This window comes from Sphingomonas asaccharolytica NBRC 15499, from assembly GCF_001598355.1.
GTDB lineage: Bacteria > Pseudomonadota > Alphaproteobacteria > Sphingomonadales > Sphingomonadaceae > Sphingomonas > Sphingomonas asaccharolytica.
In genome coordinates this window covers 1-55,911 of sequence record NZ_BCYU01000025.1, presented here as the reverse complement: position 1 = coordinate 55,911, position 55,911 = coordinate 1, and the positions used below count along the sequence as shown (strand labels likewise).

At 64.3% G+C, this 55,911-nt stretch carries 47 protein-coding genes and 1 tRNA gene; 22 read left to right on the top strand and 26 right to left on the bottom strand.

What is annotated here, in order from left to right:
- Positions 1-371: 371 nt before the first annotated feature.
- The 3 genes from SAS01S_RS09150 to SAS01S_RS09140 are packed head-to-tail and all read right to left on the bottom strand — an operon-like array spanning position 372 to position 2,853.
- Positions 372-704 (bottom strand): 2Fe-2S iron-sulfur cluster-binding protein, encoded by a 333-nt coding sequence (locus tag SAS01S_RS09150; RefSeq protein ID WP_066807361.1) that lies wholly within the window; start codon positions 702-704, stop codon positions 372-374.
- Entirely contained in the window at positions 701-1,780 is a 1,080-nt protein-coding gene (locus tag SAS01S_RS09145; protein ID WP_066807360.1) for a cysteine desulfurase family protein, read from the bottom strand. Before SAS01S_RS09145 ends, SAS01S_RS09150 begins: the two co-directional genes overlap by 4 nt.
- A complete protein-coding gene (locus tag SAS01S_RS09140) occupies positions 1,777-2,853 on the bottom strand; it encodes a cysteine desulfurase family protein (RefSeq protein WP_174544953.1) in 1,077 nt (358 codons plus the stop codon). Before SAS01S_RS09140 ends, SAS01S_RS09145 begins: the two co-directional genes overlap by 4 nt.
- Positions 2,854-2,954: 101 nt before the next feature.
- On the opposite strand from SAS01S_RS09140, the gene SAS01S_RS09135 reads away from it, so the two are divergent.
- The 12 genes from SAS01S_RS09135 (at position 2,955) to SAS01S_RS09085 (ending at position 11,620) form a co-directional block, all read left to right on the top strand.
- Positions 2,955-3,611 carry an alpha/beta hydrolase gene (locus tag SAS01S_RS09135; protein WP_066807358.1) on the top strand — a complete coding sequence of 219 codons (657 nt, stop codon included), beginning with the start codon at positions 2,955-2,957 and terminating at the stop codon, positions 3,609-3,611.
- 95 nt (positions 3,612-3,706) lie between these two features.
- Positions 3,707-4,069 carry a DUF1049 domain-containing protein gene (locus SAS01S_RS09130; protein WP_066807357.1) on the top strand — a complete coding sequence of 121 codons (363 nt, stop codon included), beginning with the start codon at positions 3,707-3,709 and terminating at the stop codon, positions 4,067-4,069.
- Positions 4,066-4,740, top strand: coding sequence for an orotidine-5'-phosphate decarboxylase (pyrF, locus tag SAS01S_RS09125; protein WP_066807356.1), 675 nt, complete (start codon positions 4,066-4,068; stop codon positions 4,738-4,740). Before SAS01S_RS09130 ends, pyrF begins: the two co-directional genes overlap by 4 nt.
- A gap of 2 nt (positions 4,741-4,742) precedes the next feature.
- On the top strand, positions 4,743-5,219 hold the full coding sequence (locus SAS01S_RS09120) for a hypothetical protein (protein ID WP_066807355.1): 477 nt from the start codon (positions 4,743-4,745) through the stop codon (positions 5,217-5,219).
- Positions 5,216-5,722 (top strand): GNAT family N-acetyltransferase, encoded by a 507-nt coding sequence (locus tag SAS01S_RS09115; RefSeq protein ID WP_066807354.1) that lies wholly within the window; start codon positions 5,216-5,218, stop codon positions 5,720-5,722. The genes SAS01S_RS09120 and SAS01S_RS09115 overlap by 4 nt, the downstream gene beginning before the upstream one ends.
- Positions 5,723-5,798: 76 nt before the next feature.
- The gene (locus tag SAS01S_RS09110; protein ID WP_066807353.1) at positions 5,799-6,434 is read left to right on the top strand and encodes a phosphoribosylanthranilate isomerase; all 636 of its coding nucleotides are present in this window, start codon (positions 5,799-5,801) and stop codon (positions 6,432-6,434) included.
- 93 nt (positions 6,435-6,527) lie between these two features.
- Positions 6,528-7,769 carry a tryptophan synthase subunit beta gene (trpB, locus tag SAS01S_RS09105; protein ID WP_066807352.1) on the top strand — a complete coding sequence of 414 codons (1,242 nt, stop codon included), beginning with the start codon at positions 6,528-6,530 and terminating at the stop codon, positions 7,767-7,769.
- Positions 7,766-7,942: a hypothetical protein gene (locus tag SAS01S_RS22485; RefSeq protein WP_157082744.1), complete on the top strand. Its 177-nt coding sequence runs from the start codon at positions 7,766-7,768 to the stop codon at positions 7,940-7,942. The genes trpB and SAS01S_RS22485 overlap by 4 nt, the downstream gene beginning before the upstream one ends.
- The gene (gene trpA, locus SAS01S_RS09100; RefSeq protein WP_066807351.1) at positions 7,939-8,739 is read left to right on the top strand and encodes a tryptophan synthase subunit alpha; all 801 of its coding nucleotides are present in this window, start codon (positions 7,939-7,941) and stop codon (positions 8,737-8,739) included. The genes SAS01S_RS22485 and trpA overlap by 4 nt, the downstream gene beginning before the upstream one ends.
- A complete protein-coding gene (accD, locus tag SAS01S_RS09095; RefSeq protein WP_066807349.1) occupies positions 8,736-9,593 on the top strand; it encodes an acetyl-CoA carboxylase, carboxyltransferase subunit beta in 858 nt (285 codons plus the stop codon). Before trpA ends, accD begins: the two co-directional genes overlap by 4 nt.
- A 187-nt stretch (positions 9,594-9,780) precedes the next feature.
- Positions 9,781-11,109 carry a bifunctional folylpolyglutamate synthase/dihydrofolate synthase gene (locus SAS01S_RS09090; protein WP_066807347.1) on the top strand — a complete coding sequence of 443 codons (1,329 nt, stop codon included), beginning with the start codon at positions 9,781-9,783 and terminating at the stop codon, positions 11,107-11,109.
- A 67-nt stretch (positions 11,110-11,176) separates the two neighbouring features.
- Positions 11,177-11,620, top strand: coding sequence for a DUF6628 family protein (locus SAS01S_RS09085; protein WP_174544952.1), 444 nt, complete (start codon positions 11,177-11,179; stop codon positions 11,618-11,620).
- A 15-nt stretch (positions 11,621-11,635) separates the two neighbouring features.
- Here SAS01S_RS09085 and SAS01S_RS09080 read toward each other — a convergent pair whose 3' ends face one another.
- Together SAS01S_RS09080 and SAS01S_RS09075 are read right to left on the bottom strand one after the other, a co-directional pair.
- Positions 11,636-12,397 carry a tetratricopeptide repeat protein gene (locus SAS01S_RS09080; protein ID WP_066807342.1) on the bottom strand — a complete coding sequence of 254 codons (762 nt, stop codon included), beginning with the start codon at positions 12,395-12,397 and terminating at the stop codon, positions 11,636-11,638.
- Complete coding sequence (locus SAS01S_RS09075) at positions 12,397-14,088, bottom strand: AmpG family muropeptide MFS transporter (RefSeq protein ID WP_066807340.1); 1,692 nt, start codon at positions 14,086-14,088, stop codon at positions 12,397-12,399. Before SAS01S_RS09075 ends, SAS01S_RS09080 begins: the two co-directional genes overlap by 1 nt.
- 68 nt (positions 14,089-14,156) lie before the next feature.
- Here SAS01S_RS09075 and SAS01S_RS09070 point away from each other — a divergent pair, with 68 nt between their 5' ends.
- On the top strand, positions 14,157-15,293 hold the full coding sequence (locus tag SAS01S_RS09070; RefSeq protein WP_439646836.1) for an aromatic ring-hydroxylating oxygenase subunit alpha: 1,137 nt from the start codon (positions 14,157-14,159) through the stop codon (positions 15,291-15,293).
- A gap of 132 nt (positions 15,294-15,425) precedes the next feature.
- On the opposite strand, the gene SAS01S_RS09065 is transcribed toward SAS01S_RS09070, so the two are convergent.
- The 6 genes from SAS01S_RS09065 to rpiA all read right to left on the bottom strand — a co-directional run bounded on the left by SAS01S_RS09065 (position 15,426) and on the right by rpiA (position 22,163).
- Positions 15,426-16,172: an HAD-IIB family hydrolase gene (locus SAS01S_RS09065; protein ID WP_066807336.1), complete on the bottom strand. Its 747-nt coding sequence runs from the start codon at positions 16,170-16,172 to the stop codon at positions 15,426-15,428.
- Positions 16,169-16,993, bottom strand: coding sequence for a Cof-type HAD-IIB family hydrolase (locus tag SAS01S_RS09060; protein ID WP_066807334.1), 825 nt, complete (start codon positions 16,991-16,993; stop codon positions 16,169-16,171). The genes SAS01S_RS09065 and SAS01S_RS09060 overlap by 4 nt, the downstream gene beginning before the upstream one ends.
- Positions 16,990-17,976 (bottom strand): phosphogluconate dehydrogenase (NAD(+)-dependent, decarboxylating), encoded by a 987-nt coding sequence (gene gnd / locus SAS01S_RS09055; RefSeq protein ID WP_066807332.1) that lies wholly within the window; start codon positions 17,974-17,976, stop codon positions 16,990-16,992. Before gnd ends, SAS01S_RS09060 begins: the two co-directional genes overlap by 4 nt.
- Positions 17,977-18,105: 129 nt before the next feature.
- Positions 18,106-19,218 carry a transaldolase gene (tal, locus tag SAS01S_RS09050; protein WP_066807330.1) on the bottom strand — a complete coding sequence of 371 codons (1,113 nt, stop codon included), beginning with the start codon at positions 19,216-19,218 and terminating at the stop codon, positions 18,106-18,108.
- Positions 19,219-19,308: 90 nt separating this feature from the next.
- On the bottom strand, positions 19,309-21,381 hold the full coding sequence (tkt, locus tag SAS01S_RS09045; protein ID WP_066807328.1) for a transketolase: 2,073 nt from the start codon (positions 21,379-21,381) through the stop codon (positions 19,309-19,311).
- Between the two features lie 101 nt (positions 21,382-21,482).
- The gene (gene rpiA, locus SAS01S_RS09040) at positions 21,483-22,163 is read right to left on the bottom strand and encodes a ribose-5-phosphate isomerase RpiA (RefSeq protein WP_066807368.1); all 681 of its coding nucleotides are present in this window, start codon (positions 22,161-22,163) and stop codon (positions 21,483-21,485) included.
- A gap of 201 nt (positions 22,164-22,364) precedes the next feature.
- Between rpiA and SAS01S_RS09035 the strand changes: the two genes are divergently transcribed.
- From SAS01S_RS09035 to SAS01S_RS09020, 4 genes are all read left to right on the top strand, one after another.
- On the top strand, positions 22,365-22,754 hold the full coding sequence (locus SAS01S_RS09035; protein ID WP_066807326.1) for a DUF2946 family protein: 390 nt from the start codon (positions 22,365-22,367) through the stop codon (positions 22,752-22,754).
- A 97-nt stretch (positions 22,755-22,851) separates the two neighbouring features.
- Complete coding sequence (locus tag SAS01S_RS09030) at positions 22,852-25,017, top strand: TonB-dependent receptor (RefSeq protein WP_066807324.1); 2,166 nt, start codon at positions 22,852-22,854, stop codon at positions 25,015-25,017.
- Between the two features lie 177 nt (positions 25,018-25,194).
- On the top strand, positions 25,195-25,464 hold the full coding sequence (locus SAS01S_RS09025) for a CopG family ribbon-helix-helix protein (RefSeq protein WP_066807322.1): 270 nt from the start codon (positions 25,195-25,197) through the stop codon (positions 25,462-25,464).
- Complete coding sequence (locus SAS01S_RS09020; RefSeq protein ID WP_066807320.1) at positions 25,461-25,754, top strand: type II toxin-antitoxin system RelE/ParE family toxin; 294 nt, start codon at positions 25,461-25,463, stop codon at positions 25,752-25,754. Before SAS01S_RS09025 ends, SAS01S_RS09020 begins: the two co-directional genes overlap by 4 nt.
- A 27-nt stretch (positions 25,755-25,781) precedes the next feature.
- Here SAS01S_RS09020 and SAS01S_RS09015 read toward each other — a convergent pair whose 3' ends face one another.
- Positions 25,782-26,432, bottom strand: coding sequence for a glutathione S-transferase family protein (locus SAS01S_RS09015; protein ID WP_218016275.1), 651 nt, complete (start codon positions 26,430-26,432; stop codon positions 25,782-25,784).
- 171 nt (positions 26,433-26,603) lie between these two features.
- A tRNA-Arg gene (locus SAS01S_RS09010) sits at positions 26,604-26,680 on the bottom strand.
- 82 nt (positions 26,681-26,762) lie between these two features.
- Between SAS01S_RS09010 and SAS01S_RS09005 the strand changes: the two genes are divergently transcribed.
- A complete protein-coding gene (locus tag SAS01S_RS09005; protein WP_066807318.1) occupies positions 26,763-27,257 on the top strand; it encodes a hypothetical protein in 495 nt (164 codons plus the stop codon).
- Positions 27,258-27,309: 52 nt separating this feature from the next.
- On the opposite strand, the gene SAS01S_RS09000 is transcribed toward SAS01S_RS09005, so the two are convergent.
- Positions 27,310-31,812, bottom strand: a complete 4,503-nt coding sequence (locus SAS01S_RS09000; protein WP_066807316.1) for a hypothetical protein — start codon at positions 31,810-31,812, stop codon at positions 27,310-27,312.
- A gap of 141 nt (positions 31,813-31,953) precedes the next feature.
- On the opposite strand from SAS01S_RS09000, the gene SAS01S_RS08995 reads away from it, so the two are divergent.
- Positions 31,954-34,014, top strand: coding sequence for an acyltransferase family protein (locus tag SAS01S_RS08995; RefSeq protein WP_066807314.1), 2,061 nt, complete (start codon positions 31,954-31,956; stop codon positions 34,012-34,014).
- Here SAS01S_RS08995 and SAS01S_RS08990 read toward each other — a convergent pair.
- From SAS01S_RS08990 to SAS01S_RS08970, 5 genes are all read right to left on the bottom strand, one after another.
- Positions 33,957-34,535, bottom strand: coding sequence for a GNAT family N-acetyltransferase (locus tag SAS01S_RS08990; RefSeq protein ID WP_066807313.1), 579 nt, complete (start codon positions 34,533-34,535; stop codon positions 33,957-33,959). The genes SAS01S_RS08995 and SAS01S_RS08990 overlap by 58 nt on opposite strands.
- Positions 34,532-35,071 (bottom strand): GNAT family N-acetyltransferase, encoded by a 540-nt coding sequence (locus SAS01S_RS08985; protein WP_066807311.1) that lies wholly within the window; start codon positions 35,069-35,071, stop codon positions 34,532-34,534. The genes SAS01S_RS08990 and SAS01S_RS08985 overlap by 4 nt, the downstream gene beginning before the upstream one ends.
- A 10-nt stretch (positions 35,072-35,081) precedes the next feature.
- Entirely contained in the window at positions 35,082-36,071 is a 990-nt protein-coding gene (hemB, locus tag SAS01S_RS08980) for a porphobilinogen synthase (protein WP_066807309.1), read from the bottom strand.
- 53 nt (positions 36,072-36,124) lie between these two features.
- Complete coding sequence (locus SAS01S_RS08975) at positions 36,125-37,597, bottom strand: MATE family efflux transporter (protein WP_066807307.1); 1,473 nt, start codon at positions 37,595-37,597, stop codon at positions 36,125-36,127.
- 285 nt (positions 37,598-37,882) lie between these two features.
- Positions 37,883-40,750: a valine--tRNA ligase gene (locus SAS01S_RS08970; protein ID WP_066807305.1), complete on the bottom strand. Its 2,868-nt coding sequence runs from the start codon at positions 40,748-40,750 to the stop codon at positions 37,883-37,885.
- Positions 40,751-40,824: 74 nt separating this feature from the next.
- On the opposite strand from SAS01S_RS08970, the gene SAS01S_RS08965 reads away from it, so the two are divergent.
- Entirely contained in the window at positions 40,825-41,979 is a 1,155-nt protein-coding gene (locus SAS01S_RS08965; RefSeq protein WP_084238726.1) for a retropepsin-like aspartic protease, read from the top strand.
- Positions 41,980-41,994: 15 nt separating this feature from the next.
- Here SAS01S_RS08965 and SAS01S_RS08960 read toward each other — a convergent pair whose 3' ends face one another.
- The 3 genes from SAS01S_RS08960 to SAS01S_RS08950 all read right to left on the bottom strand — a co-directional run bounded on the left by SAS01S_RS08960 (position 41,995) and on the right by SAS01S_RS08950 (position 47,084).
- On the bottom strand, positions 41,995-43,248 hold the full coding sequence (locus tag SAS01S_RS08960) for a serine hydrolase domain-containing protein (RefSeq protein ID WP_066807301.1): 1,254 nt from the start codon (positions 43,246-43,248) through the stop codon (positions 41,995-41,997).
- Between the two features lie 160 nt (positions 43,249-43,408).
- The gene (locus SAS01S_RS08955; RefSeq protein WP_066807299.1) at positions 43,409-46,231 is read right to left on the bottom strand and encodes a TonB-dependent receptor plug domain-containing protein; all 2,823 of its coding nucleotides are present in this window, start codon (positions 46,229-46,231) and stop codon (positions 43,409-43,411) included.
- A gap of 247 nt (positions 46,232-46,478) precedes the next feature.
- A complete protein-coding gene (locus SAS01S_RS08950) occupies positions 46,479-47,084 on the bottom strand; it encodes a CGNR zinc finger domain-containing protein (RefSeq protein WP_066807297.1) in 606 nt (201 codons plus the stop codon).
- 114 nt (positions 47,085-47,198) lie between these two features.
- Here SAS01S_RS08950 and SAS01S_RS08945 point away from each other — a divergent pair, with 114 nt between their 5' ends.
- Both SAS01S_RS08945 and SAS01S_RS08940 read left to right on the top strand, forming a co-directional pair.
- Positions 47,199-48,476 carry a glycoside hydrolase family 2 gene (locus tag SAS01S_RS08945; RefSeq protein ID WP_157082743.1) on the top strand — a complete coding sequence of 426 codons (1,278 nt, stop codon included), beginning with the start codon at positions 47,199-47,201 and terminating at the stop codon, positions 48,474-48,476.
- A 144-nt stretch (positions 48,477-48,620) separates the two neighbouring features.
- Entirely contained in the window at positions 48,621-50,639 is a 2,019-nt protein-coding gene (locus SAS01S_RS08940) for a TonB-dependent receptor plug domain-containing protein (protein ID WP_066807293.1), read from the top strand.
- A 109-nt stretch (positions 50,640-50,748) separates the two neighbouring features.
- On the opposite strand, the gene SAS01S_RS08935 is transcribed toward SAS01S_RS08940, so the two are convergent.
- The 4 genes from SAS01S_RS08935 to SAS01S_RS08920 form a co-directional block, all read right to left on the bottom strand.
- A complete protein-coding gene (locus SAS01S_RS08935; RefSeq protein ID WP_066807365.1) occupies positions 50,749-52,299 on the bottom strand; it encodes an alpha-N-arabinofuranosidase in 1,551 nt (516 codons plus the stop codon).
- A gap of 287 nt (positions 52,300-52,586) precedes the next feature.
- Positions 52,587-54,146: an MFS transporter gene (locus SAS01S_RS08930; protein ID WP_245656819.1), complete on the bottom strand. Its 1,560-nt coding sequence runs from the start codon at positions 54,144-54,146 to the stop codon at positions 52,587-52,589.
- A gap of 63 nt (positions 54,147-54,209) precedes the next feature.
- A complete protein-coding gene (bglB, locus tag SAS01S_RS08925; RefSeq protein WP_066807292.1) occupies positions 54,210-55,325 on the bottom strand; it encodes a beta-galactosidase BglB in 1,116 nt (371 codons plus the stop codon).
- 101 nt (positions 55,326-55,426) lie between these two features.
- Positions 55,427-55,911 (bottom strand): beta galactosidase jelly roll domain-containing protein (locus SAS01S_RS08920; RefSeq protein ID WP_169804932.1); only part of this gene is annotated, 485 nt, incomplete at its 5' end.

The following is a 55,911-nucleotide window of genomic DNA, read 5'->3' as shown; positions in this document are numbered from 1 at the left end:
CCCGACTCCCGCCGCGCATATGGCGGGATCGGGCGGCGCTTTCAAGCCATTAGACCGCTTCTACCAGCGAACGCGGACTTTGCGGCATGTCCGGACCTTATGGCCATGACGCCAGCGCACCGTGCACACCTTTTTCCACTTCCAACCATGATGTCCGTGGCCCCAGCGCTGGGGCGCAGGCGCCGCACTGGCGGGAGTGACCGGCGTAAGTGCCGACGCGGCGAGAATTCCAGCAGCAACTACAGCGAGAAATTTCATGGCGTGTCTCTCCATGCTTTTTTCGCCCCCCGGCGCATCCAAACGCCTAACATGCAGCGTCCGTTCCACGAACGAAATAATGCTTAGTCACGGTAAAACGGGGATTAAATAGGTCAGCGTCCCTGCATGTTTTTTGCCTCGGGCGGAATACGCACGGTCAGCGTCTCGAGCACCTCGCTCAGCCAGATCTGGCATGCGAGTCGGCTATATCGCGTGGCGCCCGACGCTAGGTCGAGCATGTCCTCTTCGTCCTCGACGGCAGGAGGCAATTTCGCGAAATCCTGGGGATCGACGATCACGTGACAGGTCGAACAGGCCATCTGTCCCTCGCACGTTCCTTCGAGCGGTTCGCCGGCATTCTGCGCCACCTCGAGCAGGCGATCGCCCGGACGCGCCTCGACTTCGCGCGTGGCGCCATCGCGCTCGATGAAGATCACGCGAGTCACGCCGCGATCCTCTGCGCACGGGCGGCGGCGTCGATGCGCTTGAGCGCGTTCACCAATTCCTCCTCGGTCGTATAGCGGCCGAAACCGATGCGGAAGCTGTTGCGGGCCTGGCCAGTGCTTAGTCCAATCGCTTCCAGCACATGGCTCGGCCGCCCCGAGCCGCTGGCACAAGCCGACCCCGCCGAAAAGGCGATATCGCGCAGATCGGACATCAGTCGCGCGACGTCCAGCCCGTCACGGCGAATGTTGAGATTGCCGCGATAGCGGTGCTCGAGCGATCCGTTGACGGTCCAGTCCGCGCCCAGCGTCGAATGCGCGACCGACCATAGCCTCTCGACATGTGCCGTATCCTGGTCACGCTGGCTCGCCATCAGCGCCGCCGCTGCGCCGAAGCCTGCGCATAAGGCAGGGCTGAGCGTGCCTGAGCGCCCCGCCGCTTCCTGTCCGCCACCATGGAGCAATGGCGCCAGCGCAACGCCGTCGCGGATCCACAGCGCGCCAATGCCCTTGGGACCGTGGATCTTGTGCGCCGACAGCGCGATGAGATCGCAGCCCTCCGGAATCGTCACCCGACCATAACCTTGCACTGCATCGCACAGTAACAAGGCGCCCGCCTGTTGCGCCAGTTCGGCCAGTTCGGCGATCGGCTGGATCACCCCGATCTCATTATTGACCAACATCGCCGCGACCAGTTTCACACCGGGCCTGATCGCCGATCGCGCCGCGTCGAGATCGACCAGACCGTCATGGCCAACCGGCAGCACCACCGCGTCACCCGCAGCCTCCGCGGTGTCGAGCACAGCGGCATGCTCGGTGGCGATAGTCACGATCGGGCCGCCGACACCCTTGATCGCCCAGTTGAGCGCCTCGGTCGCGCCTCCGGTGAAGCTGACCGTTCCGCTGGCGGGCAACAGCGCGGCAACCTGCGTCCGCGCAACCTCGATCGCCGCTTTGGCCGCGCGACCGGGGCCATGCGCCGAATGCGGATTGGCATGCTGGTCGCGCAGCCAGGGCAGCATCGCGTCGAGCGCCTCCGGCGCGAGCGGCGTGGTCGCCTGGTAATCGAGATAGATCATGCCGCGCGCGCCAGCGATGCCGCGATCTCACGCCAGATCGCGATGAAGGCGTCGAGCTCGGCGCGCGTGGTCGATCGTCCGAAGCTCACCCGCACCACTTCCTGCGATGCCTGGATATCCCAGCCCATCGCCGACAAGACGTGGCTCGGCTTCATGCTGCCGCTCGCACACGCGCTTCCCGCCGACACCGCGATCCCAGCCATGTCGAAGCGAATCGACTGCGTCGTCGCCGCGACGCCAGGCATGCGGTACGAACCGATCGCAGGATGGCGGAGTGCGCCGGCAAGCACCGGCTCGCCACCCGATGCCTCCATCTCCTTGTCCAGATAGGCACGCAGGTCCGCATAGCGGGCGACATCCTCTGGCTCGCCCAACGCCGCCGCATAGCCGACTATGCCCGGCATATTCTCGGTCCCCGGCCGGTATCCCCGCTCCTGCCCCCCGGTCGGATCGAGCGTTGCAAGGTCGCGTACGAGCAGCGCGCCGACGCCGATCGGTCCGCCGCGCTTATGTGCCGAAAGCGCGACGAAATCGGCGTGTCGCGCCACCTCGCGATCGGCTCCCACCGGCATTTGCGCGGCATCGACCAGCAGCAGATGGCCGCCGGCATGGATCTGTTCGGCCAGTTCGGCGATCGGCTGGCGAATTCCGGTCTCGCTATTGGCCCATTGGATCGCGACGACCGCCCGCCCCTCACCCGCCATCGCGGCATCGAGCGCGGCACGATCGACCAGCCCCGCCGCGTCAACCGGCACCAATGCTATATCGTAAGCCGCGCGCAGAACCGCGTCGTGCTCGACCGCGCTCGCCAATCGGCGCACCACGGCCGAGCGGGTCAGCGCGATCGCCAGCGCCTCGCTCGATCCGCTGGTGAACAGCACTTCGCCCGGCCAGCCATAAGCCGCGGCGATCTGTCCCCGCGCCTTCTCCAGCATCGCCTTGGCCGCGCGCCCCTCTGCGTGTGGCGACGACGGATTGGCCCAGTTCGCGAATCCGTCAGCCATCGCCTCGCGCGCCGCGGGCAACAGCGGCGTGGTCGCGGCATGGTCGAGATAGATACGCTTAGTCGCCAAGGGTCCGACTCGTTCCAATTGCGTGTTGGGGCCTGCTGCCTATATAGCGCGCAACCTTTAGCGCCACACCGGCGCCTCTGCGGCTAAAAGAACAGGACACGATGCCCGAAGTCATTTTTCCCGGCCCCGAGGGCCGTCTCGAAGGTCGTTTCGCCCCCGCGCCCAAGCCGCGCGCACCGGTCGCGATGATCCTGCATCCCCATCCGATGTCGGGCGGCACGATGAACAACCGCATCGTGATCGAGCTCTACAAGACGTTCCAGCGGCGCGGCTTCGCGACCTTGCGCTTCAATTTCCGCGGCGTCGGCAAAAGCCAGGGCGTGTTCGACAATGGCATTGGCGAACTGAGCGACGCCGCCTCGGCGCTCGACTGGGTACAGAGCTTCCATGCCGAGGCCTCGACCACCTGGGTCGCCGGATTCGGATTCGGCGCGTGGATCGGCATGCAGTTGCTGATGCGCCGTCCCGAGATTCGCGGTTTCATCTCGATCGCGCCGCCGGCGAACATGTTCGACTTCACGTTCCTCGCACCCTGCCCCGCATCGGGCATCATCATCCAGGGCGAGAATGACGAGGTCGTCACCCCGATCGCGGTGCAAAAGCTGGTCGACAAATTGCGCACCCAGAAGCACATCACGATCCACCATGACACGATTCCCAAGGCCAACCATTTCTTCGAACACGAAATGGGCGAGCTGATGGGCAGCGTGGACAAGTATCTGGATATGCGGCTCGATCCGAACTCGCCGATTCGGTGAGGCTCGGCGCGCGGCTCCGGTCCTCCCCATCGCCGATGGGGAGGATTGCCGGGAACTCTGGCCAAACTTGACCGGCCCCGCTAGCGTCCCGCTCCATGCAGTTCCTCAAGATCCTCTTCTGGTGCCTGATCAGCTTCGTCGCGGCGATCTTCACGTATGGCAATTGGAGCTGGGTGACGATCAACCTGTGGGGCGGATTGGTCGCGGAAGTGAACCTTCCCTTCATGATGCTGCTTACGTTCCTGGCCGGCGTGGTCCCGACCTGGCTCTATTACCGCACGATCCGCTGGCGCCTGACGCAGCGGCTGACGACCGCGGAGCGCGTGATCGCCGATCTGAAACCAGTGGTGCCGATGGGCGCCGATCCCGGTCCGGTGCTTGCGGCGCCGATCCCGGCGACCACGCCGCCGGCACCGCCCAAGCCGCCGAAACAGCCGCCGCTCGAGCTGACGCCATGACCAGCCGCATCTATGTCGCGCTCGACACGCCCGATATCGACAAGGCGAAGGCGATTGCCGCGCGGGTCCGCCACCATGTCGGCGGGATCAAGCTGGGCCTCGAATTCTTCATGGCCAATGGCCGCCACGGCGTGCTGGAGATGCACGAGCTTGGTCTGCCGATCTTCCTCGACCTCAAGCTGCACGACATTCCCAACACCGTGGGGAAAGCGATCCAGGCGTTGCGCGGGCTCGAGCCGGCGGTGCTGACAGTCCATGCCAGCGGCGGACGCGCGATGCTGGAGGATGCCAAGGCTGCCGCGCCGAGCAATACCAAGGTCGTCGCGGTGACGATGCTGACCAGCCTGGACGAGAACGACTTGCGCGCCACCGGGGTCGACGGGTCGTCGCACGATCAGGTGCTGCGGCTGACCGAGCTGGCGATGGACGCGGGAGTCGACGGCATCGTGTGTTCGGGCGAGGAAGTCCGCGCGGCGCATAAATTATGGCCCAAGGGCTTCTTCGTCGTGCCGGGTGTTCGCCCGGCGAACGGCGCCATCGGCGATCAGAAACGCGTCGTGACGCCGCGCGCGGCTGTCGACGCCGGCGCCTCGATCCTGGTGGTCGGTCGACCGATCACCGGGGCGGAAGATCCCGATCTCGCCGCGCGCGAGATCGGCGCAACGCTCTGATCATGGAGTTGGCGCGCGGAGCGCTGACGGCCGGCCTGCTCGTTGCGGCCGCATTGGGCTTGCCGGCGCAAGCCGCGTCCTATTCCGGCTATATCGTCATGCCGTTCGATCAGGCGAAGGCGCTGCTGTCGCAATGTTCCCGCCCGACGCCTCTGCTGGGCGAGCAAGGTTGGAGTCCTTCACCAAGCGATATCGTGCAGTTCGAAGCGGCACTCCCCAACGCACTGGCCCCGGCAGCTGCCAAACACCCGTTTCTCAAAGCGGTACCCAAGGGCTGGCTGCGCCAATATGTCGGGATGATCCGCAAAGGGCATCGGGTCATCTACGGCAATTTCTTCCCGTCCGGGTTTGACGGCGAATTCAACTATTGGCGTCGCGAGCCCGTCGTCGTTTGCGACGGCGGGGCCGCGTTCTTCGGCGCGGAGTTCGACGCCGATCGCAATGCGATCACCAACATCGAATTCAACGGTTACGCATGACGCCTTTGACTGTTCGACCCGCGGCCATCGATGACCTTCCCGCGCTCCAACCGCTGATCCAACGCGCCTATCGCGGCGACGACGCCCGCGCCGGCTGGACGCATGAAGCTGATCTGCTCGACGGCGAACGGATCGGGGTCGGCGAGTTGGGGGCGATGATCGCCGATCCGGCCGAACGCCTGCTGGTCGGGTTCGATGGCGATCGCATGGTCGGCTGCGTCCGCGTCGCAAATTCAGGCGGCGGGCTCGCCTATCTCGGGCTGCTATGCGTCGATCCCAGGCTGCAAGCGGGCGGCTATGGCAAGCAATTGATCTCCGCTGCAGAAGCCACAGCGCACCAGGAGTTCGCCGCCGACCGGATCGAAATGACGGTGATCGACAAGCGCGCCGAGTTGATCGCCTTCTATGAGCGCCGCGGGTATGCGCAGGTCGGAACGCGCGACTTTCCGGTCCTAGTCGACCCTCCGCTTCACATGGTCGTGCTGGAAAAGCCGCTCGGCTGAGTCCCGCGTCGCCGTCCATTCGCGCCGAGCCACTCCCGCATGGCCATCCGCCCCTCGACGCGTCTATAGCGCCGCCATGTCTCGCGTCACCGCCAAGATCTGCGGCCTCAGCACGCCCGAAACGCTCGATGCCGCGATCGCCGGCGGGGCGAGTCATGTCGGGTTGATGTTCTTTGCGCCTTCGCCGCGCAATTTATCGTTCGATGCGGCCGCGGGTCTCGCCGCCCGCATACCGGCCAGCGTGTCGCGCGTGGGCGTGTTCGTCGATCCGAATGATGCCTTGCTTGAGGCCGCCATTGCCGCCGCCAACCTCGATGCCGTCCAACTCCACAGCACGACGCCTGCCCGCGCTGCGGCGATCAGGGCGCGCATTCCGGTGTGGGTAGCCATCGCGGTCAAGACGCGCACGGACCTGGACAGCGCGCTCAACTATCGAGACGCGGCCGACAAAATCCTGTTCGACGCCAAGACGCCGGACGGCGCGACCCGACCGGGCGGCATGGGAATTCGCTTCGACTGGAGCCTGCTCGATGGGTTCCGGCACGCAATGCCCTGGGCACTGTCGGGGGGGCTCACGCCCGACAACGTGGCCGAAGCCGCAACGCGCACCGGCGCGACCTTGGTCGACGCCTCATCCGGGCTCGAAACCGCGCCCGGCGTTAAGGATGTGGACAAGATCGCCGCGTTCCTTAAAGCGGTCGCGCAATGCTGATGCCGATCCTCCCTGCCCTGCGCATCCCGCAACGATGGCGCTGATCGCTGTTCGAAGCGATTGGACTAATGTTGTGACGAGGAAATAACGGTAATGTCGGACCCTGATCTTTTGTCGAATTCGTATCGTACCCAACCCGATGATCGCGGGCATTTCGGCCAGTTCGGCGGCCGTTTCGTCGCCGAGACGCTGATGCCGCTGATCCTCGACCTCGAGCGCGAATATCGCGCGGCGCAGGTCGACCCCGCCTTCGCGCAGGAATTCGACGATCTGCTCGAACATTATGTCGGCCGGCCCAGCCCGCTCTATTTCGCCGAGCGGCTGACCGCGGCGATCCGCGCGGGATCTGAGCCCGGCAAGGGCGCGCAAGTGTGGTTCAAGCGCGACGAGCTCAACCATACCGGCGCGCACAAGATCAACAATTGCATCGGCCAGATCCTGCTCGCACGCCGCATGGGCAAGACCCGGATCATCGCCGAGACCGGCGCCGGCCAGCACGGCGTCGCCACCGCCACCGTCTGCGCGCGCTTCGGCCTGCCTTGCGTCATCTACATGGGCGCCAAGGACGTCGAGCGGCAGCAGCCCAACGTCTTCCGGATGAAGCTGCTCGGCGCCGAGGTGATCCCGGTCACCAGCGGCGCCAACACGCTCAAGGACGCGATGAACGAGGCGCTGCGCGATTGGGTCGCGAACGTCCACGACACCTTCTACATCATCGGCACCGCGGCTGGGCCGCATCCCTATCCCGAGCTGGTCCGCGACTTTCAGTCGGTGATCGGCAAGGAAGCGCGCGCGCAGATGCTGTCGCGGATCAATCGCCTGCCTGACTTGCTGGTCGCCGCCATCGGCGGCGGGTCGAATGCGATCGGGCTGTTCCATCCGTTCCTCGACGATCCCGACGTACGCATGCTCGGCGTCGAGGCGGCGGGCGAAGGGCTCGAACGCAAGCACGCCGCGAGCCTGGCCGGCGGATTCCCCGGCATACTCCACGGCAACCGCACCTATCTCCTCCAGGATGATGACGGCCAGATCGCCGAAGCGCATTCGATTTCGGCGGGGCTCGATTATCCCGGCATCGGTCCGGAACATGCCTGGCTCAAGGACATCGGACGCGTTGATTACACCTCGGCGACTGACGAGGAAGCACTCGACGCGTTTCAGCTCTTGTGCCGCACCGAGGGTATCATCCCGGCACTCGAACCTTCACACGCGATCGCAGCCGTGACCAAGAAGGCTCGGGAAATGGACGAAAATAAGATCATCCTCGCGAACCTGTGCGGGCGCGGCGACAAGGACATCTTCACCGTCGCCGAAGCGCTGGGGGTGAAGATATGACATTGAATCTGAGACAAGCCGTCACCAGCGCGCTGATCGGCGGTATTGCTGCCGCTTTGGTTGGTGTCGTTCTCCATCATGGCGCATTTGGAAGTAACCAGTTCGCCTTTGCCGCCGCTATAGGCTTAGCCATCGGTGCTTCGCGACTGATCGAGGTCGGGAAAAAGCGATGACCCGCCTCTCCCAAGCTTTCGCCAAGGGCCATCCCGCCCTCGTCGCGTTTGTCACCGCCGGCGACCCCGGGCGGTTCGCTACGGGGCCGATCCTCGACGCCCTCGTCGAGGGCGGCGCCGACGTGATCGAACTCGGCATGCCATTCACCGACCCGATGGCGGACGGCCCCGCCATTCAGGCAGCGAATTTGCGCAGCCTCGCGGCGGGCACGACCACGGCGGACATCCTCGCCATCGCGATGGCGTTCCGTGAGCGTCATCCGACCGTCCCGCTCGTCCTGATGGGCTATGCCAACCCGATGACCCGGCGCGGTGCCGATTGGTTCGCCGAGCGCGCCAAGGAAGCCGGCGTCGATGGCGTGATCTGCGTCGACATTCCGCCTGAGGAAGACGATTCGCTCGGGCCGGCGCTGCGCGGCAATGGCGTCGACCTGATCCGCCTCGCTACCCCGACCACCGACGCCGCGCGACTGCCGACCGTGCTCGAAGGCGCTAGCGGGTTCCTCTATTACGTCTCGGTCGCAGGCATCACCGGCAAGCAACAAGCGGTGCAGGCCTCGATCGAGGAAGCCGTCGCGCGCCTCAAGGCCGCCACCAAGCTGCCCGTTGCGGTCGGCTTCGGCGTCCGCACGCCCGATCAGGCCGCGGCGATCGCGCAGGTCGCCGATGGCGTCGTGGTCGGATCAGCGATCGTCGAACTGGTCGGGCAGCATGGCAAGGATGCGGCCGAGCCGGTGCGCGCCTATATCGCGAGTCTCGCCGGCGCGATCCGCGCCGCCAGAAAGGAAGTGGCATGAGCTGGCTGACCAACGTCCGCAACGCGCTGTCGTACGTCATCCCCAAGAAGGAAAGCCCCGACAACCTCTGGCATAAGTGCAAGGGGTGCGGGCAGATGGTGTTCGCCAAGGAACTGGCCGACAATCTCTACGTCTGCCCCAATTGCGCGTTCCATGAGCGGATCGGGCCGGATGTCCGCTTCGCGCAGATTTTCGACGCCGGTTCGTTCGCGACGCTGACTCCGCCCAAGGTTCAGGACGATCCGCTCAAGTTCCGCGATCAGAAGAAATATACCGATCGCATCAAGGCGGCACGCGCTGCCACCGGTGAGAGCGATGCGCTGATCAACGCAACCGGCACGATCGAGGGCCGCAAGGCGGTAGTCGGCGTCCAGGATTTCGCCTTCATGGGCGGATCGATGGGGCTCGCGGTGGGCGAAGCGTTCGTGCGCGGAGTCGAGGCAGCGATCAGCGAAGGTGCTCCTTATATCATCTTCACCGCGGCGGGCGGCGCGCGGATGCAGGAAGGCATATTGAGCCTGATGCAGATGCCACGCGCGACAGTCGCGATCCAGATGCTCCACGATGTCGGCCTGCCGTATATCGTTGTGCTGACCGACCCGACCACCGGTGGCGTCACCGCGAGCTATGCGATGCTCGGCGACGTGCAGATTTCGGAGCCCGGCGCGCTGATCGGCTTTGCCGGCCAGCGGGTGATCGAACAAACCATCCGCGAAAAGCTGCCCGAGGGGTTCCAGCGCGCGGAATATCTGCTCGACCACGGCATGCTCGACATGGTCACGCCGCGCGCGGAGCTGCGCCCGACTTTAGCGCGGCTGATCGACTATATCGGTGGGCAGCGTAAGGCGGCGTAAACTCCCCTCCCGCTTGCGGGAGGGAACTCACTGCCTTTAACTAGTCAATCATGCCCCCGGCATGATTGAGAAATACGCGGGGCGCATTTCGGCCAGTTGCAGGCAGCGAGTTGGGAGGGCATGTGGCGTCCGTGCTGACTGACACGCCCTCCCCTAACCCCTCCCGCAAGCGGGAGGGGAATTAGAGATGCCCGACCACGCCACCTCCTCCGACCCCGCGGTGCAGCGCCAGCTCGACCGGCTATGGGCGCTTTCGCCCGGCGCCGACATCCTCGGCCTGGAGCGGATCACCGAGTTGCTCGAGCGCATCGGCAATCCGCATGATCTTTTGCCCCCGGTGCTCCATGTCGCCGGGACCAACGGCAAGGGTTCGACTTGCGCCTTCCTGCGCGCGGCGATCGAGGCGGCAGGCTACACGACGCATGTTTATTCGAGCCCGCATCTCGTGCGTTTCAACGAACGTATTCGCCTCGCCGGCCGGTTGATCGAAGATACCGAACTAGCGCCCTTGCTCGAGGAAGTGCTCGACGCCGGCGGCGATATTGGGGCGAGCTTCTTCGAAGTAACGACCGCCGCGGCATTCCTCGCCTTCGCCCGCACGCCGGCCGATGCCTGTATCGTCGAGGTCGGTCTCGGCGGCCGGCTCGACGCGACGAACGTCATCGCGCAGCCAATCGTCACCGGCATCGCCCAACTCGGCATCGACCACGAACGCTTCCTCGGCACGACGATCGAGGACATCGCCGCCGAAAAGGCCGGCATCGCCAAACCGCAAGTGCCGCTGGTGACGATGCGCTATCAGCCGTCGGTCGAGGCGCGGGTCAATGCGGTCGCGCGAACCGCCGGGGCGCCGGTGTCACCCGAAGGCAGGAACTGGTTCTGGGCGGCCGATGACGGCCACCTCGCCTATCGCGACGCCGCCGGGAAGGTGCAGACGCCGCTGCCGGTGCTGGTCGGGCCGCACCAGCCGGGCAATCTCGCCTTGGCGATCGCCATGCTCCATCATCAAAAGACGCTGACCATTCCGCCCGATGCCTTCGTCGCCGCGGCCGAGCACGCGACCTGGCCCGCGCGGATGCAATTGCTCGGCGACGGCCCGCTGACGCGCCTATTGCCGTCCGGCAGCGAGATCTGGCTAGACGGCGGCCACAACGCTGCCGCAGGCGCCAGCGTCGCCGCGGCGTTGCGCGAGGTGCTCGATCATCGCGAGACGGACGGCGCGCACATGATCGTCGGCATGCTGTCCAACAAGGATCCCGCCGGATTGCTGCTGCCGTTCGCCGGGCTGACCAAGAGCTTCCATGCCGTTCCGGTCGGTGGTCATGAATGTCACAGCGCCGAGGTGCTGGGAGCAGTCGCCCGCGACATCGGCATGGCACCGCAGTCTGCGGAGACAGTCGAGGCGGCGCTGCACGCGATCGGCGGCGATGCCAAGGAATCGGTGACGGTGATGATCCTGGGCTCGCTCTATCTGGCGGGCGAATTGCTCGCGGCGAACGGCGAAGCGCCGGCGTGACGAATTATTGCGATTGACTATCAATAGCGAGTTGCCGACTATGCGGCTCCCATCACGGAGTCGCCCCATGGCCCCCACCCTAATGCCCACGTCGCTGGTCAGCGAAGCCCTGCCGCACCGCCTGCCGGAAACCATGGCCGCGCGGCTCCTGCTGCTCGCGATCCGGCGGATGGGTGCGCACGGGCTCAACGACGCCGTTGCCGCCAACACCTTTCTGAGCGCATTCGGTGCGGGGTTCCGCCGGCCGCTGTTACTCGCCCGCGCGTTCATGGCCGAACTCGCCGCGACCTCGACCACGACGATCCCGATCGCGCCGTGCTGTTGTGCTCGGATGACCTGGGCGGAGCAGACGATGATCACCGCGATCGGCCATGCCGAGCGCCGGCCGGAAACCGCGCGCCTGCTGCTGGCGGATTTGATGGCGCAACGCCGTGCCGATGCGATCGTGGCGACAGCGGCGGCCTTGTCAGGAGCATTTGCCGATGCAGGGCTGCCGATCGGCATTCAATAATCCGTAAGCCGTCTGCTACCCCGCCGCTCGCAGCTCGCGCAATTTGTCGGTCGCCCAGCGGTACATGTCACCCTCGGCCTGGCGCTGGTGGCGATCAAGCCGCTTCATCCGATCCTCAACTTCCTCCAGCACGCCCAGCGCCTCGCGCTTGCGGCCGAGCTCGATCAGCAACGCGGCATAGCGGCAACGCGCTTCCTCGCCGGGCATCCGCGTGACGATGTCGCGATAGATCGCCAGCGCGTCGTCCTGCCGTCCGAGATGGTCGTAGATTCGCGCGCGGAGCAGATCGAGCCGATCGCGATCGCTCTGCCCCGATGGCTTGGCGATCGCGTCGATCACCTGTTGCGCCTCGTCGATTTTGCCTTCTTCGAACAGCGCTCTGGCGAGCTTGGTTTCGGTCCGCGTGTCGGGCAGTGGCTGCGCGCCGATCGCCTCGCGATAGAGTGGGATCGCCTCGGCCGGTCGGTTGACCGCCGACAGCGCATCGGCCAGCCGGATACGGTTGGCGATCGTATCCGCCAGCCCCAGCGCGTCGCGTGCCACGCGCACTTCACGCTGGGGATCGATCGCCTTGGCTGCTTGCGCCCGCATCGTACGGACATGGCGATTGCCCTGCATGCCCGGCAGCACTTCGACGATGAAATAGGCAATGCAGCCGACCATCGGGAAGAATACCAAAGGCCAGATCCAGAACGTGTTGCGGCTGTTGCGCACGCAATGCACCACGCAGGCGATCTGGCAGACGATCGTCCCGCCCGACAGGATCAGGAACAGCATCAGGCGGGCTCGCCGGTATTGCCGGCCTCGACCACCGTCGGGATGCGCGATGCACGCCACCATTCGAGCAGGACGAACAGAATGGCGAGCACCCCCACCGCGGCGACATAGCGGAACACGTCGGCATAGCCGTATTTGTCGATCATCTCGCCCGCCATGCCCTTGCCGAGCGATCCGATCAGGAAGGTCAGCGACGACAGCACCGCATATTGGACCGCCGCGAACTTCTTGCTGACGATGCCCGACAGGAACGCGACGAACGCGGCGAGCGCAAGGCCCGTCGAGATATTCTCGTAACTGATCGTCAGCAGCAGTCGCGCCATCCGTTCGTCGCTACCGAGCGCGACCGCGAGCGAGTCGAGCCGGAAGAGATGCAATACGGGGTCGATGTGCGGAGATCCGTCGGCGAGGTCGGCGTAGAGGAAATTGCCGAAGATCGGCAGGATCGCGCCGATCAAGACGGTCGGAAAGCGCCCGATCTTCGCGAACAGATAGCCCCCCAGGCCGACCCCGATGATCGACATGACGATGCCGAACACCTTCGACGCGAACGCCACCTCGTCCTTCGAATAATGCATGAATTCGAGGTAGAAGGGATAAGCAAACGATCCCCAGACATTGTAGCACAGTGCATAGGTCAGGATCAGCCCGATCACGATCAGCACGCCCCAGCCGAGCCGCGCGACGAGGTCGGCGAGCGGCGCGATCAACGCGCCGTAGAGATGGTTCGCGGCGGTCCGCGTCACTGAAACCGTTGTGTCGCGCTCAGCCTGGACGTGGCGTCCCTGCGTCTTCAACCAGTTGAGGAACGCGGCAACGGCGAGCGGCACGAGCACGGTCGCGATCACGATCGCCGGGCCGTGATATTTGAGGAAGTCGGCGGGCGACGGCTTGGTCGCCCCGGCCGGGGTATCGGCCAGCATCGAGATCATGAAGCCGATCAGCGATCCGATTGCCCAGACCCAGCTCAACCCGACGATGAGCAGCGCGATCGCCCGCGTGCCCGGCCTGATCTCGCCAGCTTCCGAAAGCGCCTGCACCGCCTCGCTCGGCACCCGTTTGGTATCCGGAGCGGTGAGCGCGATCAGTAGCATCACGCCCATGACCACCGCCATGACCAGATAGACGGTCGGCCACGACATCCGCGCCGCCATGTAGAGCGCGATCGCGCCGCCGACGATGCTCGCGGTGCGATAGCCAAGCTGGTTGACTGCCGAGAGCAATTCGATCGGCGAATCCTCGTCCGCCACGTCGATGCGCCAGCCGTTGATCGCGATATCCTGGGTCGCGGAGCCGAGCGAGCCGAGAAAGGCGAACATCGCGAAAATGCCGATCTGTTGCGCAGGATCGGTGACGACGATCCCCAACAAGGCGACGATCATCAGCGCCTGGCACAATATGATCCAGCTCTTGCGGCGGCCGAGCTTGGCGAGCACCGGCAATTGCAGGCGATCGACCAACGGCGACCACAGGAAATTGAAGGCATAGGTCAGGCCGATCCACGACAGCACGCCGATCGTCGCCATCTTGACCCCGACTTCGCCCAGCCAGGCAGTCAGCGTGCCGATCAACAGCGCATTAGGCAGCCCCGACGAGAAGCCAAGCGCGAGCATCGACGCCGATTTGCGCGTGCGAAGCGCAGCGACGAACAGCCGCCACCCCTTGGGACGTGTCACCACGGTACCGCTCATTCAGGCTTGCTCCCCATGCTCTTAAGGGAGACACTAAACACAAAAATCGGGAGAGGAAGCCCATGAACGTGGCGACCAGGATCGCTCCGACCGCGGGGCAGCTCGCGCTGGCGAAGAAACTGGCCGAAGGTGGCGAGCGGCGCGGCGGCGGGATCACCCATGTCGACGCCGCCGCCTATACCGATCCGGCGCGGTATGAGGCCGAACGCAGCAAGATTTTCGACAAGCGCCCGCTGGTAATCGCCCCGTCCGCACTGCTTCCCGATCCGGGCATGGCGGTCCCGCATGATGGCTATGGCAAGCCGCTGCTGATCACGCGCGACCGTGAGGGCCAGGCGCACGTCTTCATGAACGTCTGCCGCCATCGCGGCACGCGGCTGGTCGAAGGTCAGGAACCGGCCTGCGCCGCGCGCCTGGTCTGCCCCTATCATGCCTGGACTTATGCGCTCAACGGCACGCTGCTCGCGCTGCCGCGGACCGACGCCTTTCCCGATCTCGACAAGAGCGAGTACGGGCTCCGCCGCCTGCCGACCTGCGAAGCGGGCGGCCTAATATGGTTCGCGTTCGACGAAGGTGCGGATTTCGCCGAGCCGGAAACGCTTGGCCATGATTTCGACGCGTTCAATCTCGCCGGCCAGCATCTGTTCCGCCGCCGCACCCACGATGTCGCCGCGAACTGGAAACAGATCATGGATGCCTTCCTCGAAAGCTATCACGTCCAGCGGCTCCATGCCGCGACGATCGGTCCGTTCTTCAAGGATGGCGTCGCCTCGGGCGACATGATCGGCGCGCACCAGCGCTCCGCGGTCGGTCGCGACGTGTCGGCGGACGATTGCGCCGCGGAGGACTGGCCGACATTGCGCCGCGCGATCACCTATACCTACCAGATGTTTCCGGCGACGGTGCTGGTGGTCAGCCCGGATTACATGAACCTGATGACGCTGATGCCGCGCGGCGTCGACCGCGTGCTGGTCGAGGATTTCATGCTGATCCCCGAGCCCCCCGCTACCGACAAGGCGCTGGCGCATTGGGAAAAAAGCTGGAATTTGCTCGACGGCGGCGTGTTCGGCGCGGAGGATTTCCGCGCGGCGGCTTTGTGCCAGGAAGGGCTGATGTCGGGCGCGATCGACCGGCTGACCCTGGGAAGCATGGAGGGCGGGATTCGTCTGTTCCACGACGCGGTGGAGAAGGCGTTGCGCGATTGACTGACGATCGTCATGCCGGGCTCGTCCCGGCATCCACCGTGCAACAATTCCCGATCGGGAGGATGGCGCGGTGGATCCCGGCACAAGGCCGGGATGACGGTGTGCGCTAGGACAGACCCAGCTCTCCCAAAATCAGCCCTTCAAAACCGTCGCGACGGTCGAAATCACCAACCGCGTCTGCTCGATCTCGTCGACCTTGATCGTGTCGAGCCCCATTTCTTTGGCGGGATAGTCGTTACCGCCGGGATAGATCGCATCGCCGATGAACAGCACTTCGCTCGCATCGACCCCCGCGACCGGCAGCAGCTTCTTCAGCCCATATTGCTTGTCGACGCCCTTGCGGGTGATGTCGATCGAGGTCGATCCGCCGATATTGATCGACAGATCGGGGAGCGCTGCGCGTAGCCGTTTCTGCAGTGCTTCGCGCTTCGATCGATCGGCATCCCACGCGTTCTTCGCGACCAACGGCGCGTCCTGGCCCAAGCCGGAAAAGGTGATCTGGCTACCGCGATCCTCGATCCGGTCGCCCCAGGTCTGCCCCTCGTCCAGGCCCTCCGCCTTCACCGCGTCGTCGAGTGCGGTCTCGATCTGTTGCCGTTCGGAGTCGGAGAACAACTCGGCATAGATCGGCTTCCACTCGCCGGACCAGCGGTAGAGCTTGGTCCCCGTGGTCGGCTGAATGAAGAGATTCTCGAGCTTGGCCCGCTCCGGCAGCCGCGAGACGACCTGTTTCTCGAATTGCGGCCAGTCGCCGCCCGAAATGATGTCGACCAGACAAACGTCGAGCAAATCCGCGATCCGCCCCGCCATGTCCTCGTCGAGCGGCTGCTTGCTGAGTGCCAATGTGCCGTCGAGGTCGAACGCGACCAGTTTCTTCATGCCGCCGCCCGCGCCAGCAGGAACGCCTCGATCGCGTGCGCCACGCCGTCTTGCTCGTTGCTCGACGAGACGAAATCGGCGGCGGACTTCACCGTGTCCGGCGCTTGTCCCATCGCCACCGACATGCCGGCGCGCGCGAACATCGCGACGTCATTGTCCATGTCGCCGAACACCGCGACATGCGCGAGATCGACGCCCAGGATAGCGGCGAGCTCCGTCACGCCATCACCCTTGTTGGCGTGGGTGTCGGTGACGTCGAGATAATAGGTCTGGCTCTGCCCGATCGTCGCGCGCGCGCCGAATTGCGCAACGCCGCGAGCGGCGAGATCCTTCAGCACCGGCGGGTCATCGCTGACGAAGGTTATCTTATCGGCACAGTCATAGAGGTCGCTGAAATCGTCGCGCAGGATCGGCTCCTGGTTCGAGGCGACACGTTCATGCTCGACATGCACGCCTGCCAGGCTGGAAGCATACCAATGGCCATCGGCGAACACCCAGCGATCGACCGCCACGCCCTCGGCCAGCGCGAACATGCCGCGCACGACCTCGGGGTCGATACCGTGCCTGGTGATCACACTGCCGTCCGGGCGGAAGACGATACCGCCGTTGATCGCTGCCAAGGGAATATCGATCCCCAGCGGCGCGATCAGCGGCAACACGCCCGACACCGGACGCGCGCTGATCAGGGTGAAAGCGACGCCCGCCTCACGCAGACGATGCACCGCGGCGATGACCTGCGGGCTCAGCGACTTGTCCTTGCGCACCAGCGTGCCGTCGACGTCCGAAATGACCAGCCGGACCGCCGGACCGACCTGAGTCACTGCGGCATCTCCACATGCCCGCCGAACCCGAAGCGCATCGCCGACAGCAATTTGTCGCCATAGGTGTGCTCGACACGGCTGCGATAGCGCGCGAACAAAGCCGCGGTCAGCACGTGCGCGGGCACGGCTTCTTCCATTGCCGCTTCGATCGTCCAATGCCCCTCGCCCGAATCGGCGACGCGGCCGGTAAACTGGTCGAGCGCCTGGTCCTTGGCCAAGGCCTGTGCGCACAGATCGAGCAGCCAGGACGAGATCACCGATCCGCGCCGCCATACCTCGGCAATATCGGTGAGGTTGAGATCGAAGCGCTCGTCCTCGGGCAGCTGCTCGGAGACCTTGCTCTTGAGGATGTCGAAGCCCTCGGCATAGGCCTGCATCAGGCCGTATTCGATGCCGTTATGGACCATCTTGACGAAATGCCCCGCACCGGCGGGGCCGGCATGGATATAACCCTTCTCCGCCCGCGGATCCTCGCCTTCCTGCGCCATCCGATTGGGCGTCCGCGGGATTGTGCCGACGCCGGGCGCGAGCGTGTCGAAGATCGGATCGAGATGGCGCATGACGTCGTCGTCACCGCCGATCATCATGCAATAGCCGCGTTCAAGACCCCAGACGCCGCCCGAGGTGCCGACATCGACATATTTCAGGCCCTTTTCGGCCAGCGCCTTGGCGCGGCGGATATCGTCCTTGTAGAAGGTATTGCCGCCGTCGATGATGATGTCGCCCGGCGAGCAGAGCCCGGTCAGCGTCTCGATCGTGGTTTCGGTCGGCGCGCCCGCCGGCAGCATCACCCAGAAAATGCGCGGGCTGTCGAGCTTGCCCGCCATCTCCTCCAGCGACCCGGCGCCGATGCCGCCATCGGCGACGATTTCCTTCACCGCTTCGGGCGCGCGATCGTAGACGACCGTCTCATGCTTGCCGCGCATCAGCCGCCGCGCGATGTTGCCACCCATGCGGCCAAGGCCGATGATTCCGATTTTCATGTGAATCTCCTGAAGCGCTGATCTTACCTCGACGTCGCCCCGGCCTTGTGCCGGGGTCCAACTATCCACGGGCGATATCGCGTGAGGCCCGCTGGGTGCCGGGACAAGCTCGGCAGGACGATGGCGAAATCAGGTCGCTTCGGCCGGATGCTTGGCCGCGATCGCACCGAGCAGATCGTCGAACGCCTTGGAGAAAGACGCGACGCCTTCCTCGACCAGGGTTTCGGTCACTCCCTGCAGGTCGAGCCCCAGCCGTTCGGCCTCGGCCAGCACGTGCCTCGCCCCGTCCAGATCCTGGGTCAGCGTCTCGGCGGCGGTGCCGTGATCGCGGAACGCATCGAGCGTCTTGGGCGGCACCGTGTTGACGGTGTCGCGGCCGATCAGCGAGTCGAGATAGAGCACGTCCGAATAATCGGGGTTCTTGGTCCCGGTCGAGGCCCAGAGCAGCCGCTGCGGCATCGCACCCTTGGCGGCGAGCGCCTGCCAGCGGTGCGACTGGATGAAGTCCTGATACCAGGCATAAGCCGCTTTGGCATTGGCGATCGCCACCTTGCCCTTGAGCGCCTTGGCTTCCTCGCCACCAGTGCCCGCGTCGATCGCGTCGTCTATCTTGGTGTCGATGCGGCTGACGAAAAAGCTCGCGACGCTGGCGATACGGTCGATCGCCTCGCCGCGCGCGGCGCGTTTCTCGAGACCTTCGACGAATGCCAGCGCGACCGATTTGTAGGCCTCGATCGAGAACAACAACGTCACGTTGATGTTGATGCCCTTGTCGATCGACGTCGCGATCGCCGGGACACCCGCCGGCGTTCCGGGGATCTTGACCATCAGATTGGGCCGATCGACCGCCTTCCACAGCCGCTCCGCCTCGGCGGCGGTGCCGTCGGCGTCGTTGGCAAGATAAGGCGATACTTCCAGGCTGACATAACCGTCCTTGCCGCCCAGCCGGTCATAGACCGGGTGCAGCGTGTCGGCGGCCGCCTGGATGTCCTGGATGGCGAGATGCTCGTAGCGCGCCATCGCCGACGCGGCCGGATTGGCCTTGTCGAATTCGGCGAGCTCGGCGTCATAGGCGTTGCCATGTCCCATCGCCTTCTCGAAGATCGACGGGTTGGAGGTCACGCCGGTGACGCCGTCTTCCTCGACCAGCTTCTTCAGGCCGCCTTCGGCGAGCAGTTTGCGGTCGATAAAATCGAGCCAGATCGCCTGACCGAGTTTTTCCAGATCGTTGATCCGTCCCATTCGTCTTTCCTTCTGCCCTTCTGCGTCACCCTAGCGAAAGCTGGGGTCTCATGCGGTCCGAGATCCCAGCGTTCGCTGGGATGACGGCTGCTATTTCGCCAACAATGCCTTCGCCGTTTTCACCACGTTCTCGACGGTGAACCCGTATTTGTCCTGCAATCCCGCAAGTGGGGCCGACGCGCCGAAGGTCGACATGGTGATCGTCGAACCCTTCGGACCGACATAACGGTCCCAGCCCATTTCGCCGCCCATCTCTACCGCGAGACGCGCGGTAACGCCCGCCGGCAGCACGCTTTCGCGATACGCCTGATCCTGCAGTTCGAACCGGAACCAACTCGGCATCGACACGACGCGCGCCGCGACCCCTTCGGCCTTGAGCTGCTCATAAGCCCTGGTTGCCAGGCTGACTTCCGATCCGCTCGCGATCAGGATCACTTGCGGATCTTCGCTGTCGGCCAGCACATAGGCGCCCTTCGCAACGCCGTCGGCGCTAGCATAGGTCGACCGATCGAGCGTCGGCATCGCCTGACGCGACAGAACGAGCGCGGTCGGGTGCCCGCCATCGGTCATCAGCGCGCGCCACGCCGCGGCGACCTCATTGGCGTCGCCCGGACGAATCGTGTCGATCCCCGGCGTCGCGCGGAGCATCGCCAGTTGCTCGATCGGCTGATGCGTCGGGCCGTCCTCGCCGACGCCGATCGAATCATGGGTGAACACCCAGATCGAGCCCAATTCCATCAGCGACGACAGCCGCACCGGCGGACGCATGTAATCGAGGAACACGAAGAAGGTCGAACCGTAAGCACGCAGGTGCGACAGCGACATGCCGTTGACCACCGCACCCATGCCGTGTTCGCGCACGCCGAAATGGAAGTTGGTGCCACCATAATTGTCCGGCTCGAACGACGGCGCGTTCTTGATGTCGGTCTTGGTCGATGGCGCAAGGTCGGCCGATCCACCGAGTAGCCACGGCACCTTGGGCACGATCGCGTTGAGCACCTTGCCGCTCGAATCGCGCGTCGCGAGACCCTTTTCGTCAGGGTCGAAAGTCGGGATGTCGGCATCCCAGCCATCGGGCAAGCGATCCGACAGGATCAGATCGAGTTCCTTGCCGAGATCGGGATAGGCCGACTTGTACTTGGCGAAGCTGGCTTCCCATTCCTCGCGCAGCCGACGGCCGCGGCCGGCGATCGCCTGGTTGAAATGTTTCTCGACGCCGTCGGGAACGTAGAAATCCTTTTGCGGCCAGCCATAGGCCTCCTTGGTCGCCTTGACATTGTCGACGCCGAGCGGCTCGCCATGCGCCTTTTCGCTGCCGGCGCGTGGGGAACCCCAGCCGATCACGGAATGGACGACGATGAAGGTCGGGCGGTCATCGGTCTTGCGGAACGTCTCGAGCGCCTGCGCCATCGCCGCGCAATCATTGGCGTCGTTCACATGGATGACGTTCCAGCCATAGGCCTGGAACCGCTTGCCGACATCCTCGTCGAACGCGAGTGCGGTGTCGCCCTCGATCGAGATGTGGTTCGAATCGTAGATCCAGCAGAGGTTGGACAGCTTGAGGTGCCCGGCAATCGACGCCGCCTCGGCCGAAACGCCTTCCATCATGTCGCCATCGCCGCACAGCGCATAGACGTCGTGATCGAACAGCGTGAACCCGTCCTTGTTATAGCGCGCCGCGAGCCAGCGCTCCGCGATCGCCATGCCGACCGAATTGCCGCAACCCTGCCCGAGCGGACCGGTCGTGGTTTCGACGCCGGTAGTGTGGCGATATTCGGGATGGCCCGGCGTCTTCGAGCCGAGCTGACGGAAATTCTCGATATCGTTGAGGCTGACCGCTTCCTTGCCGGTCTTCTTGCCCGTGCCATCGACTTCCTCGATCCCGGCCAGGTGGATCAGCGAATAGAGCAGCATCGAGGCGTGGCCGACCGACAACACGAAACGATCGCGATTGGGCCAGGTCGGCGTCGAGGGATCGTAGCGCAGAAATTGCGACCACAAAGTATAGCCGACCGGTGCCAATGCCATCGGCGTGCCGGGATGGCCGGAATTGGCCTTTTGCACCGCATCCATCGACAAGGTGCGGATCGTATCGATGGTCAGGCGCTCGATCGAGCCGTCCTCTTTGAGCTGATCCACGTCGGCGGTCTGGGTATCGGACATTCTCTTTCAGGCTCCCGCTTCGGGTGGACGAACGCGCAGGCCGCATCGCGGTTGCGCCATTTCCATGCCCTATATGGGGAGCCTTGCGCGCATGCCACCCGTCAGGTGGTATTGCGTTCCATTTTCGTAACGGTTCCCCGATCGGCGATATAGGCGGCGTCGACTTCGCGCAGGAACAGGCCATGGCCCATCACGCCGGGAATTGCCTGCAACGCGACCGCGAGACCGGCCGGATCCGGGAATGACGCGAAGTGGCAGTCGAAAATGATATTGCCCTGATCGCTGCGCCACGACCCCTCGTCCGCCATGCGCAAGACGGGTTCTGCTCCCAGCGCGGCGAGGCGGGCAGCGACGAAGCCACGCGCGAAGGGCAGCACTTCGACTGGAAGCGGCGCGGTACCGAGCCGCTCGACCTGTTTCGAGCCATCCGCGATCACCACCATCCGCTCGGACGCTGCGGCGACGATCTTTTCGCGCAGCAACGCCCCGCCCGCCCCCTTGATGACGCGCAAGGCTGGGTCGATCTCGTCGGCGCCGTCGATCGTCAGGTCTAGCCGCGACGTGCGCGCGAATCGCCCGATCGGGATGCCGGCATCCCGCGCCGCTTGCTCGGTCGCAATCGAGGTGGCGAAAAATATCGCCTGACGGAGCTCGGGTAAGCGCGCGGCGATCGCGCGGATCGCGAACGCCACAGTCGATCCGGTGCCGATCCCGACCAGCATGCCGTCACGGATTTCAGCGACCGCGTCCTCGGCGGCGATCCTCTTGTCGTCGTCGATCATGAAGGCGGGCGTAGCGCGAAACCGCGTGTACGGAAACGGCCGGTTCATCGTCGGCGTGGCACGGTCATAACCCAGTGGAATGGTGCACCGCAACGAAACGGCTTGATTCATGTAACAATGCAACATAGCAGGGCGACCGCAACCAGTTCGTCTAACGACCGGCCGGAGATCATGGCGACTAAAGCAAGGCGTATCGGCAGCATGTCGCGCCCGCCCCGTTCGGGACGGCGGCTTGGTGCTGGCTGGGTCGCCGTGCTGCTCGCCATACTGCTGGCCTTTTCGTGGCAGAGCGTCGTTGCGCAGACCCACAACCATTTCGCCAGCGCACCGATCTCGACCGCCGCTGGTGGGACAAATGTGGCCGCGGCGTCCTCGTCGGACCGAAACTCCCCGTTCGATTCCCCGGCGAGTTGTCCGATCTGCCGGGAAATCGCGCAGAGCGCCGCATACCTGCCGCCGGCGCCGATCGTCCTTCCGGCTCCTCAGGCGATGCTTGTCTGGCTGGTCGTCGGCATCGCCTTTGGACTGATTCTCGAACGGCGCTCGCTCGGCTGGCATAGCCGCGCACCCCCGGCCCAACTCCAGGCCTGACACTATCGCCGCGACGCGAAAGCACGACATCGTGCCCAGTCGCGTCCCGCGGATTCCGCCGTGAATTCGCGACCAAGGTTCCCGGAGTTTATTGTAAATGCGACATTTCCTCATGCTTGGCGCGGCATCGGTCGCGCTGCTTCCCGCGATTGCCCGCGCCCAGGATGCGCCGGCCAGTCAGTCCCCGGCGGCCCCTGCCCCGACGCCCACGTCTTCCAACCAGCCCGGCGATATCGTCATCACTGCGCAGCGGCTCGACGCCGCGCGCGACGCCATCCTCCCCTCGCTCGGCGCCAGCGCTTACACGGTCGACAAGGCGATGCTCTCCAAGCAGCCTGGCGGCGTCAATGTCAGCCTGGTCCAGATCCTGTCGCAAGCACCCGGCGTGACGCTCGACAGCTATGGCGCGGTGCACGTCCGCAACGAGCACGGTAACCTCCAATACCGCCTGAACGGCGTGATCGTGCCGGAGAGCATCTCGGGTTTCGGCCAGACGTTCGACCCCCGGATCGCCGACTCGGTCGAGCTGATCACCGGCACCCTGCCGGCGCAATATGGCTATCGCACGTCGGGTGTGGTCAGCCTGAAGACCGGCACCGGCGGGTTCAACAATGGCGGCGATGTCGGCTTTTACGGCGGCAGCCGGAACACGCTCAATCCCAGCGCGTCGATCCACGGATCGGACGGATCGCTGAGCTATTTCGCCTCGGGCAGCTATTTGCAGAACGATCTCGGCGTCGAAAACCCGATTGCGACGCGCGACGCGATCCACGACCGCACGCGGCAGTACCGAGCGTTCGCCTATGTTTCGGACATCGTCTCCTCGACCAGCCGCATCACCGCGTTCGGCGGCACCTCGATCGGCTATTTCCAGATTCCCAACAATCCGGGCCAGACGCCGGCCTTCATTCTCAATGGGCAGTCGTCTTTCGATTCGGCCAAGCTCGACCAGAACCAGCGCGAGATCACGCATTATGGCGTGCTCGCCTACCAATATGCCGGCGGGGCGCTCAATTTCCAGGTCGCGCCATTCGTGCGTTATTCGCAGACCCGCTTCACGCCCGATCCGCAGGGCGGCGACCTCATCTTCACCGGCGTCGCCGATCGGTCGCGCCTGTCGAGCCTGACCGCTGGGATCCAGGCCGATGGAAGCTACAAGCTATCCGACACGCACATGCTGCGCTTCGGGCTGTTCGTCCAGAACGAGCGGACGCGGTCGCTGGTGACTTCGCGCGTGTTCCCGGTCGACGGAGCCGGCAACCAGACCTCCGACGTGCCGATCACGATCACCGACAAAGGCGGCCGCAACGGCCAGCTTTATGGCATCTATCTCCAGGACGAATGGTCGCTAACTCCCAGGCTGACGCTCAACTACGGCGTCCGCTTTGACGCGGTCAGGGCCTATACGCAGGAGCAACAGGTCAGCCCACGCGTCAATCTGGTCTGGAAGCCGAGCGACGGCACGACTTTCCATCTCGGCTATGCGCGCAACTTCACGCCGCCACCGCAAGAGCTGATCGCGGCCCCGACGCTCGCCCTGTTCAACGGCACGACCAAGGAACCCGAGATCGCGACCGCCGACCCGGTCCGTGCCGAGCGCGAGCATTATTTCGACGCCGGGCTGGAGCAGAAGCTGCTGCCGGGCCTCAAGATCGGGCTGGACGCTTATTACAAGATCAAGCGCAACCTGCTCGACGAGGGCCAATTCGGCACCTCGCTGGTGTTGTCGCCGTTCAACTACGCCAAGGGCTATGCCTGGGGCGTCGAGCTCAGCGCCAATTACACCAAGGGGCCATTCGACCTCTACGCCAACGTAGCGCGCGGTGAGGAGAAGGGTCGCAATATCGTCTCGAGCCAATATTTCTTCGCGCCTGACGAGCTGGCTTACATCTCCAACCATTACATCTTCACCGACCATTCGCAGAACTGGACGGCGTCGGGCGGCGCCAGCGTGACGATCCATGATGGGATCGGCACGCTCGTACCCGCGGTCGACTTCCTTTATGGCGACGGCCTGCGCGCGGAGGATCCCGCGGGCATCGTCCCCAATGGCGGCAAGCTGCCCTCCTATGTAACCGCCAATGTCGGCATCGCGCAGAATCTAGATGGCCCGGGCGTACTCAAGGGGCTGTCGATCCGCTTCGATGTCGTCAACCTGTTCGACAAGAGCTACCTGATCCGCGACGGCTCAGGCGTCGGCGTCGGCGCCCCGCAATATGGTGCACGGCGCGGGTTCTTCGCGGGCATCAGCAAGAAGTTCTGACCGAGCATGGGGCGTGCCGATGGCGCGCCCCGCTTCGACTGGCCGCGGGGCATCTGCCCGCGACAGTCAGGCTCCCGTCTTTGCGCTATCGCCCCTCACCAGCGCCGGACCGGTGCGGGACCTTGTTTAGCATACCAGTTTCGATTAAATTTTAATCAAGCTGATAGAGAGTGATTAATGGCCGCCGAGACGAAAGTGATAACCGCGCATGTTCCGCTGGGGCTCGCGGAAAAGGTCGAAGCCATGGCCTCGCGGCTCGAACGCTCACGCGGCTGGGTGATGAAACAAGCGCTGGCGGCCTGGGTCGATCAGGAAGAGGAGCGTCATCGTATGACGCTGGAAGCTCTGCAGGATGTCGATTCCGGCCGGGTGATCGACCATCAGGCGATCCAGGCATGGGCCGATAGCCTCGGAACGGACAAGCCGCTGCCCACCCCGAGCAAATGAAAATTCGATGGACCGGCAAGGCGTCCTCCGACCTTGTCCGCCTGTACCAGCATCTGCGCCCAGTCGCGCCCGAGGCGGCGGCGCGCGTCGTCCAGCAGCTTGCCCATGCGCTGGATCGGTTGCTCGACTATCCCAGGATCGGCGAAAAGCTGGACGCTTATGATCCGCGCGAGGTCCGCCGGGTCATCGTCGGCAATTACGAAATGCGCTATGAGATCGCGGCCGGGACCATCTTCATCCTGCGCCTCTGGCATTGCCGCGAAAACCGCAGTTTCGAGTCCGAGGAATAACGCGATGAGTCGGGCTTCGCTCAAGCGCTATCGCGGAGGTGCTATTGGCGGCAGGTCCGGAGCATCCAGGCCTTTGAACGGCTCCCGCCATGCGTCGATGTTCTCCAGCCGATCATACCACCGGCAAATCGCCGGATAATCTGCGACGGGCAACCGGGCGATGTCGTTGAACGGCAGAAAGGCGGCCATGCGGAAATCGGCATAAGAAACCGATTCTCCGACAAGCCATTGCCGCGCGTGAAACTCGCTTTCGAGGATGGTCGCGGCAGCGTGGAAACGCGCCAGCCCTTCCGCGACTTTCTCCTCCTCGATGGGTCCGAGAGCGTAACGCTGCTTCGTTCCGCGCTCGAAATGGACGATGTCGCAGGCCCGCATGAAATTGTCTTTTGCCCAGCTTATCCACCGGATCATCTCCGGTTCGTCATCCCCGGTGCGCCAAAAGTCCGACGCGGCATCACGCGACAGCCGGCAGGCGATCGCGTCCGCTTCCCAGAGAACGTGCTCGCCGCTCACGAGGATGGGTAAGGAAAGGTTCGGGTTCAGCGGTCTGAACTTCTCGGATTCACCCGGCGCGAACGGCGACGCATATTCAAAATCGATCGCCGACTTCAGGTAGCGCGCGACCGCGACCGCCAGCCGCGGATTCGGATTTCGACTGAAGAAGAGTTTCATCATCATGGCAGTTCCGGATGCGGATCTACGATGATCGGCATACGGCCGGCCGGTACCGCCGCGATCGTTCCACGACAAGTTCTGGACCACGGCCTGCGCCGCGAGCGGCCCATAACACCAACCGCCGCCCTTGGTGGAGAGGCGGCGGCGTCAGGCTTTCGTGCCCGTGAATGGAAATGGCGCGCCCGGAACGATTCGAACGTCCGACCCTCAGATTCGTAGTCTGATGCTCTATCCAGCTGAGCTACGGGCGCCTGGGAGACGCGGCACATAGAGGGGTGTTTCGGGAAGCGCAAGTGCGTTGCGCCATAGTTTTTCGCCGCCTAGAGCAGCGTCATGTCAAAGCGCATAGCGATACTCCTCACCCTCGGGCTCGTCGGCTGTACCGAAACGCCAGGGGTCTATCCGTCGCTCGCGTTGCGGCCGATCGAATCGCGCTCGGACGCCGAACCGGAGGTCGTGACGCCGGTCGCAGCGCTCGATTCCGAACTCGACAAGAAGATCGCCGCGATCGGCGCCAAGCTGGGCGCGTCGGAGGCGGCCTTTGCCGCCAGTGCCGCCACCGCGGAGAGCGCCGCGCGCAGCCCAGCCGCGCAGGCGGTGGGCAGCAACGAATGGGTGCGCGCCGAATCGGCGCTGGCCGATCTCGATTCGCTCCGCGTCGATACGCTCGGCGCGGTCACCGATCTCGACCAATTGACCAGCGAGCGCGGCGTGGCCGGCGATCCGCCCTATCCGGCGCTGGAGGACGCGCGCGCCAAGGCGCAGGCGCAACTGGAGACTCAACAGACGAAGATCGCCGCGATCAAGGCGATCCTCGGCGAGAAATAAGCCCAACGTACGGAAAATGACGGCGCTCGGTTTCCGAGCGCCGTCATTCAGTTCAGCTGATGGCCGGATTGTTCATCGCATTCAGATACCGGAACCAGCTCTGTCCTGCGTTGGAGCCGAGCGCCAACTGCTCGCTCTTCTTCTGGTTACGCCAGCCGTTGACGGTAGTGAGCGCCGAGTCGAGATCGGTGCCCGTCTGTAACAGTTGGTTCTTCAGAATTGACGGACCGGCCAGTAACTGGTCGGTTGCCTGGCCGTCACGGATATCGGTGACGCCGTCGGCGGTCGAATAGTCCCAACTCGGCGCATTGCCGTTCTGTGACGCGACTGCGGCATACGTTTGCGGCAGACTGGCAACGTTCCCACCCGCTGCGTTGATCGACGCGGTCTTCCACAACACGAACAGGTAGTTGTTGTCGGCCAGATTGGCACGCGGCGCCGAGTTGATACGCCCGACGATCCGCTTTCGATGCTGGGCGATCAGCCAGTCGAGCACCGCCCCGGCTTTGGCAGACGCGCTGCGCAGCGCGGCGTTGAAGCCCAGCTTCTGCCCAATCCCAATCGCGCTCAGCCAATAGCCCGCATAGAAATCATGCTGGCCATAATCATCGTTGATCGGAATGATGATGCCGAACTTGCTCGCACCGGCATAGGCGACCTTGATCGGATCAATCGCACCGTTGGTGAACACGTTAGTCGGCGGATGATCGAAGCCGGGCGTGGCCGTCTTGTGCATATCGCTGAACGCCTCGAAGTCGGCCACCGCGAAGGCCATCACCTCCGCCCGGCTGTAGAGCCGGTCCGAATTCGCCGATGCCGTCTTCCATGCCATCGCGGCATGGAGGAACGACCATGCGCCGTCACGGACCGCCCAACGCTGTGCCGAGGGTTCGTTGATGATGACGTTCAGGTAGAGACGGGTCTGATCCCAGAGCTTGTGCCCGAGGAACGCGAATTCGGGCGTCTTCCAGAGCAGCGATCCCCAATGCGGGAACTGATGTGCGTGCAGCGAATCGATTTCGTTCGTCCCGAAGTAGGGCTTGTCGGCCGCCGATCCGGCATAGGGCACCGTGACGCGCAACGGATTATACTGCGTCGCGAACACATAGGGCTGGCCGCCCTGAATGTAATAGGCCCGCTCCGGTGGCGTCGCGCTGTCGCCCGCACCGTAATAATGATTGCGCAGCGTGATCGTCCGATTGGCGTTGGCGCCCTTGAACAACGGCACGCACCGCCCGCCCTCGAAGCAATGATACGGATCGCTGGCGTAGCTCGAACAATAATCGAGCGCTATCGCGGCGAACGGCGTGCCGTCATGAGGCCGCGTGGCGGTCACGTCGTACATATACTGGGCGACTGGCTCGGCGATGCCGGCGCGATCGTCACGGGCACCGCCCGGGCCCGTCACCGGGCTGCGTCCGGCCTGATTGAACGGCGTGTATTTGAGCCAGGTCGACGCCACAGCCGCGAGCGACACATCGGCGTAGAGCGATGCCTTGTATGGATCCTGCGTGACACCCGCCTGCGGCACGAGCGTGGCATAGTTGGTCGGCTCCCACGGCATCACGCGCGTATTGCCGAACCCGTTGGCCTGCCCGTCGCTCCACAACCGCATATCGCCGCCATTGTTCGAGAAATGCGTGTGCGACGCGTAGGGTACGGTGACGTCGTAGCGCGGCAGACTGGTGTTGATGAACGTCTGGCTCTGCGCGGACGGCGTCGCCGAGCGCCAGATCACCGCTGCTCGGACGGTGCCGTGCGGATACCATTTGTTGGTCGCGTTGGTGATCGCCACCCCATTGCCGTCATAGCTGCCGGCGAAGATCCGCGGAATATCGGTCCCGTTCAGCGGGCCGCCGTCCGGTCGTTCGACCTTACCGAGCAAATTGCCGGACGAATCCTCGATCCGCCATTTGTGCGGCACCATGTAGCTGTTGTTGCCGCTGGGATCGCCGAATGGATTGTTCGGCATCGTGGTGGTCGTCCAGTCGTAACCGAACTGGAAGGTCGCGTAGCCGCCGATGCGTACCGCCTCGCAATAATAAGCGATGCCGCCGATCACCGGCACAGCTCCTTGGGGGAGACACTCGATCCACGGCGACACCGACGCCAGCTGCGCGTCTTCGAACACGCAATTCTGCCGTGCCGGTTTGGTCATGATGAGGGCATTGGGATGGCTGACGGCCGAACCGGTCGACCAGTCCTCAAGCACCGCGCGATACGGCGCTCCCGCCGGCACCGCCATCGGGCCGATCACGACGTCGAGCGCCTGTACCGACCCGCCTGTCGGCTGGTAGGTCACGGTGCGCGCGCTTTGCGGCGCGGTGACTGCCAGCGCATCAACATAGAGGTTTTGCAACTGTATTGCGGTCACGTTGCCCGACGAAACCGGCGAGAAGCTTTCGCTCTGCGACGGAAGGTCGACGGTGATGCCGAGCTTCTGCACCTTCAGCGCACCGCCGCCGGCGGTGTTGCCCGACAGCGCGTTGCTTTCCAGCGGCGCATCAGGAACTACGCGCGGCTTGATCGTCGTCGTCTGCGCCGACCCAACCTGCACGCCGGCGCGCCAGAAGGTGATCGTGCCGCCGGTACCCGATGCATTGTCAACATAGCGGACCGCGACATCCTCCACGGCAGTGTTCGAGAAGACGCTGGCGCTCTCGAACTCTTCGACCGTCCCGTCGCGCTCGATCCGCGCGATGACGTTGTTGGTCGCCCAGTTGCCAAGCAGCACGATACCGCCCTCGCCATATTCATAGACTGCGGCGATCACGTTCTTATCGGTTGGGATGACGCCCTTGAACGACAGGGTGAAAGCCGGCGGCGTCTGGGTCTTGCTCGCGTCGCTGCTGGTCGCGAAGCTCAACCCGAGCGCCGGGGAGGCTAGATAGGTGCCTGCCGACAGATTGAGATTGGTGCCGTCGAAGCTTTTTTCGCTGCCGACGATCTGCACCGATGCGCTGCTCGCACCGCCGGCAGTCTGGGTGGGTGCGAACGGCCCGGTCGCGTTGGTCAGGCTATAGGCCGACCCGACCGAAATAGTCGTCGGCGCGGTCGAACGGACGACCAGCGACAGCCCAGACGGGATCGTCAGCGCATAGCTCGATGCCGGCGAGGTGAGATAGATGCCGAGTGGGAACCGCGTCCCCGGGTCGCCATAGACCACCGGATTGCCGGTTGGTGGCGGGTTGGAACCGAAATTGGTCGTCGTGTCGCCGATCGGCACGCGGTAGGTGGCGGTTGATCCGCCGCCGCTGACCGGGCGCATGCCTAGCGCCGCGAACACGCACGGATAGCGGCTGGGCGACACGCCGAGTAGACGGAACCCCGCCCAGCGACCGGTCGGCGCGCCCGTGACGGTCGCGTTCAGCTTCTTCTGGTTGTTCGGATTGGCGTTGTCAGCGGTGATGGTCAGCGCGTTGAGCACCGACAAAGCCGTGCCGTCGCTGCTGGCGATCGCATCGGCGGTAACACCAGTCCACTGATCGCTCGTCGCGGTCGTGTATCCCAGGCTGGCCTTGGTGTCTGCAACACTCGCCAGCGTGATCGCAGTGCCGACGTCCAGCAGCACGTCGATCGTGTAGGTGCCGGTGCCGCTCGTCGGCAGGCCGGGGATGAAATAGTTGCCGTTCTGGCACGCCGTTACTGCGCTCGAGTCACCGACGGTGAAGGCAGGCGCCGTGGTTCCGCTCGCGAAGACACGCGTGCGCACACCGACGATCGCCGACTGATCGATAAGCGCGCCCGATCCCGACCCGCTGTCGGTCGCGGTGACTCCGAAATAGACCGGCGATGGCAGCGGGGTGAAGCTCGAACCCGATCCGGTGCTCGCCTGAACGCCGAGCGCGCCGAAGACGCACGGATAACGGCTCGGCGAAACGTTGGTAAGGCGAACGCCGACCCAACGCCCCGTCGCCGCGCCCGTAACGGTGGCGTTCAGCTTCTTCTCGTTGAACGGATTACTGCTGTTGGCGGTGATCGCGAGAGCGTCCAGCACCGACACGGCCGTGCCGTCGCTGCTAGCCAGCGTGGTGGCGGAGACGCCGGTCCACTGGTCGCTGGTGGCGGTCGTGTAGCCCAGACTCAAGAGTGTATCGACAACCTTGCCTAGTGTGATCACGCTACCGATGTCGAACAGGATATCGACGGTGACAGTGCCGCTGCCGCCCGTCGGGAAGTTTGGGATGAAGTAGTTGCCGTTCTGGCATGCCGTCACTGCCGTCGAATCGCCAACCGTGAAGGCCGGAGCCGTGGTGCCGGTCGCATAGACGCGCGAGCGGACGCCGACGATCGCGGACTTATCGATCGTGGGGCCATAGCCAGTGCCACCGCTCGCGGTGCGAGTGACGACGAGCGCACCGGCCTGCGCGGGCGTCAGTGCCGCACCGACCGCCAAGGGCGACGCGGTCGCCGACAGGCGTACCGACGCGACCTGTGCCGGGACTTCGGTAACGCTGAAGCCGACGGTACCGGTAGCGCCGCCGGTCGTCAGCGCCAAGTTCTGCTGTGCCGAACCGTCCGGAAAGACAATTTGACTGGGGCCGTTGATTTGCATGGAGTTCTCCTTGGGGATCAGTCCAACGCTCCGCGCTGGAACATAAAGAGAACATCTATAATCCAACCTTGCAATCAAAGTTTGATCGCTAAGCTTATCGGATTTCAGCTTCTTTCAACTTCTATCGCCTAGATCGCTGCGATGGACATGGCGGCCGGGCAAATTGCGAACCGATCGGCTTTGGTCGGCGCGCGCGCCGGCTATCGTCCCGATATCGACGGACTACGCGCGATCGCGGTGACGGCGGTCGTGCTCTTTCACGCCGGTCTCGGCTGGCTGCCCGGCGGGTTCGCCGGCGTCGATATATTCTTCGTCATCTCAGGTTTCCTGATTGGCGGAATCGTCCATCGCGAGATCGCCGACCGACGGTTCAGCTTTGCCGCCTTTTACGCCCGGCGCGCGCGACGCATCCTGCCGGCGCTCATCGCCGTCTCGTTGGTGACGCTCGGATCGGGATTGCTGATCCTGGGCCCGGGCGAACTCGCGCGGTTCGCGATCAGCGCGGTCGCCGCGTTGCTCGGCGTCTCCAATCTCTGGTTCTTCCACACGATCGATTATTTCACGCCAAGCGCGGGGCTCGAACCGTTCCTGATGACCTGGTCGCTCGGCATCGAGGAACAATTCTATCTGCTCCTGCCGCCCTTGTTGCTGGCGCTTCACCGATGGAGCATTCGCAGTGCGTTATGGGCGGTGCTCGCCATTACCTGCCTATCGCTTCTGCTCGGCCTGCTGGCGACGCCGATCGAGCCGGTAGCGTCCTTCTACCTGCTGCCGACACGTGCGTGGGAACTTGGTATCGGCGTCTCGCTGGCGATCGCCCGCCGTGCGGGCCTCCGGCTTCCAACTGCCGTGCAGCAATGGATCGCCGTCGCCGGGCTGATGACGATCGCCGCGTCCTTGCGGCTGTTCGACGAACAGATGCGCTTTCCTGGTTATGCCGCGCTACTGCCCACCATCGGTACCGCGATGATGATCGCGGCACCCGAAAGCGGTATCAACCGCCACCTGCTCGGCAGCCGCCCGCTGGTCGCGATCGGGCTCATCTCCTATTCCTGGTACCTCTGGCACTGGCCGCCGCTCGCCTTCCTTCGCATCGCCGCCGCCGGCCCAGTGCCGCCGCTGCTGCTCGCGGCGACGGCGATCGGGTCGATCGTTCCTGCCTATTGCTGCTGGCGTTGGGTCGAACTCCCTTGGCGTCAACCCAGGCAGAACCGCACCAACCCGGCGACCCTGCGGTGCTACGGCGTTGCGCTTGCGCTGTGTCTGGCGTTGTTCGGTGGCATTGCCGTATCCGGCGGCATTCCCGATCGGGCCGGCGCATCGTCGCGACGCATCGAGAGCATTCTCTCCAACAGCCGAAGCCTCTGCCTGACCGGCTATGGCGTCGACCGTCCGAACGCGACCCAATTCTGCGCGCCGCCCGGTAGCGGCCCGCTCGTCGCGTTACTGGGCGACAGCCATGCATCGGCGCTCGGCGAAGCGTTGCGCGAGAATGCCCGTGCGCACGGTTATGGGCTGATACAGATGACGGCGGGGTCCTGCCCACCGTTGCTCGGCGCGACGCTCAGGCTGCGCGAGCATCCCGGCGCATCGCGCGCTTGCGCCGACTTCAACATCGCGGCGATCGAAAAAGCAGCGCGGGATCCGCGCATCAAGATCGTCGTTCTGACTGCATTCTGGCAGTCGCCCTTCAGTGCCCATGCCATCGCGATCGGCGATGGCGTGATACCCGCCGACGGCGCGAGCGCGGATAGCTCGAGCGAGATCGAACTGCGTGCGGCGCTCGGCCGAACGCTGACTCGCCTCCGTGACGCCGGCAAGAAGGTCGTCCTGCTCGGGGATGTGCCGTGGTTGCAATTCGATCCGGCGCGCCATGTCTGGGCGCAGGCGCTGCCGTTGCGTGGGGCCCTGGAGCGTTATGCGGCGCCGGGGCTGAGCGAGATGGCGGGTTCAGTCGACGATCGCTTCTTCGAACCGTTAGCCGATCGCGGCAGCGTGATCGTCGCGGATAGCGCCCGCGCCGTCCCCGGCACGCGTTTCGTGCCACTGCGCGACCTGTTGTGCCCCAACGACCGGTGCCGAACCGATGACGGAGAGGTCCCGTTTTTCATCGACCAGCAACATCTTTCCCGATCGGGCGCGGATTATGTGGTCAGGCGCCTCGACGACGCGCTTTGGGACTGGGGCCGGACCATCCGGTAGACGATATGCGGCCTCAACGGATCGCCCACGAGCACCGCCGGGTGATCGAAGTCGCTATCATGATCGCGCACCATACCGAGCCGTTCCATCAAGCCCCAGCTGCGCTCGTTGCCGACGACGGTCATCGCCAAGATCTCGGGCGCATCGGTGTTCGCCCAACCCCAGGCGATCGCCGCCTCGGCCGCTTCGCGCGCATAGCCCTGACCCCAGGCGTCACGCGCCAAGCGCCAGCCGATCTCGACCTGATTGGCGAGCGGCGTGCCCTCCGGGCCGGGCTTGAGACCGCAAAAGCCCAGGAAAGCGCCATCAGCCTTTCGCTCGACTGCCCAGAAGCAATAGCCATGGCTGGCGATGAACCCGTTCTGGCGTTCTCCAGCGGCCGCGGCATCCTCGCGGCTCAGCGGCGGCCCGAGGTAGCGCATGACCTCCGGATCGTTGCACATGGCATGAAACGGCGCGACGTCGCTGTCGCGCCAGCCGCGCAGGATTAGTCGTTCCGTCTCGACTACGGTCGCGCTCATCGCGGGCGATCGATCGCGTAAACGATCATGTCGCCGATCACGTCGTCATTATCGAGATAACGTGGATGCCGGAAATCGAGTTCGGGGCGGCGCGTCATACCGATCCGGATCATCAGCCCCCAGGACGGCGCATTATCGGGATTGGTCCACGCCGCGATCGTCTCGGCCGGTGTGTTCGCCCAGCCCCAGTCGCGACTGGCCTCGGCCGCTTCCCGCGCAATCCCCTGCCCCCAATGCTTTTCGGCGATGCGCCAGCCGAGCTCGTACATACCGTCGACCGGCGTATCGGCATGCCCGCCCAGCCTGAGCCCGCAAATCCCCGCAAGCGCACCGTCCGCCTTGGTCTCGACGGCCCACATGCAATGACCATGGGCCTCCTGCTTCGCCATCTGCGCATCGATCAGCGGATCGATCTCCTCGCGCGGCACGACTCCGCCGAAATGCTTCATCATCGCGGGCGTGTTGATGATCGCGTTGAACGCGGGTTTGTCGTCCTCGCGCCACGGGCGAAGGATCAGGCGGGGGGTTTCGATCATCAAGCCTCGCTTATTTCGCCAGCAGCTTTGCCGCATGCAGCGCATGATAGGTGAGCACGCCCGAGCATCCGGCGCGCTTGAACGCCATCAGCGTCTCCAGCACCACCGCGTCGCGCTCGGCCGCACCGACCGCGATCGCCGCCTCCAACATCGCATATTCGCCTGACACTTGGTACGCGAATACAGGTACTTCGAATCGGTCTTTCACACGCAGGATGATGTCGAGATAGGGCAAGCCCGGCTTGACCATCACGCTGTCGGCGCCCTCGGCAAGGTCGAGCCCGACCTCGCGCAACGCTTCCTCGGCATTGGCCGGGTCCATCTGATAGGTCTTCTTGTCGCCCTTGAGCAGCCCGCGCGAGCCGACCGCGTCGCGGAACGGGCCATAGAAGCCGCTGGCATATTTGGCGGCATAAGACATGATCTGGACGTTGACATGGCCGCCCGCCTCCAGCGCCTCGCGGATCAGGCCGACGCGGCCATCCATCATGTCCGACGGCGCGATGATGTCGGCACCAGCGGCCGCCTGGTTGAGCGCCTGACCGACCAGCACGTCCGCCGTGGCGTCGTTGAGGACGTAGCCGCTATCGTCGAGCAAGCCGTCATGGCCGTGGCTGGTATAGGGATCGAGCGCGACATCGGTCAGCACTCCGATATCAGGCACGGCATCCTTGAGCGCGCGGATCGCGCGGCACATCAGATTGTCGGGATTGAGCGCTTCCTTGCCGTCGTCGGTACGACGGTCGGGCTGCGTGTTGGGAAACAGCGCGATGCAGGGAATGCCGAGGTCACGCGCTTCCTTCGCCCGCGCGACGATGCCGTCGACCGACCAGCGCGACACGCCGGGCAGGCTGGCGATCGGCTCGTCGATGCCCTGTCCTTCGGCGATGAACAGCGGCCAGATCAGATCGGCCGCGGTCAGGACGGTTTCGGCATGCATCCGCCGGCTCCACGCCGAAGCGCGAGGGCGGCGGAGTCGGGTCGCTGGATAATGGCTCATGGCGGCGCATTTGAGCCCCCACACCGCTGCGCGCAAGAGGGCGGAGCGACAACCTAGCCCGTCGGATGCAACCGCCCGGCCGGCTCGCCGCTAGCGTGCGCCTGTTCCTCGCCCTCGGGCTCGGGTGGGACGATGAGGACCTGCTCGCGCCAACGCCCATTGCGATAATACCAGGCCGCCAGCACCAGGGAGACGAGCGAACCGAGCGGAAACGCGTACCAGAGCGCATCGGGACCGATCAATCGCTGGCCGAAGATCGCGAAGCCAAGGCGGACCGGGTAGAAAGCGACTGCCAGGATCACCAGCGGCGGGATCGTTGAACCGTTGGCGCGCACGGTCGAGAACAGCACCATCGTCGCTCCGAACATCACGAAGGTCCAGCTCGAGATCAGTTGGATATGCCGCGCGATCGGAATCGCCGGGCTGTCGCTGCCGACGAACAGGGTCATCACCTGGCGGTCAAACAGGATGATCGCGGCGATCACGACGAGCGTGATGATCGTGTTGTAGACGATGCCCGACCGCGTGATCGCATTGACGCGGTCCCATTTGCCGGCGCCGATATTCTGCGCCGCCATCGAGCTGACCGCGACACCGATCGCCATCGCGGGCATCTGGATATAGGTCCACAGCTGTTGCGACACCGCATAAGCGGCAGCGGTTTCCACGCCGTGGCGATTGACCAGGCCGATCATCGTGAGACCGGCGGTCGACATGACCAGCATCTGCGCGCCCATCGGCAGACCCTTGGCGAGGATCGTCTTCACCAGCGCCTTTTCGGGGATCAGATAGCGCAATTCATGCCCGCGCAAGCGGATCGGCAGGTCGCGCCAATAGACATAGATGAGCATGCCCGCCGACGACACGATCCCCGCGAGTAACGTCGCGGTCGCCGACCCGGCGATGCCCATCTTGGGGAATGGGCCGATGCCGTCGATCAACAGCGGGTTGAAGCTACTGTCGATCGCGACGCTCAACCCCATGAACCACAGCGGCGTGACCGAATCGCCAGTGCCGCGCAGGCTCATCGAGATGAGCACGCCGAGCATCGAGAAAGGCAGGCCGAGAAAAATCACGCGCAGATAGTCGCGCGCCATATTCTGCGCCTCGCCCGGCGTCGCCAGCAGCCGCAATATCTGCGGCGCGAACAGCCAACCGAGGATCGAGATCGCCACCGCGCCGCCGATCACCAACCCGACGGCCGAGCCGAACGCGCGTCGCGCACCTTCGATATCGTAGCGACCGACCGACTGGCCGATCAGGATCGTCGCCGCCATGCCGAAGCCGAACACGGCGGAGAACATCAGGAACATGATGATATTGGCGTTGGACGTCGCCGCGAGGGCGCTTTCGCCCAGGAAGCGCCCGACCCAGATCGAATTGATCGAGCCGTTGAGCGACTGGAGGATGTTCGACGCCAGCGTCGGCAGCGCGAAGGCGAGCAAGGTCGAGCCGATCGGCCCGACGGTCAGGTCGCGTCGGCCTCCCGGCCCCCGTTGCTGAGGCTGTTGCGGCGGCTGCGCCACGGTGGATTGCCTTTCTTCGGCCCGGACGGCCGGATTTCTGATCGTTTCGCTGTCGTGCGTTCCGATACGGAATGCTCGCGGCTTCGCCTAGCCCAAGGCGCAACATAATCCGTTCGAAGCGGAGATGTTCCTTGGCGTTATTGGTCGGTGGGTGGCATTCGCCCGAAGTTGGCAGTCACTTTCGTCATGCCGGGCTTGTCCCGGCATCCACCGTGCCACTACCGCTGCCTTCGCAAGAGGAGGAGTGGACCCCGGCACAAGGCCGGGGTGACGTTGTCGGTGTGGCTAACCCAGCCGCGCCAGCGCCGCGGTCAGGCGTTCGGCCTCAGCGGACTTTTCAGCATGATCCGCTCGCGCCTTCTCGACCGCCTCAGGCTTCGCGCGTTCGACAAAGCTCGGGTTGTTGAGCCGACCGGCCAGACTGTCGCGCTCCTTCGATGCCGCTTCGATCGCCTTGGTTAGGCGCGTACGCTCGGCGTCGAAATCGATCACGCCTTCGAGCGGCAGGACGAAGGTCGCCTCGTCAAGTATGACCTGCGCCGCGCCGCCGGCGACATCACCCTCGGCACGATCGATGCGGGCCAGCCGTGCAATGGCGGGCGCCAGCCGGTCGAACCGCGCCAGCGTTTCCGCCGACGCATCGCGCAGGTGCACCGGCAAGCGCGCACCCGGCGGCACGTTGAGTTCGGTGCGGCTCGACCGCACTTCGCTAACCAGCCGGATCAACCAGTCGATCTCCCTGCCCGCTTCGGGGTCGATCGCCCGTGCATCGGCGATCGGCCATTTGGCGACGATCAGGTCATAATTGCGCGCGCCAAGCTTCGACCAAAGCTCTTCGGTGACGAAGGGCATGAACGGATGGAGCATGACCAGGATCTGATCGAGCACCCAACCGGCGACTGCCTTGCTTTCCTCATCGATCGCGCCGCGCTCGTCCCCGCTCATGACGGGCTTGATCAGTTCGAGATACCAGTCGCAGAACCGGCTCCAGGCGAATTGATAGATCGCGTTGGCGGCACCGTCGAAACGGTAATCGGCGAGCGCGAGATCGACTGCCTGCACCGTCTGGATCGTCTCGCCGATGATCCATTTGTTGACCGCCAGCGTCGCCACGGGCGCCTCAAGCGTCTTCGACGCGCCGATCCCGTTCGACTGGCAGAAGCGCGCGGCGTTCCACAGCTTGGTCGCGAAGTTGCGGTAACCCTCGACCCGCTTCTCATCCATCTTGATGTCGCGGCCCTGGCTCTCCATCGCCGCCATGAAAAAGCGCAGCGCGTCGGCGCCATATTGGTCGATCAGCCCGAGCGGGTTGACGACATTGCCCTTCGACTTGGACATCTTCTGCCCGTCGGCCGCGCGGACCAGGCCGTGCAGATAGAGCGTGCGGAACGGCACGTCCTTCATGAAGTGCATCCCCTGCATCATCATCCGCGCGTCCCAGAAGAACAGGATGTCGAAGCCGGAAATCAGCACGTCATTGGGATAGCGGCCGTGGAGCTTGGGATCGGTATCGTCGGGCCAGCCCATCGTCGCGAACGGCCAAAGCGCAGAGGAGAACCAGGTGTCGAGAACGTCGCTGTCATGCCAAATCGGCAGCTGTTTCGACAGATCGAGTTTATCATCTAGTATCAGGCTGAACGCTTCGTCACGACTTTCGACAGCGACAATTTCGCGTTCGCCAACAAACTCTCGATAACGATCGGCTGCCAATTCGCGCGCTTCATCCGCGGTTTGGGCAACGAAGACTGATTCACGATCGGTGAGGCCCGAAGTATTAAGCCCACCCTCCTCGGGCAGACCGGCGGCGATGACATACTCGCCAGTCACCGGCTTTTCGTAAATTCCAAAGCCGAACCAAGCCGGAATCCGATGTCCCCACCACAGCTGCCGGCTGACGCACCACGGTTGGATATTCTCCATCCAGTTGAAGAAGGTCTTTTCCCAACTTTTCGGCACGATCTTGATCGCGCCCGACTGCACCGCCTCGATCGGCGCCTTCGCCAGCGTCTCGGCATCGACATACCATTGGTCGGTCAGCCACGGCTCGATCACATCGCCCGAGCGGTCGCCATAAGGCGTCTGGATCGTGCGCGGTTCGGCGTCATGCTCGACGCCGTCCTTGTCGACATGCGGGACCAGGAAGCCGCCTTCCTTCAGCCGCTCGACCACCAGCTTGCGCGCCCAGAAGCGGTCGATGCCGAGCAGATCCTCAGGGATCAGCCCGTCGGCGGTCTGCGTCACCTGGGCCTTGGCATCGAGCATGTTGAGCATCTCGCCCGCCTTGAACCCGGCGCGCTTGCCCACTTCGAAATCGTTGAAGTCATGCCCCGGCGTGATCTTCACAGCGCCGGTACCGAGCGTCGGATCGGCATGTTCGTCGGCAATGACCGGGATCAGGCGCCCGGTGATCGGCAGCTTTACCTGTTTGCCGATCATCGCCTTGTAGCGCTCGTCCTCCGGATGCACCGCGACCGCCATGTCGGCGAGCATGGTTTCGGGCCGCGTCGTCGCCACCGTGATCGAACCCGATCCGTCGGCCAGCGGGTAGCGGATTTGCCAGAAGCTGCCCTTGACCTCCTTGGTCTCGACCTCGAGGTCGCTGATCGCCGTGCCGAGACCCGGGTCCCAGTTCACCAGCCGCTTGTCGCGATAGATCAGGCCCTGATTGTAGAGGTCGACGAACACTTTCAGGACGGCCTTGGAAAAGCCCTCGTCCATCGTGAAGCGCTCGTTGGCCCAGTCCATCGAGCAACCCAGGCGGCGAAGCTGCTGGGTGATCTCGCCGCCGCTCTCGGCCTTCCAGTCCCAGACCTTGGCGACGAATTCCTCGCGGGTGAAATCGGTGCGTTTCTGCTGGCGCTCGGCCATCTGGCGCTCGACCACCATCTGCGTCGCGATGCCGGCATGGTCGGTGCCGACCACCCACAAGGCATCCTTGCCCTTGAGCCGGGCATGGCGGACCAGCACGTCCTGCAGCGTGTTATCGAGCGCATGGCCGATATGGAGCGAGCCCGTGACGTTGGGCGGCGGGTTGACGATCGTCCAGGGTTCGGCGCCAGGGCGGTCAGGGCGGAACTGGCCGCTCGTCTCCCAATGCGCATACCAGCGCGTTTCGATCTCGGCGGGGTCAAAGGTCTTGGGCAGCTCGGTCATGCGCTGCCTTTACCGGCTCAATCCGGCGAAACAAGTGTAGCACTCTGATAAGACGGTCGATATGAAACGCCGCCATGATTGCGACATTAGCCTTGCTGCTAGCCCAGACCGCGCTTCCCCAACCCAATGTCTATGCGCCACCGCCCAAAGCTGGGACTGCCGAACGTCTGGCATATGATGCTCAACTCGGCGGTGCCGCGGAGGACGCCGCGATTGAGGCATGGCTGGCCGTGCACGCTGACGCGCCCGCCGCGCTGCGCGCAATGCTGTTCCATAGGCTGTGCAACGATTACGGCGTTACCTTGGGCGGCGAGAAGCGGGTCACCGCTTGTGCCGAGGCGAACAAGCTCGCGCCCGACGGAGAAGACGCCAGCGACGAGAAGATCGCCGAGGCGTTCCGCGCCGCGCCGCCGATCCGCGCACATGGCGGCGCGACGGTGGCGACCATCGCCAATCCGCTCGGCAGCAAGAGCGCGAACGTCACGGTCAACGGCATCACCCTGCCCTGGTTCATGGACACTGGCGCGGAGATCTCGGTCGTCACCGAAAGCACCGCGGCGAAGCTCGGCGTGCGCGTCCTGCCGGGATCGAGCGATGTCGGCACCTCGACCAGCAACCGCGTGACCGGCAAATTGGGCGTGATCGACAAAGCAACGATCGGCGCCGCGACCGTCGAAAACCTTCCGGTGCTGATCCTGCCCGACGCGATGCTGAAACTCGGCAAGGACTACACGATCCCGGCGATCTTCGGTCTTCCAGCGTTCGCCGCGCTCGGCCGGATCGCGTGGCTCGATGGCGGCGCCAGGCTTGCACTTGGCAGCGCGGCGCCGATGCCCAAGGGCAAGACGGTGCGCGTCTATTGGCACGAGGACGGCCTCGGCATCCCGATCACCACGGCGGTCGGCACGATGGGCGCCCAGTTCGACAGCGGCGCCGACTCGACCGATTTACGCAAACCGGGCCTCGCTCTGCTGACCACGGACCAGATTGCCAGTGCCACCGAACGCAACACGACGGTCGGCGGCGCCGGCGGTTTCGTTACCACCAAGGTCCGCGTACTGCCCCGCCTTGACTATAGCATCGGCGACATCCCGCTAACCGCGTTCAAGGTCGACATCGACGACAGCGAGGATGGCGCCGGGCGCATCGGCAGCGATATGATCGCCCAGCTCAAGCTGCTGACGATCGATTTCGCGACGATGACGCTCCAGGCCTCGCCACTAAAGTAGTCCGGCAACGCTGCGTCAGGGCAATCTGGTGAAGTGCAGCGACACGCGCGGGATAGTCAGCGTGAAGCCCATGGCGTCGTCGTCGAAACTCAGCGTGTAGCCAGGACCTTTATATTGGCCTGGGCCGGTGGCTTCCAGCACTTGCGGCACGCCCGGCTTGCCGGTGCGATCTGTGACGGTCACCGTGCCGCCGGCTTCGGTAAGCGCGATGGAATAGACCGCCTTGAGGTTGGGATTGCCGTAGCGGCCGTTGAGCGATGAAGGCGATGCGCCTTCGCTGACGCGCGGCACGCTTCCGTCATAGGCGGCGAGCACGGCATCGGCCACCTTGTCGGGATTATAGTCGCCATTGTTGCAGAGCAGCGCCACACCGAATCTTTGCTCGCGATTATAGCCGAACAGGGTCTTGAATCCCCCGGCGGCACCGGTGTGGTGGAACCAGTGCGGACCAATCAGCAGGGCATTGCCATAGACCGGGCCCTGGCCGTGATCGCGCACCGGACTGCCATCGGTGAACCGCCCGGGGGTGGTCATCAGCCGGGTGACCTCCGGGGTCCAGACCTTATGTCCGTTGTCGATATCGGCATACCATTTGGCGAGATCGTTGATCGTCGTGATCAGCCCGCCACTGCCCCCGAATAGCGGGATTTCGTCGGTCAGCGTCACGTTACCGCCGGGTATGGTATAGCCCCGCGCGGCATTGGCGTCCGATGTGCGACTGCCCAGCATGACGAAGCTGCGGGTCATGCCGAGCGGCTTCAACACATGCGAGCCGACATATGTCTCGAACTTCTCGCCCGAGACGCGTTCGACCACTTCGGACAGCAGCAGATAGCCGCCATTGGTATAATCATAGGCGGTGCCAGGCTTGAACTTGGTATCCCGTTGCTGAAACACCTCGGCCAGTGCCTGGGCCCTGTTCGCGCGGGAAAGCGGTTCGATGCCGTCGAGCTGCAGCAAGACCAGGGAATCGCGCACCCCGCCCGTCATGTTCAGCAAATGCTGGATCGTCAGCGGATCGGGATAGGGCGGCAGATCGGGCAGATAAAGATGGACGTCGGCGTCGAGCCGCACCTTGCCGGCCGCGACCAATTGCATCAGCGCGGCGACGGTGAATTGCTTGGAGACCGAGGCGGCGTAGAATTGCGTATCGGCGTCGATCCGGCGCCCGGTCGCAACATCGGCATAGCCGTCATTGACCTGCAATTCGGTCTTGCCGCCCCGAAACAGACCGACCGCGCAGCCCGGCGCAGCCGCAGTGGCGGGCACAGCCAGCGCGGCTTTGACCGCAGCAGCCTTGGCCGCCGCCGGTTCGGCCGGCGTAGCGGCCGTTGCCGCCGACGCCGCCAGTGACGCCGCGATGAGCGCGACCAGCGGCAGATGTGCAATCCGAGTCAGGTTACCCTCCCCTTTTTGTCGGCGATCGGCCTCAATATTTCACGCGCAACCCGCCCATGAACTGGCGGCCGATCGTGTCGTACAGCGCGCGCGTCGTGCCATAACCGCCCGCGCCGGTGATCGGCGGGTCGGTGTCGAACAAATTCTGGACCGCGGCGAACAGCGCGACCTTGCTGCCCGCGCCGCGCGGATGGAAGATCGTCACTTCGCCGGAGAGGTCGGTATAGAGCCGTCCCTTCACAGTCAGCTTGTCGATATTGCTGGCGGTCAGGGTGCGATCGATGAAGCCGCCGCCGACATAACGCGCGGTGGCGCTGAGGCGCCAGTCGCCGGCGATATAGCTGACATTGGCGTTCGCCTTCCACCGCGGGTTGCCGCCCATCCCGGCGACGGTCGGCTGGACCACGCTGTCATCCAGTCGGACGTGGACGGTCCCGTCATAAGTCTCGGTCTTGATCAGATAATTGACCAGTCCCTGGAAAACGATGCGATCGCTGCCGACCGGCATCGTATAGCTCATCTCGACGTCGATGCCGCGGGTCATGGCATAAGCGAGATTGGTCGGGCCGCTGAACACCGTGGTGATCAGCCCGCTATTGTCGCGGGTGATATATTGGCAGGCCGCCGTGTTGGTGGTGAAGCATTGCTGCACGATCGTTGCCGGCGTCAGCTGGATGATCGCCTTCTTGATGTCGATATTATAATAGTCGACCGAGATGCTCAGCCGCGGAATGAAGCTCGGCGTCAGCACCACCCCGCCGGTGAAGGTCCTGGCGGTTTCCGGCTTCAGGTTCAAATTGCCCGCGGTCAGCGCGGTGACCAGATAGCTTTGCCCGAGATAGCGCGGATCGAGATCGGTGACGGTCAGGAAGGAGCTACCGCTCTTCTGGTACAATTCGGTCAGGTTGGGCGCGCGGATGTCGCGGGATTCGGTCGCACGCAGCCGGATCGAATTGTTGATCGCGTAATCGACGCCCGCTTTCCAGGTCTCGACCGTCCCCGAGGTCGTATAGTTGGTGACACGTCCGGCGATATCGACGCTCAGCCGTTTGCCGAAAGGCGAATTGGACAGCAGCGGGATCAGCAGCTCGCCGAACGCTTCCTTGACGTCGACGCTGCCGGAATAAGGCAGCGAGGGAGCGGAATAGGCCCCGGCCCGCGAGGCGCTGTCGAAATTCACTCTCAACGACTGGCTGCGATATTCGCCGCCCACGGCCAGCGAGACGGGCCCGGTCCAGGTCGAGAAGGGCTCGCCGCGCAGCGTCAGCGAAAGCTCGTCCTGCTCGATATCGTTGATCGTTTCGGCGACCCCGTTGACGTAGCCCAAGGCCGGGTTGCTGGGATCGACCTTGCCCATGATGTTGAGCGGGATGCAGCCATTGCCCGGCTTGGTCAGGGTGGATCGACAGATCGCCGAACCCGGATGCGCCGGATCGGCCACGGCATCGATCGCCAGAGCGTAATTGGTCAGGATGCGGTTGTTCCGGCTGATATTGTCATTGTAGTTGCGGCCGTGGCCGTAATAGCCGTCGAACGACCAGCTCTTGCCGAGCTCGCCATGCACGCCCAGCGTGATCTGGTAGACGTCGGTATTGTAACTGGTCAGCGTCCGCGCATTCTGATCGGCGAGCTTGTTGACGGTGATGGCGGCGACCTTGTTGGCCGCCAGCGTCGCAGCCAGGTCTGCCGGCAAATAGAAATTGTCCGCCGCGATTGAGTAACTGAAGGTCGAAGGGATGCCGTCCTGCAGCGAATGGAAATGGCTGTAGGAACTCTCGATGAACGCGGTCCAGCCGGGCGCAATATCGCCGCTCAATTTGCCATAAGCGGTATAGCGCGTGATCGGCGTCGCCCCGACCTGGTCGGCCATGCCGTTCACACCGTCCCCGCCCAGCATCGTGCCCGAGGTCGTCATCGTGCCCAGCGAGAACGGTACCGCCTGGCCGGCATCGTTGAATTGCACGCCTTTCAAATAGGATGGCAGGCCGGTGATGGTGTTGATCGGCGAGCCGGAACCGGGCCGGAAGGTCACCCCCGTGATTACGCCGTTGGCGGTGGAATTGCTGTTACGCAGCCCGCTGGTGACGAGAAACTGGCGCGGTTGGCTCGGCGTGCCGAGCCCGCCATTGCCGGCATTGGGATTGGCCAGCAGACCGGCGCCGGCCGCAGCCCATCGCCGTGCGGCCAAGCGGGCAATGCCGGAATTGTCGGAATACTCTCCGGCCAATATCAAATGCATGCTGTCGGTCAGCTTCATCCCGGCCGCCGCGGAGATCAGGACGTTGCGATAATCGCCCGCGCCTGCCTCGCCAGCCTGCAGCGTCGCCTTGAGGCCTTCCAGGTTCCTCTTGGTCTGCAGGTTGACGACGCCGGCCACGGCATCGGCGCCATAAGCGGCAGAGGCACCGCCCGTCACCACGTCCACCCGATCGATCAGCGCCTGGGGAATATTGTTGAGGTTGACCGCGCCGGTCGGGTTGGAGGGCACATAACGCCGGCCATCGAGCAGCACCAAGGTACGGGCATAGCCGAGACCGCGCAGGTCGAGATAATTGCCGCCGATCTGGGTGCCGCCGCCGGCGTTCACCGCGCTGGTCGGGGTGAGCGAGGGACGCAGCGCCGGCATCTGGTTGATCGCGTCGGCGACATTGGGCGCGGCGACCCGTGCCAAAGCGTCGGCATCGATCACCGTGACCGGCGTGGGTGCGGTGAAGCCGGTGCTGCGCACCAGCGAGCCGGTGACGACGATGTCCTTCTGCGGTTGATCGTCGCTTGGCTGTGTAGCAGGGGGCGTTTCCTGCGCGGCCGGCGCCGCATCGTTGGCGCTGGCGGCAAATGCGGGTGGAGATACCATCAATATCGCGGCACAACCGGCAAGGTACGCGGAACGCAGATGTGCGACTTGGGAACGCGAATGAGGCGCCATGATTTCCCCCTGATGTTTTTAGCTCTCGGACGTTACTAATGACCGGGCGCACCAACGTCCGTGAGCAGGGACGAGGAATCAATCGCAATTACGTCTTGCGCCGATAACCCGGAGTTATGATCCGGCTCTGCTCCTTCCAGACTGAGTGGTTCCTGCTTGCAGCTTATCGCGGGCCTTAGGCCTTGTTCCGGCGAGTCTCCGTCTTGCTCGCGGTCCCGCAGGTTTGCATCGCGCACCACCGCCGTCGTCCGTTCTTGCTGGTATCCGCGAATATCCATCCGCAGGAACTCTGGTTCGCACAATGTTTGAGCGTGAACTTACTGGCACGGGCGTACGCGAGCGTATCCACGAGATCTAAAGCGATCCGCTTGAGGGGAAGACGAAGATCCTCCGGATCCGCGTACATCTCGATCAGGCCGCCTTCGGTCAGCGACTGGCTCTGGCGGGCAGATAGCAGCCAATGATTTGCAACCAGCAGCGGGCCTTTGGCAAGCGAGACCCCGTCAATGCAGGCGGACAAGAGCAGATAGGTGGCATCTCGCAGCGAGCGAACGTCCGCCATCAGGCGTTCGCCCTCTCCGTCCAGACGCGACACGTCGATCGTCTCGCCGGCAGCGATCGCGCCGGAGCGCCTGGCCCATTCCACAAATCGTTCGGGCGTCGCGATATAATCCTCCACGTCCGCCGCGAACCGGTCGTGGATCGTGTTGGCGAAATCAATGGCCAGGCGGCCACCATCCAGGCGGACCGCGGAAACCGGACGGGGAGCGGAAACGGCCATTCAACATGCACTCCGTTGACTGCACCAGTGTAACGCATTTAACTGGTGCAGTCAGGACTACCTGCTCCAGTTCCAGAATGCACCTTCGCTCGAGCAGCTTGTAGGGGAAGCGAATTGTTTCAACGGCTGCGATTCTGGTTCTGCTCTCTCAGCCTGGTGATGCTGCTCGCGGTCGTCGCCATGCTTGCGATCGGTGGCCGGCCGGACCCGGTCGGCGCGGCGAAGGTGCTGGACGGGTCGTGGCGCTTCCATCCGGGCGACGATCCAAGCTGGGCCGATCCGCGGACGGACGATCGCAACTGGGATCGGATCGACCTGGTTTCGCTGCCGAGCAATCACGATTTCGACGTCGGCCTTCCCGGTTATCTCGCCGGTTGGCACGCGCGCGGCCATCCCGATCTTGAGGGTTATGGCTGGTATCGCCGCCGCGTTGCCTTGCCCGCGCAGGGCGACTTGGCGTTGCTTGGCCCAACGATGGTCGATGATGGTTATGAGATGTTCTGGAATGGCAAGCCGATCGGCGGCATCGGCAGGCTCGACCACGATCCGAAAGTGGTCGGTGCCCGGCCATTCCTGGTCAAGCTTCCGCCGTCGGCGGGCGAGCATTCCGCGTTGCTGGCGATCAGGGCCTATATGCAGCCGGGGCTTGGCCGGGACAATCAGAGCGGCGGGCTTAGAAGCGCCCCTACCCTTGCCGCGGCCTCGTTCGGCAAGACATTGTACAATGCCCAATGGCGTCGAACCATTGCCGGCTATATCGTCGAGCTGGCGTTACCGATCATGATGGTCCTGCTCGCGGCGATCGCGCTTGTCGTGGCGCCGTCGACAGCCAGGCCGGGCTTTGCCCGATGGCTATCGGTCGCCCTCGTCGCGACCGCTTGTCTCAGGCTGGGGAACGCGGTCGCTTCCTGGACCGACCTGATCGGGATTTCGACACTGGATCGGCAGAACGCCATCCTGCTCTCGCCGCTCGCCATGCTGGCATGGACGGCCGCCTGGAACGACTGGGCGGACGGGCGCGACCGGCGCATTGTCTTGCTGACCTGCATAGCGGCCTGGATGATAAGAGTCGTCGGAGCGGCTACTCATGCAGATGCATTGGTCGCCATTGGCCGCGGCGTCTTCGCCGTCCTGTTCGTGGTGATTGCGGTGCGGATCATCGCGCGCGGCGAACGCAGGGGGCTGGCATTGACCACGATGGCGGTGATCGCGATCGCGCTGTTCATCAATGAGCTTTCCCGGTTGGGCGTCCCCACCATCTGGTTCCCGTTCAATATCGGCGTCACCCTCACGCAATACGCTTATGCGCTGGCGCTGCCGCTGCTCGCCTTTGCGCTCAGTGCGGCCAAGGGTGATGTCCATGCCCAGCCCGTCCCGGGCCTTCGCAATTAGCTGCTGATGCCATGGCCCGACGCTGGCCACCGCGTAGCCTGCGTCGTAGCTCACAGCGCGCCGATGTTCGTCCAGTCCCGCTTGCCAAGGGCGGCGTCCGGGGCCACCACTCCGGCCGCCGCTTCCACCTCAAAAGGTCAGCCGATGTCGTTACGTACCGCGCGCTTCGCTCTCGTCGCTTCGATCGCCTGGCCGATCGCTGCGCAGGCGCAGAGCACGCCCGCCGCCCCGGCGACGGCTGAGGACGATATCATCGTGCTGGGTACCGGGCTCGATTTGCCGCCCGGCACACCGGCTTATGGTGCTACAATGATCGACCGCGATCGGCTGACCAACGACGCCTCGGGCAGGGTCGAAGACGTGCTGGCGGACGTCGCCGGCTTTCAGCAGTTCCGCCGCTCCGACAGCCGCTCGGCCAATCCGTCGGCGCAAGGCGCGACCCTGCGCGCGCTGGGCGGCAATGCCTCGAGCCGGACCCTGGTGCTGCTCGATGGCGTGCCGATCGCCGATCCGTTTTTCGGCTATTTGCCGTTCAATGCGCTGGTGCCCGATCGCCTCGCCGGGATTCGCGTGACGCGCGGCGGCGGGTCGGGGCCGTTCGGCGCCGGCGCGGTCGCGGGAACGATCGAACTGGTCAGCGCCGGGCGGCGCGACTTGCCGCTGCTGAGTGCGGAGGCATTGTATGGCAGCCGAGAGTCGGAGAGTATGTCGGCCAGCGTGTCGCCCAGCCTCGGCCGCGGCTTCGCGACTTTGTCGGGCCGGTTCGAGCGCGGCGACGGTTTCTATACGACGCCCGACGATCAACGTGTCGCGGCAAGCGTTCCCGCGCGGTACCGCGACTGGTCGGCATCAGCGCGCGCGGTCGCGCCGATCGATGCCGATACCGAAGTGCAATTCCATGGCCTGCTGTTCGGCGACAATCGCACGCTGCGCTTCCGCGGCGCCGATTCGAGCTCTGAGGGCGAGGATGCGAGCATCCGGCTGGTCCATCGCGGCGGCTGGCAGGTTGATGCCCTCGCCTACGTTCAGGCACGCAATTTCTCCAACAAGGTGATCAGCGCGACCAGCTTCAAGCTGACGCTCGACCAGCGCAACACCCCCGCGACCGGCACCGGCGGCAAGATCGAGCTGCGCCCGCCGGTCGGCCGCGACCAGGTCGTGAGGATCGGCGGCGATGTCAGGCTGGCCGACGGCGAGCTGTTCGAGGACGCCTATAACAGCGTCGGCGCGGTGACCGCGCGGCGCAATGCGGGCGGCAATACGAGCGTCGCGGGTTTGTTCATCGAGGATGACTGGACGCTGGGCAAATTGGTGCTGACCGGCGGCGCGCGGCTCGATCGCTGGACATTGACTCGGGGCTTCTTCCACGAACGCAACGGCGCCGGCGTCGCGACCAGCAACCAGGCATTTCCCGATCGCAGCGGAACCGAGTTCACCGGGCGCGCCGGCTTGCTCTATCGCCCCGTTGCCGCGTTCGCCTTGCGCGCGGCGGGCTATACCGGTTTCCGCCTGCCGACGCTCAACGAGCTCTATCGGCCATTCACCGTCTTTCCCGTCACCACCCAGGCCAATGCCAGCCTGAAGCCCGAGCGGCTGCGCGGGGTGGAAGCGGGATTGGACGTCACGCCATTACCCGGCCTGACGCTTTCCGGCACATTGTTCTACAACAAGCTGGCCGATGCGATCGCCAACGTGACGATCGGTACCAATTTGCGCCAGCGCCGCAATGTCGACGCCGTCGAGGCCAAAGGGGTCGAGGCGAATATCGTCTGGCGGCGCGGCGCGATGATGATGTCCGCCTCTTATGCTTATTCGGGCAGCAAGGTGCGGGCGCCGGGCAATGCGTTCGACGGCCTGGTCCCGGCGCAAAGCCCTCGCCATGCGGCCAGCGCGACGATCGCCTGGTCGCCCAAGGCCGGACCCATAGTGTCGGCGACGTTGCGTTACGTGGGCGACCAATATGAGGACGATCTGCAGACCGACAAATTGGCTGCGGCGACGACCGTCGACCTGTTCGGCAAGCTGCCGATCGCGCACGGTTTCAGCGCGGTCGTCCGCGCCGAGAATGTGTTCGATGCGCAAGTCATGACTCGCAACCAGGCGGGGTCGATCGATCTCGGCACGCCCAGAACGTTGTGGATCGGCGTTCGGTTCGGAGGATAGGAGGGACGAGCTGAACAGCTTTTCCCTGCCGCACAAAAAAAGGAGGCCGCCCGTTGCGGGGCGGCCTCAACATTGCCTGTGAGGGAAATCGGCGCTCGCAGAGGCCGGCTCAGCGCAGGTCCAACATCACGATTGATTTGGGCGGCAGCGAGACGCTCAGCGTCTGTCCACTGATCCTGGCGCCGGTAAAAGGCGCCGGCCTGATCGTGTCGGGAGCGCCGAACGTGTTGTGCGCATCCATCGCCGTGGCGGTCAGGATGCGGCCGGACACGTGCGTGACGTTGAGGCCATCGAGCTTGACGCGAACCGTCTCAGCACGGTTCGGATCGACGTTGGTGAGCCCCACATGCACGACCCCCGCCGCATCGCGAACGGCGCTCGCGCTGATCGCCTTCAGCGAAGTCCCGTTCTTGCTGTACGTCCGTGCATCGACGTCGACCGCCAACACGGTCGCGTCCTGATAATCCTTGTACATGTCGAACACCCAATAGGTTGGGGTCTTCACCATCTTGTCGCCTTCGGTGAGAAGCAGCGACTGGAGCACATTGACCATCTGGGCGATGTTGGCGCCGCGCAGACGATCCGTGTGCCGCGCGAAGATGTCGAAGTTCAGGCTGGCGACGATCGCATCGCGCAGGCTGTTCTGCTGATACAGGAAACCCGGATTGGTGCCGGGCTCGACATCGTACCAGGTCCCCCATTCGTCGACCAACAATGCCACACGCTTGGCCGGATCGTATTTGTCCATGATCGCCGCGTGTTCGGTGATGATCTTGTCCATCCGAATGGTTGCGGCAAGCGTCAGGGCCCATTGGTTCTCGTCGAAGCCCGTTGCCGCACCCTTGTGATCCCAGTTGCCCGGTACGGTGTAATAATGCACGCCAATGCCGTCGATCTTGTCGCCGGCGATGCGCATCATCGTGTCGGTCCAATCGGTATCGCCCGAATTGGCGCCGCTGGCGATCTTCATGACGTGCTGACCCGCCGGCATCTTGACGAAGGTGCCGTAGCGACGCGTCAAGTCCGCGGCATATTCTGCACGCATGTTTCCGCCGCATCCCCAGAGCTCATTGCCGAGCCCGACCATGGGAACCCGCCAGGGTTCTTTCCGGCCATTCGCCGCACGTTCGTTGGCCAGCGTCGATCCGACCGGCGACGTCATATATTGGACCCAGTCGGCCAATTCGACCGGAGGCGCCGAGCCGACATTCCCCGAGACATAGGCGTCGGCGCCGACGAGCTCGGAGAAGTCCATGAACTCATGCGTGCCGAAGGCATTGTCCTCGGTGACACCGCCCCAATGCGTGTTGATCGAGACCTTGCGGTTTGCCTGCGGTCCGATGCCGTCGCGCCAGTGATATTCGTCGGCGAAACATCCGCCGGGCCAGCGGATTTCGGGCACGCGAATTGCCTTGAGCGCCTCAAGCACGTCCTTGCGATAACCCTTGATGTTGGGGATCTTGCTGCGCGGTCCGACCCAGATGCCATTGTAAATGCCATGGCCAAGATGCTCGGCGAACTGGCCAAAAATATGCCGATCGAACTTCGGAGCTGGCCGGTCGCCATGAACGACCACCGTTTCGGAATCGTCGTCTCCCATCGCATAGGAACTCGAAGGCACGGCGACGCAAATAGCCAAGGCGGCGAGCAACAGACGCATTTCCATCTCCCTTGGAACCGGGGCGCGGGTCGCCAGGACCGTTGTCCCAGCCGGTTCGACCTCTTTTTAACTCAGACATATTATAGCACAAGAGGGATATTGCGGGTCCGGATCGGGGGGGGCGTAGTAATTGCCACGTTATAACGGAGATTCAGTGTCCCACAGTCGAGGGCCGATCGCTTCTTCTTCCTCGAAGACACGAGCCCAAGGTATTTCAGCGTCACCGAAATCGAGCTTAGGACCGCTCCAGCTGCAGGCGCTTCGGCTTGTCGGCCGCATGGAGCGCATTACTCGGCGAGACGCTGATTAGGACTAGGTCCCGCGACCGGATTGTTGCCCCACAGGCTATCATAGGACCAGCCCGACAGATCCTCCACTACCTTGGCATGAAGCGCGTCGGTCGGGCTGCGCGCGCCGCCGCGGAAACGTTCGATCTCGTCGAGCAGGATGGCGTGGGTCTGCGGATTCAACCGGAAACGCGCGGCGACCACCACGCCGAACGCCAGCACGACCAGTGTCCCTACCCCCAGCACCGCGGCGATCGCGATAATCGTCTGCGGGCTCTGCGTCGTGGCCTTCGGCACGAAACCGGACGCCTCCATGACCTGGCCGACCAGGATCACGGCCAGTGCCTGGCTCAGTTTGCGCACCAGAGTCATGACCCCTGCGAATGCGCCCTCACGACGGCGGCCGGTCACGATTTCATCGACATCAGCCATGTAATTGTAGGTCGCCCAAGGAATGTAGTTGAGCGCGCCCCGGCCCAGGCCGACGAAGACCACCGGAACCCAGAACAGCGCCGACGTCGCGGTATAGCCGGCCCAATACATGCCCAGAAAGATGACGACGCCGATCGCGAAGCTGCCGGCGGCCAAGCGGTAGGCGGCGGACGGCGACATGCGCAACGCGAAGTTGATCGCCAGCGCTACCGCGATCAGCTGGACGACATAGGTTACGCCGACCAGATTGGCGACGATCGCGGTCGACCCGGCCAAGGCGAAAATCACGAAATAGGTGAAGGCCGCATTGTAGATGTCCTGGCTGATATAGCCGCCGAGATACATGCCGAGATGCAGCCGGAATGCCCGGATGCGCAGCGTCGAGAACAGGTTGCGATAGAGCGCCGCGAACGCCGCACCCAGCGACGGCCGCGGCGCGGCTTCCGCTTCTTCGAGCCCCGGCGGCCGCTGGCGCTCCCAGCTGAAGGCGTAGAGCAGGCCCGCGGCTGCCATGAACAGCACCGAGAAGATGATGCCCATATAGAGAAAAGTCTGCGGCGAGTTGGGGCCGAGATAATTGATCAGCTGGCCGGGAAGGAACGCGGCGGCGATCGCGGAACATTGCCCCAACAGGATGCGCGCGCCGGCGAACTTGGCCTTGACCCGATAATCGGTCGCCATCTCGCTGGCGAGAGTCTCGTAGGGGATGATCTCCATCGCATAGACCATCTCGAACAGCACGTAGGTGACGAGATAATACCAGAAGCCCTGCCCCGCGACCCACATGATCGCGAACGAGGGAAGGAGCGGAATGGCCGCCAGGATGAAGAATCGCCGCCGGCCGAATGTCTTGCCCAGCCAGGTACGACCGAGATTATCCGACAGATGGCCGATCACCGGGCTGGTGAAGGCGTCGAGTATGCGCGCCACGCCGAAGATGATCGTCGCTTGCGCCGCCGACAGGCCACAAAAGCTCGTGTAGAAAATCAGAATCCAGGTGCTGATGACCGCCATCGACCCGGCGCCCAGGATGTCGTTCGACCCGTAGGCGATCAGATTGTACCAGCGCACCGGCCGCATCGGCGCGGCCGGCATGGCGGGGTTCTGCACGGTCGGCCCGTTCGCCATCCTAACCCCTCCTTATGCTGGCGGGCGACAGCTCCGCCGCCCCTCGCGCCGACGCCGGTACCATCAGATGTACGTGCGGAGGAATTCGCCCAGCGCAATCACCGCCAGGCTTTGACCATAAGGCATCGAGGTCAGCGCGATGTCCTTGTAGAATTGCTGCGTGTCGCCCATCGCGGTGCCGAAAGAGACCTGCTTCAACTCGCCCGCCGCGTCGATATTGGCAAGCACGCCCTTCACCGCCTTGATCCCGACTGCCTCGTACTGGCGTGGCAGATAGCCCTTACGCACCCCTTTCAGAATACCGTAAGCGAAGCCGGCGGTGGCCGATGCCTCCAGATAGCTGGTCGGATCGACGATCAGCGTGTGCCACAGGCCGGTATCGGCATCCTGCGTCTCGGCCAATGTCTTGACCTGCGCCGCCAGCGTATCGATCAGGAAGATGCGAAAGGCGTCGCCCGGCGGTAGATCGAGGATCTCGATAATCTCCGGAATCGCGATCGTCACCCAGCAATTGCCGCGCGCCCACAATGCCTCCGCGAAATTGTGCCGGCCATTGAAATTCCAGCCGTGGAACCACAGCCCGGTCGTCTTGTCGTAGAGATATTTTATGTGGACGAGGAACTGGCGCTTGGCCTCCTCGACATATTGAGGCCGGTCGAGCAACAGGCCGATCTTGGCCAAGGGCAGGACCGACATCATCAAGGTGTCGTCCCACAATTCGCCCGGATTCTCGTCATTGTAGACGAGGTGCTGGAACGCGCCTTCCTCGGTCTTGGGCAGGCCGTCGGGCGCCATCAACCATTCGGCCCAGGTGTCGAGATAAGAGACGTAACGCGGATCAGCTTCGTATTCGTACAAATAGGCCAAGGTCAGGAACGGGGCCATGGTGTTGATGTTCTTGGTCGGGGTGCCTTCGGCGAAGCGGTCGTCGAACCACTGCTTGATGACCGCCAGCGCCTTCTTGTCGCCGGTCTGCTCGAACAGGCGCCACAGGCCGAACAGGCCAATGCCGTGAGTCCATTCCCAACCGGCCCAGCCCTTGGTGTCGATGACCCGCCCATCCTCGAGGCGGAGCAGAAACTCACCCGTCTCGTCCTTGATGTTGAGCAAATTGTCGATCAGCTTATCGATCGCTGTGATAACGTCGCCATGCGGCACGTCATGGGTAACGGCGGCCAATCAATTTCTCCTGTTGATGAAGCGCACGGGCGGCAGAGCCGGGCCATGCGCCTTGATACGATGGCGGCCGAACAACCGGCGCCGGGTGACGATGTCGCCGGTCATCGCGCGCCGACCGCATTGAGCTCGGCGGGACGTGCAGGCGCGGGCACCATGCGCACCGGCACTCCACCGGTGACATTGCGCAGCGTCACCAGCTTGACCGTCTCCAGCGCGTCGCCCGGCGCACCGTCCGAGGTGACCACCAGCGCGACCGTGTTGCTGCCGCGATGATTCAGGATTCCCTCGGGGATCGGGAACACGCGCTGCGGCCCGACATGGGCGATGAACTGGCCCATATTCCAGCCGTTGACGAAGAGCAGCACGCGATAGCGCCCCTTCGACCGCGGCGTGGCGGTATCGCCGAACGCGAGCGCGATGGTGGCGTCCTGCCCTTTCGGCACCGCGAGGTCGAAGCGCGTGCGATACCAAATTGTGCCGGCCGACGGCGTCGCCGCGGGAACCGTCGCGGCTGCCCATTTCGCGTCGTCGAAGCCGGGAAGGTGCCAGCCCATCCGCTCGCCATATTGGCCGCCATTATTGGCGG

Bases quoted from the DNA above. Each gene is read 5' to 3' on its own strand.
- SAS01S_RS09145 (WP_066807360.1), bottom strand. From the start codon at position 1,780: ATGATCTATCTCGATTACCAGGCGACCACGCCGCTCGCGCCGGAGGCG.
- SAS01S_RS09135 (WP_066807358.1), top strand. From the start codon at position 2,955: ATGCCCGAAGTCATTTTTCCCGGCCCCGAGGGCCGTCTCGAAGGTCGT.
- SAS01S_RS09130 (WP_066807357.1), top strand. From the start codon at position 3,707: ATGCAGTTCCTCAAGATCCTCTTCTGGTGCCTGATCAGCTTCGTCGCG.
- pyrF (WP_066807356.1), top strand. From the start codon at position 4,066: ATGACCAGCCGCATCTATGTCGCGCTCGACACGCCCGATATCGACAAG.
- SAS01S_RS09120 (WP_066807355.1), top strand. From the start codon at position 4,743: ATGGAGTTGGCGCGCGGAGCGCTGACGGCCGGCCTGCTCGTTGCGGCC.
- SAS01S_RS09115 (WP_066807354.1), top strand. From the start codon at position 5,216: ATGACGCCTTTGACTGTTCGACCCGCGGCCATCGATGACCTTCCCGCG.
- SAS01S_RS09110 (WP_066807353.1), top strand. From the start codon at position 5,799: ATGTCTCGCGTCACCGCCAAGATCTGCGGCCTCAGCACGCCCGAAACG.
- trpB (WP_066807352.1), top strand. From the start codon at position 6,528: ATGTCGGACCCTGATCTTTTGTCGAATTCGTATCGTACCCAACCCGAT.
- SAS01S_RS22485 (WP_157082744.1), top strand. From the start codon at position 7,766: ATGACATTGAATCTGAGACAAGCCGTCACCAGCGCGCTGATCGGCGGT.
- trpA (WP_066807351.1), top strand. From the start codon at position 7,939: ATGACCCGCCTCTCCCAAGCTTTCGCCAAGGGCCATCCCGCCCTCGTC.
- accD (WP_066807349.1), top strand. From the start codon at position 8,736: ATGAGCTGGCTGACCAACGTCCGCAACGCGCTGTCGTACGTCATCCCC.
- SAS01S_RS09090 (WP_066807347.1), top strand. From the start codon at position 9,781: ATGCCCGACCACGCCACCTCCTCCGACCCCGCGGTGCAGCGCCAGCTC.
- SAS01S_RS09085 (WP_174544952.1), top strand. From the start codon at position 11,177: ATGGCCCCCACCCTAATGCCCACGTCGCTGGTCAGCGAAGCCCTGCCG.
- SAS01S_RS09080 (WP_066807342.1), bottom strand. From the start codon at position 12,397: ATGCTGTTCCTGATCCTGTCGGGCGGGACGATCGTCTGCCAGATCGCC.
- SAS01S_RS09075 (WP_066807340.1), bottom strand. From the start codon at position 14,088: ATGAGCGGTACCGTGGTGACACGTCCCAAGGGGTGGCGGCTGTTCGTC.
- SAS01S_RS09065 (WP_066807336.1), bottom strand. From the start codon at position 16,172: ATGAAGAAACTGGTCGCGTTCGACCTCGACGGCACATTGGCACTCAGC.
- gnd (WP_066807332.1), bottom strand. From the start codon at position 17,976: ATGAAAATCGGAATCATCGGCCTTGGCCGCATGGGTGGCAACATCGCG.
- tal (WP_066807330.1), bottom strand. From the start codon at position 19,218: ATGGGACGGATCAACGATCTGGAAAAACTCGGTCAGGCGATCTGGCTC.
- tkt (WP_066807328.1), bottom strand. From the start codon at position 21,381: ATGTCCGATACCCAGACCGCCGACGTGGATCAGCTCAAAGAGGACGGC.
- rpiA (WP_066807368.1), bottom strand. From the start codon at position 22,163: ATGATCGACGACGACAAGAGGATCGCCGCCGAGGACGCGGTCGCTGAA.
- SAS01S_RS09035 (WP_066807326.1), top strand. From the start codon at position 22,365: ATGTCGCGCCCGCCCCGTTCGGGACGGCGGCTTGGTGCTGGCTGGGTC.
- SAS01S_RS09030 (WP_066807324.1), top strand. From the start codon at position 22,852: ATGCGACATTTCCTCATGCTTGGCGCGGCATCGGTCGCGCTGCTTCCC.
- SAS01S_RS09025 (WP_066807322.1), top strand. From the start codon at position 25,195: ATGGCCGCCGAGACGAAAGTGATAACCGCGCATGTTCCGCTGGGGCTC.
- SAS01S_RS09020 (WP_066807320.1), top strand. From the start codon at position 25,461: ATGAAAATTCGATGGACCGGCAAGGCGTCCTCCGACCTTGTCCGCCTG.
- SAS01S_RS09015 (WP_218016275.1), bottom strand. From the start codon at position 26,432: ATGATGATGAAACTCTTCTTCAGTCGAAATCCGAATCCGCGGCTGGCG.
- SAS01S_RS09005 (WP_066807318.1), top strand. From the start codon at position 26,763: ATGTCAAAGCGCATAGCGATACTCCTCACCCTCGGGCTCGTCGGCTGT.
- SAS01S_RS09000 (WP_066807316.1), bottom strand. From the start codon at position 31,812: ATGCAAATCAACGGCCCCAGTCAAATTGTCTTTCCGGACGGTTCGGCA.
- SAS01S_RS08995 (WP_066807314.1), top strand. From the start codon at position 31,954: ATGGACATGGCGGCCGGGCAAATTGCGAACCGATCGGCTTTGGTCGGC.
- SAS01S_RS08990 (WP_066807313.1), bottom strand. From the start codon at position 34,535: ATGAGCGCGACCGTAGTCGAGACGGAACGACTAATCCTGCGCGGCTGG.
- SAS01S_RS08985 (WP_066807311.1), bottom strand. From the start codon at position 35,071: ATGATCGAAACCCCCCGCCTGATCCTTCGCCCGTGGCGCGAGGACGAC.
- hemB (WP_066807309.1), bottom strand. From the start codon at position 36,071: ATGAGCCATTATCCAGCGACCCGACTCCGCCGCCCTCGCGCTTCGGCG.
- SAS01S_RS08970 (WP_066807305.1), bottom strand. From the start codon at position 40,750: ATGACCGAGCTGCCCAAGACCTTTGACCCCGCCGAGATCGAAACGCGC.
- SAS01S_RS08965 (WP_084238726.1), top strand. From the start codon at position 40,825: ATGATTGCGACATTAGCCTTGCTGCTAGCCCAGACCGCGCTTCCCCAA.
- SAS01S_RS08955 (WP_066807299.1), bottom strand. From the start codon at position 46,231: ATGGTATCTCCACCCGCATTTGCCGCCAGCGCCAACGATGCGGCGCCG.
- SAS01S_RS08950 (WP_066807297.1), bottom strand. From the start codon at position 47,084: ATGGCCGTTTCCGCTCCCCGTCCGGTTTCCGCGGTCCGCCTGGATGGT.
- SAS01S_RS08940 (WP_066807293.1), top strand. From the start codon at position 48,621: ATGTCGTTACGTACCGCGCGCTTCGCTCTCGTCGCTTCGATCGCCTGG.
- SAS01S_RS08935 (WP_066807365.1), bottom strand. From the start codon at position 52,299: ATGCGTCTGTTGCTCGCCGCCTTGGCTATTTGCGTCGCCGTGCCTTCG.
- SAS01S_RS08930 (WP_245656819.1), bottom strand. From the start codon at position 54,146: ATGGCGAACGGGCCGACCGTGCAGAACCCCGCCATGCCGGCCGCGCCG.